The sequence below is a fragment of the Streptomyces sp. ADI95-17 genome (assembly GCF_003846175.1).
GTDB lineage: Bacteria > Actinomycetota > Actinomycetes > Streptomycetales > Streptomycetaceae > Streptomyces > Streptomyces sanglieri.
The window spans coordinates 632,652-688,280 of the sequence record NZ_ML123046.1; the positions used below are offsets into that span (position 1 = coordinate 632,652).

Genomic DNA, 55,629 nt, shown 5'->3' on the forward strand with positions numbered 1-55,629 from the left:
CACGAGGCCCTTGCCTCACCCCTGTGCATCGGTGAGCGGTGGCCGAGGGTAAGGTCAGGGGGCATCATTGGCACTTTCTTCACAGGAGGCCCCCGGGTGGAGGTCCAGGAGACTCGGGTTCAGACGGACCGGGTACTCACCATCCCCAACATCCTCAGCATGGCTCGCCTTGTCGGGGTTCCGCTCTTCCTGTGGCTGATTCTTCGCCCTGCGTTCGGCGGTCCCTACAGCGACGGCTGGGCCTTGCTGGTGTTGATGCTCAGCGGCATCAGCGACTACCTCGACGGCAAGCTCGCCCGCCGGTGGAACCAGATCAGCAACCTCGGCCGGCTCCTGGATCCTGCTGCGGATCGCCTCTACATCCTTTCGACCCTCGTCGGCCTCACCTGGCGGGAGATCCTGCCGCTGTGGCTGACCGCGGCACTTGTCGCACGTGAGCTGATGCTCCTCGTGATGGTGGGAATCCTGCGGCGTCACGGCTACCCGCCGCCCCAGGTGAACTTCCTGGGCAAGGCGGCCACGTTCAACCTGATGTACGCGTTCCCCTTGTTGCTGCTCAGCGACGGAAGTGGTTGGCTTGCATCGCTGGCCGCTATTTTCGGATGGGCGTTCGCAGGTTGGGGTACAACGCTCTATTGGTGGGCAGGGATCCTCTACGTGGTTCAGGTCCGCCGCCTAGTCAAGGCGGATGTAGTAGCCGATTGAGCTCGTTGATGCGGTGCCGTGCAGTGTGGCCGGCCCGCTGTGAATGACCCGGATGGTGCCCCGACGGGCGAAGTCGGCCAGACCGTCGTCTCTTCAAGGAGGACGTTTCCGACATGAAGGCCGTCGTGATGGCTGGCGGCGAAGGCACACGCCTTCGCCCCATGACCTCGAGCATGCCCAAGCCGCTTCTGCCCGTCGCCAATCGGCCGATCATGGAGCACGTGCTTCGGCTGCTCAAGCGGCACGGGCTGAATGAGACCGTCGTAACGGTCCAGTTTCTCGCCTCGCTGGTCAAGAACTACTTCGGGGACGGCGAAGAGCTCGGGATGGAGCTCAGCTATGCCAACGAGGAGAAACCGCTCGGTACCGCGGGAAGCGTGAAGAATGCCGAGGAAGCACTGAAGGACGACACCTTCCTCGTCATTTCCGGTGACGCGCTCACCGATTTCGACCTCAGTGATCTCATCGCCTTCCACAAGGAAAAGGGCGGCCTGGTCACGGTGTGCCTCACCCGTGTGCCGAATCCGCTGGAATTCGGCATCACGATCGTGGACGAGGGCGGCCAGGTCGAACGCTTCCTGGAGAAGCCCACCTGGGGACAGGTCTTCTCGGACACCGTCAACACCGGCATCTACGTCATGGAGCCCGAGGTATTCGACTACGTCGAAGCCGATGTCTCGGTGGACTGGTCCGGAGATGTCTTCCCCCAGCTCATGAAGGAGGGCAAGCCCATCTACGGCTATATCGCCGAGGGCTACTGGGAGGACGTCGGCACTCATGAGAGCTATGTGAAGGCACAGGCGGACGTCCTTGAACGCAAGGTCGACGTCGACATCGACGGCTTCGAGATCTCGCCCGGCGTATGGGTCGCGGAAGGCGCGGAAGTACATCCCGACGCGATACTGCGCGGACCCCTCTACATCGGGGACTACGCGAAGGTCGAAGCCGGCGCGGAGATTCGCGAGCACACGGTCATCGGGTCGAACGTCGTCGTCAAGAGCGGCGCATTCCTGCACAGGGCCGTGGTGCACGACAACGTCTACATCGGACAGCACAGCAATTTGCGCGGCTGCGTGATCGGCAAGAACACCGACGTCATGCGGGCCGCCCGTATCGAGGACGGCGCGGTCATCGGGGACGAATGCCTGATCGGCGAGGAGTCGATCATCCAGGGCAATGTCCGCGTCTACCCGTTCAAGACCATCGAGGCCGGCGCCTTCGTCAACACCTCGGTCATCTGGGAATCGCGAGGACAGGCACATCTCTTCGGTGCCCGCGGTGTGTCCGGGATCCTGAACGTCGAGATCACCCCGGAACTGGCGGTCCGGCTCGCCGGCGCCTATGCCACGACCCTGAAGAAGGGCTCGACGGTCACCACCGCACGTGACCACTCCCGAGGCGCCCGTGCCCTGAAGCGAGCGGTGATCTCGGCCCTCCAGGCCAGCGCCATCGACGTCCGGGACCTGGAGAACGTTCCGATGCCCGTCGCACGCCAGCAGACGGCGCGGGGCAGTGCCGGCGGCATCATGATCCGTACGTCTCCCGGTGTGCCCGACTCGGTCGACATCATGTTCTTCGACGAGAGGGGCGCGGACCTGTCGCAGGCGCGACAGCGGAAGCTGGACCGGGTCTACGCACGTCAGGAGTACCGCCGTGCCTTCCCGGGCGAGATCGGCGATCTGCACTTCCCGTCCAGCGTCTTCGACTCGTACACCGGATCGCTGCTGCGGAACGTGGACACGGCGGGGATCGCGGATGCGGGGCTCAAGGTGGTCGTCGACGCGTCCAACGGGAGTGCCGGGCTCGTACTGCCCAGCCTGCTGGGGCGGCTCGGTGTCGACGCGCTGACCATCAATCCCGGGCTCGACGAATCACGGCCCACCGAGTCAGCCGAGACCCGGCGCTCCGGACTCGTAAGGCTCGGCGAGATCGTCTCCTCGGCGCGGGCCTCGTTCGGCGTGCGGTTCGACCCGGTCGGTGAGCGGCTCTCCCTGGTCGACGAGCGAGGCAGGATCGTCGAGGACGACCGGGCGCTGCTCGTGATGCTCGACCTCGTGGCGGCCGAGCGGCGCAGCGGGCGGGTGGCGTTGCCGGTCACCACGACCCGCGTCGCCGAGCAGGTCGCCGCGTACCACGGCACGCAGGTCCAATGGACGACGACATCGCCCGACGATCTGACGCGCGTGGCACGGGAGGAAGGCACCATCTTCGGTGGAGACGGGCGTGGGGGCTTCATCGTTCCCGAATTCAGCAGCGTCTTCGACGGGTCGGCCGCGTTCGTGCGGCTGCTCGGTCTGGTCGCCAGGACCCAGCTCACCCTGAGCCAGATCGATGCCCGCATTCCCCGCGCTCATGTCCTGCGCCGTGATCTCGCCACTCCCTGGGCCGTCAAGGGCCTGGTCATGCGGCGGGTGGTGGAGGCCGCCGGCGACCGCAGCGTCGACACGACTGACGGGGTGCGGGTGGTCGAGGCCGACGGGCGGTGGGTGATGGTGCTGCCGGACCGGGCCGAGGCGGTCACCCATCTGTGGGCCGAGGGCCCGGACGACGCCTCCGCGCAGGCGCTGCTGGACGAATGGGCGGCGATCGTGGACAGCGCAGGTCAGTGACGGTTCTCCCGGTGTGTCCGGTGGCGCCCCGCGGCGCCTTCGGGCACACCGGTGGGGCCATTCGGCGCTAGCCGTGGCGACGTGCGACGATGTGCGGCATGTCGCAGCAGCCCCCCGATCGGAGTACCGCCTCGCCTCCCGCGCGTCCCGACGCGTCCATGTCGCTGCTGACCAACGTGATGGACCACAGTCTGGACGACGGATACGCCGAGGCGTCGGCGCGTCGCAAGGCCGACGGGAGCGCGGGGCTGCCCCGTACGCTCAAGTCGAAACTCGGGTTCGCCGCGTGTCTGGTGCTGGCCGCCCTGGTCGTCACGCTCGGGGCCGCGGAGGCGCGCGTCTCGGCGCCGGTCCTCGCCAAGGAGCGCCAGGAGCTGATCGGTCGCATCGACGACGAGACCGCGGCGGCCGACAGCCTTGAGGCACAGGTGGACGAGCTCCGGGGCGACGTGGGCAGGCGGCAGCGCAAGGCGCTGGAGAAACACGGCGGGGACCAGGGGGAACGGGTGGCACTGCTCGCCGGGGCGACCCCGGTCGAGGGGCCCGGCGTGAAGCTGGTCATCGACGACGCCAAGGACACCGACCAGGGCGGCGGCGGCCCGAGGGAGACCAGCGGATTCTCCGATACCGGACGGGTCCGCGACCGGGACCTCCAGCGGGTCGTCAACGGCCTGTGGCAGTCCGGCGCCGAGGCCATCGCGATCAACGGACAGCGTCTTACGGCCCTGTCGGCGATCCGCGCGGCGGGCGACGCCATACTGGTCGACAACAGACCGCTCGTCCCGCCGTACACGGTGCTGGCGGTGGGGAACGGGAAGCAACTCGGCACGGCGTTCCAGGACAGTGCCGACGGCCAGTATCTTCAGGCGCTCAAGGACACCTTCGACATCCGGACGAGCCTGTCCGTGCAGCAGAAGCTGAGTCTTCCGGTCGCGCCGAGCCTGATCGTACGTACAGCAGAGCCTTATAAGGCCGCAGACACCGGCAGTGGTGCGGCAGACACAAGGAAGGGCACATCGTGATCGCCGTACTGGGCCTCGTCGTGGGAGTCGTGGTCGGACTGTTGGTCCGGCCCGAGGTGCCGGCGGTGGTCGAGCCCTATCTTCCGATCGCCGTCGTGGCTGCCCTCGACGCAGTCTTCGGTGGGCTGCGCGCCATGCTCGACGGGATCTTTGTCGACAAGGTGTTCGTCGTGTCGTTCCTTTCGAACGTCGTGGTGGCCGCGCTGATCGTGTTCCTGGGCGACAAACTGGGCGTCGGGGCGCAGCTGTCCACCGGTGTGGTGGTCGTGCTCGGGATCCGGATCTTCTCCAACGCCGCGGCCATCCGCCGGCACGTCTTCCGGGCCTGACGCCGATGAGCAACGAAGAACTTCCCGACGGGGCGGAACACGCCGGAGAGCGGACGGCGGGCTCCGCCAAGGAGCTCACCGGCCGTCAGCGGCTGATCGCCGGACTCTGGCCGCCGCGGGTGACACGGGCCCAACTCATCGTCGCGGTACTGCTGTTCGTACTCGGCCTCGGACTGGCCATCCAGGTGCGGTCCAACAGCGACAACAGCGCGCTGCGGGGCGCCCGGCAGGAGGACCTGGTCCGGATCCTCGACGAGCTGGACGACCGGACCCAGCGGCTGGAGGACGAGAAGCAGCGGCTGGACGCTCAGCGCACGGAGCTGGAGAACAGCTCCGACCAGGCTGAGGAGGCGCGCAAGCAGACGGTGGAGAAGGAGCGGCAACTCGGTGTTCTCGCGGGCACCGTGGCCGCTCACGGGCCCGGGATCACACTCACCGTCAACGACCCCGGTGACGGGGTGAAGGCGGACATGCTGCTCGACGCGCTCCAGGAGCTGCGGGCGGCGGGCGCCGAGGCGATCGAGGTCAACGGGGTGCGCGTGGTGGCCAATACGTACTTCTCCGGTGACGGCGGCAACGTCAAGGTCGACGACCGCAAGATCACCGCGCCGTACGTCTTCGAGGTGATCGGCAAGCCCCAGGATCTGGAGCCGGCGCTGAACATCCCCGGCGGCGTGGTGCAGACGCTGGAGAAGGAGCAGGCCACCGTGCAGGTCGAGCAGGCCGACGACATCGTCGTCGACGCCTTGCGACCGGCGAAGCAGCCTGACTACGCTCGGTCGTCGTCCCCGTGATGCGGCGTCGCGGAAGGGGCGGAAGAGACGGGCACAAGGTTGCGGGGGGTCGCCGCATCGTATTGGTGGTGCGTGGTGGAAACTGTCGAGTGGATACGGACGTTGTGAAGATGTCCGGGTCGGCAGGTGTGTTCAATCAGGGTTCGTCCTGCCCCACGGGCGGGTCTATTTCGGTCAAGGGGAAGCGCCCGTGAAGTTGTTTGGGAAGTTGTTCGGAAAGAGCGCTCGCGACGAGGCAGCCCGCCATCGCGCACCGCGTCATGGCCAGGCGGAGGAGCAGGGCACGGATCGCCCGCTCTTCCGTGATCAGGTGTCGGGTACGGGCAGTGACAATTCGGGAGCATCCGGCGCGTCGTCTGTTGACCCTGCCGGTCCCGGCCGCATAGGTTTCGGAGAATCGTCGACCTCGAGTTCGGGTGGAGAGTTCGCCCCCAGGCAGGAGGGTTCGTCCATGCCGGTCTGTACGAGGTGCGGGCATCGCAATGCCGAGGCAAGTCGTTTCTGCTCCAACTGCGGCGCGCCGCTGCGGGGCGGGATTCCCGAGCGTGCCTCGGAGACGACCTCGACCATCTCGATCTCCGGTCTTGAGGCGTACGAGGCGGAGGCCACCGGGCAGACGGCGGTGCCGTCCCTCTCGCCCGAGGCCCAGGCGGCCGTCGACGCCCTCCCGCTCGGCTCGGCGCTCCTGGTGGTGCGTCGTGGTCCGAACTCGGGCAGCCGCTTCCTGCTGGACGGTGAGCTGACCACGGCCGGCCGTCACCCGCAGAGCGACATCTTCCTCGACGACGTGACGGTGTCGCGGCGGCACGTGGAGTTTCGCAGGAGCCCCGACGGCAGCTTCACGGTCGGGGACGTGGGCAGCCTGAACGGCACCTACGTCAACCGTGAGCGCATCGACTCCGTCGCCCTGTCCAACGGCGACGAAGTGCAGATCGGCAAGTACCGGCTGGTCTTCTACGCGAGCCAGCGCGGCATCTGACCCGTCAGGGAAGGTCCATGCTGAGAACACCGACGGGCGGTGCCGTGGCCGGCACCGCCACCGCCGACGACCGCCCGATGAGCATCGGCACGGTGCTCCTGCGGCTGCGGGACGAGTTCCCCGAGGTCACGATCTCCAAGATTCGCTTCCTGGAGGCCGAAGGGCTCGTCGAACCGCAGCGGACCCCCTCCGGCTATCGCAAGTTCCGCGGCGCCGACGTGGAGCGGCTGGCGCAGGTGCTGCGCATGCAGCGGGACCACTACCTCCCGCTGAAGGTCATCCGTGAGCATCTGGATGCCCTGGCCCGTGGTGAACAGGCCGCCCTGTCTTCCGGGGGCGGCCCGCGGGACCTGACCGCCGGTGGCTGGGGCGCGGAGCCCGGACGGGCCACCGCGGCCCGGATCGGCCGTGCCGAGCTGCTGGCGGCCGCCGAGGCCACCGAGAGCGACCTCGACGAGTGGGAGTCGTACGGCCTGGTGGTTCCGACCGCCGAGGGCGGATACGACGCCGAGATGGTCACCGTGGCCAAGCTTGTGGCGGATCTGGGCAGGTTCGGTCTGGAGCCGCGTCACCTGCGTGCCATGCGGGCCGCTGCGGATCGCGAGGTCGGGCTCATCGAGCAGGTGGTCGCACCCTTGCGGCGGCACCGGAATCCGCAGACCAGAGCCCATGCGGAGGCCACTGCGAAAGAACTCGCGGAGCTGTCCGTGAGGCTTCATTCGGCCCTTGTACAGAGCGCCCTGCACATCCGGCTCCACTGATCGCGCCGGTGCCCGACTACCCAAACCTGCCGGGCACGTCCTAGGGTTGCTGTGTGAACGAGCTCGACGTTGTGGGTGTCCGGGTGGAAATGCCCTCCAACCAACCGATCGTGCTCCTGCGTGAAGTGGGAGGCGACCGGTACCTCCCCATTTGGATCGGTCCTGGTGAGGCGACCGCGATCGCCTTCGCCCAGCAGGGCATGGCTCCGGCCAGGCCGCTGACCCATGATCTCTTCAAGGACGTGCTCGAGGCCGTCGGCCAGGAGCTCACCGAGGTCCGCATCACGGACCTGCGGGAAGGGGTCTTCTACGCGGAGCTGGTCTTCGCCAGCGGGGTCGAGGTGAGCGCGCGGCCGTCCGACGCCATAGCGCTCGCATTGCGCACCGGAACGCCGATCTACGGCAGTGACGGGGTGCTCGACGACGCCGGCATCGCCATCCCGGACGAGCAGGAGGATGAGGTGGAGAAATTCCGCGAGTTCCTCGATCAGATCTCTCCGGAGGATTTCGGCACCAACAGTCAATGACCGTTCTTCGGGGTCGCCGTCAGCGCATCCGGCAAGCCTTTCCCGCTCGGGAGACACGGGAAACCACCCTCAGGGTGATTATCACTCGGCGTGCCGAGTGTGGCGATCGTTGACGCACCCCGAGTGACTGCCTACCTTCGAGATGGCAGGTCAAGGACGGAGGTCGGCGTGAGAAGCAGCGGCGACGGTACGGCAGCGGGTGGGCCGTATCCGCAGCAGGGGAGTACAGCCGACCACACCATCATGCAACCGGTTCAACCGGCGGCGGTGGCGGGGGACGAAGTGGCATCGGCCAACGACATCGGCTACCGCGGGCCGACTGCCTGTGCGGCTGCCGGGATCACGTACAGGCAGCTCGACTACTGGGCGCGCACGGGCCTGGTGGAGCCGAGTGTGCGTCCGGCGTACGGCTCCGGGACACAGCGGCTCTACAGCTTCCGGGACGTCGTCCTGCTGAAGATCGTGAAGCGCTTCCTGGACACCGGCGTGGCGCTCCAGAACATCCGCACCACGGTTCAGCATCTGCGGGCCCGCGGATTCCAGGACCTTGAGCGGATGACGCTGATGAGCGACGGGGCGACGGTCTACGAGTGCTCCTCGCCCGACGAGGTCGTCAGTCTGCTCCAGGGCGGCCAGGGGGTCTTCGGCATCGCGGTGGGAGTGGTGTGGCAGGACGTCGACGCCGCCCTCTCGCAGCTGCACGGCGAGCGGGTGGACACCGGCGAGACCCTCATCGGGAACAACCCCACCGATGAGCTGGCGCGGCGGCGCAATCGCGCCGGCTGACGCGGCCGAGGGTTCGGGCGCGGCGATTGTCAGTGCCGTAGGGCAGCATCGATTGATGTGAGAGCCGCGCCCACCATCCTGCATCTGGACATGGATGCCTTCTACGCCTCTGCGGAGCAGGCGGCGAAGCCCAGCCTGCGCGGCAAGCCGGTGGTGGTGGGCGGGCTCGGGCCGCGCGGAGTGGTCGCCACCGCGTCGTACGAGGCGCGCCGTTTCGGGGTGCACTCGGCGATGCCCACGGCCCAGGCGCGGCGGCTGGCGCCCAACGCGGCCTATCTGGTGCCCCGCTTCCAGCTCTACCGGACCGTGAGCGACCAGGTGATGGAGCTGCTGGCACGGCTCTCCCCGCTGGTGGAGCCCCTCAGCCTGGACGAGGCCTTCGTGGACCTGGAGGCCGGGGGGACGGCCGATGACACGGCTTCGGCGCTGGAGATCGGTGAGCAGCTGCGTACGGCCATCAAGGCGGTCACCGGGCTCACCGGATCGGTCGGGCTCGCCGGTTCCAAGATGCTGGCCAAGATCGCCTCGGAGGAGGCGAAGCCGAACGGCCTGCTGCTCATAGAGCCGGGCACGGAGCGGGAGCTGCTCGCGCCCATGTCGGTGCGGATCCTCCCCGGTGTCGGGCCGGCGACGGCGGACCATCTGCGCCGTGCCGGGATGACGACGGTCGACGACCTGGCCGAGGCGGGCGAGGACGAGCTGGTGCGCCTGCTGGGGAAGGCGCACGGCAGCTCGCTGCACCGGATGGCGTTCGGGTACGACGACCGGCCGGTGGTCGCGGAGCGGGACGCCAAGTCGGTGTCGGTCGAGGACACCTTCGACGCCGACCTGCACGACCGGGTCCGGATCAGGACCGAGGTCGAGCGGCTGGCCGACCGCTGCGTACAGCGGCTGCGGGGCGCGGGGCGGTCCGGGCGCACGGTGGTGCTGAAGGTGCGCCGGTACGACTTCTCGACGCTCACGAGGTCCGAGACGCTCCGTGGGCCCACGGACGACCCCACGGTGGTCCGTGAGGCCTCCGCACGGCTCCTGGAGGCCGTTGACACCACCGGGGGCGTCCGGCTCCTCGGAGTGGGCGTGACGGGGCTTGCCGACTACACACAGGAGGACCTCTTCGCCCAGGCCGCCGACGAGCGCACCGCGGCCGGGGAGTCGGCCGGGGAATCAGCCGAGGAGCCGGCGGCGGGTACGGTCCCGGCCGGGGACGACGCGACCGGGCCGCCGCGCGATCCCCGGTCGGAGGTCCCGGAGAGTGCCGAGCAGCGCGCGGCACGGCGCTGGCCCGCCGGACACGACGTGCACCACGAGACGTACGGCCACGGCTGGGTGCAGGGCAGTGGTGTCGGACGGGTGACGGTGCGGTTCGAGGAGCCCGGATCGCCGCCCGGCCGGGTGCGGACGTTCCGGATCGACGACCCGGAGCTCCGGCCCGCCGATCCGCTGCCCCTGGTACGCGACCCGGTGGACTACTCGTCCTGGCCGGCCAGTCTGCCGAAGTCCCTGTCCGGGCCGGTCTCCTCGGGCGCGGAGTCCAGACCGTAGTGCCGGTAGAGCTGGAGTTCCTGTTCCGGCGAGAGGTGGCGGCCGACACCGAAGTCCGGCGCGTCCTTGATCAGGGCACGGTCGAAGGGGATGCGGAGCGTGTCCTCCACGAATTCGCTGGGTTCCAGGGGGACGAACGCGTCCCGGCTGAAGAGTCCGGTACGTACGGCCGCCCACTCGGGCACACCGGTCGCGTCGTCGAGATACACCTCGTCCACGGTTCCGATCTTGGTGCCCTTGCGGTCGAACGCCTTGCGGCCGATCAGGCTGCGCGGATCGATGTCGGTCTGCACGGTCCCTCCCACTGGTCGCGGCTACTCCACAAGCACTACAAAAAGGCAGATCCGGGTGGTTGGCCACTCGAGAAATCAGCCACGGACCCCGCTGGTAGGCTGGTCATGGCTGCTGACCCCGTGCGGGAGAGTCCTCCGGAGCTGATCCGAAGGCGCCGAAGGAGCAAATCCTCCCCGGAATCTCTCAGGCCCCCGTACCGCACGGACGAGGTCACTCTGGAAAGCAGGGCGGGTTTCGTGCGGCCGAGTGCCGGTGCGAGTCCCTTCCTCACCGACGGTGAAAACCGGTACGCCGCAGCGCGCACCGGTGAAGCTCTCAGGTTGAGATGACAGAGGGGGAGGCCGTTCGGGCACCCGCGCCGTGGTGCCCCTCGCAGGTCGTGACAGACCAGGAGGCCTCCACCATGACCCCCCGTCGCACTCCGCTCTCCCAGCTGGAGCAGGGCATTCCGTTCGAGCAGCGCCACATCGGACCCGATGCCGAGGCGCAGTCGAAGATGCTCGCCCAGGTCGGTTACGGCTCGCTGGACGAACTCACCGCGGCCGCGGTGCCCGATGTCATCAAGAGCGCTGAGGCGCTCGGGCTGCCGGCCGCGCGCACCGAGGCCGAGGTCCTCGCCGAGCTCCGCGAGCTCGCGGACCGCAACCAGGTGCTGGCCCCGATGATCGGGCTCGGCTACTACGGCACCTTCACCCCGCCGGTGATCCTGCGCAACGTCATGGAGAACCCCGCCTGGTACACGGCCTACACCCCGTACCAGCCGGAGATCTCGCAGGGTCGGCTGGAGGCGCTGCTCAACTTCCAGACGATGGTCGCCGAGCTGACCGGACTGCCGACCTCCGGCGCCTCGCTGCTCGACGAGGGCACCGCGGCCGCCGAGGCCATGGCGCTCTCCCGGCGCGTCGGCAAGGTGAAGAACGGGGTCTTCCTGGTCGACGCCGACGCCCTGCCGCAGACGATCGCGGTCATCGAGACCCGCGCCGAGCCGACCGGCGTCGAGGTCGTCGTCGCCGATCTGTCCGAGGGCATCCCGGCGGAGATCGCCGAGCGCGGTGTCTTCGGCGTGCTGGTGCAGTACCCGGGCGCCTCCGGAGCCGTCCGGGACATCAAGCCCGTCGTCGAGCAGGCCCACGAGCTGGGTGCGATCGTCACGGTCGCCGCCGATCTGCTCGCCCTGACGCTGCTCACCTCACCGGGTGACCTGGGCGCGGACATCGCGGTCGGCACCACGCAGCGCTTCGGTGTGCCGATGGGCTTCGGCGGACCGCACGCCGGATTCATGGCCGTGCGCGAGAAGTTCGCCCGCAGCCTTCCCGGCCGCCTGGTCGGTGTCTCCGTCGACGCGGACGGCAACAAGGCCTACCGGCTGGCCCTGCAGACCCGCGAGCAGCACATCCGCCGCGAGAAGGCCACCAGCAACATCTGTACCGCCCAGGTGCTGCTCGCCGTCATGGCCGGAATGTACGCGGTGTACCACGGCCCGGACGGGCTGCGGACGATCGCGCGGCGCACCCACCGGTACGCGACGATCCTGGCCGAGGGCCTGCGCGCCGCCGGGGTCGACGTCGTGACCGGCGCCTTCTTCGACACCCTCACCGTGCGCGTCCCGGGCCGGGCCGCCGAGACCGTCGCCGCCGCCCGCGAGCGCGGGGCCAACCTGCGGCTCGTCGACGCCGACCTGGTCTCCCTCGCCTGCGACGAGACCACGACCCGTACGCAGATCGCCGCCGTCTGGGCCGCCTTCGGTGCCGACGGGGACATAGAGGCGCTGGACGCCACCGTCGCCGACACGCTGCCCGAGGGGCTGCTGCGCTCCGACGAGATCCTCACCCACCCGGTCTTCCACCAGCACCGCTCCGAGACCGCGATGCTGCGCTACCTGCGCAAGCTCGCCGACCGTGACTACGCGCTGGACCGCGGCATGATCCCGCTCGGCTCCTGCACCATGAAGCTGAACGCGACCACCGAGATGGAGTCGATCACCTGGCCCGAGTTCGGCGCGCTGCACCCCTTCGCGCCGGCCGAGCAGGCGCAGGGCTTCCTCACCCTCATCCGTGAGCTGGAGGAGCGTCTCGCCGAGGTCACCGGGTACGACGCGGTCTCGATCCAGCCGAACGCGGGCTCGCAGGGCGAGTTCGCCGGCCTCCTGGCCGTGCGCGCGTACCACCGGGCCAACGGTGACGAGCAGCGCACCATCTGCCTCATCCCGTCCTCCGCGCACGGCACCAACGCGGCCAGCGCCGTCATGGCAGGCATGAAGGTCGTCGTCGTCAAGACCGCCGACGACGGCGAGGTGGACATCGAGGACCTCCGCGCCAAGATCGAGAAGCACCGCGACGAGCTCGCCGTGCTCATGATCACGTACCCGTCGACGCACGGCGTGTTCGAGGAGCACGTCGCCGACATCTGCGCCGAGGTGCACGACGCCGGCGGTCAGGTGTACGTCGACGGTGCCAACCTCAACGCGCTGGTGGGCCTCGCCAAGCCGGGCCGGTTCGGCGGCGACGTCTCGCACCTGAACCTGCACAAGACCTTCTGCATCCCGCACGGCGGCGGCGGCCCCGGCGTCGGCCCGGTCGGGGTGCGCGCGCACCTCGCGCCGTACCTGCCGAACCACCCGCTGCAGCCCGCGGCGGGCCCCGAGACCGGTGTCGGACCGATCTCGGCCGCCCCGTGGGGCTCGGCCGGCATCCTCCCGATCTCCTGGGCGTACGTACGTCTGATGGGTGGCGAGGGCCTCAAGCGGGCGACGCAGGTCGCCGTGCTCGCCGCGAACTACATCGCCAAGCGCCTGGAGCCGCACTACCCGATCCTGTACAACGGCCCGGCCGGCCTGGTCGCGCACGAATGCATCGTGGACCTGCGGCCGATCTCCAAGGCCACCGGCGTCAGCGTCGACGACATCGCCAAGCGTCTGATCGACTACGGCTTCCACTCGCCGACCATGTCGTTCCCGGTCGCCGGGACGCTGATGATCGAGCCGACCGAGAGCGAGAACCTCGCGGAGCTCGACCGTTTCTGCGACACGATGATCGCCATTCGCGGCGAGGTCGAGAAGGTGGCCTCCGGCGAGTGGAGCGCGGACGACAACCCGCTGCACAACGCTCCGCACACCGCCGCGATGCTGGGCGGGGAGTGGAAGCACGAGTACAGCCGTGAGGTGGCGGTCTTCCCGGCCGGTGTCTCGGCCGCCGACAAGTACTGGCCGCCGGTGCGCCGGATCGACGGGGCCTTCGGTGACCGCAACCTCGTCTGCTCCTGCCCGCCGCTGGACGAGTACGACAACTGAGTCATGAGCGCGGGGGAGTGACGCGGACATGCGTCGGGGCCGGTTCGGAGATTTCTCCGGGCCGGCCCCAGCTCGTACCGGCCGCGATCAGGCGGCCTTCATCACCCGGTCGGTTCCCAGGGGCCGGTGCGGTGCGATGATCTGGCCGTCCGGGAGCAGCTCGCCGGTGTCCTCGAAGAGCAGGACCCCGTTGCACAGCAGGCTCCAGCCCTGTTCCGGGTGGTGGGCCGTCAGGCGGGCGGCTTCCCGGTCGGCTGAGTCGGCGGTCGGGCATGGTGGCTGGTGCTGGCACATGGCTGGGTTCTTTCGCTGCGTTGTAGTGAATGTCCTGCGGCTGGATGAGGTGTTCATGGCCGCCCCCCGTATCGATAGGTCCGGTCCCAGTGTTGCCCCACGGGCGTCAATCCGCAGGGATTTCGCAGCAGCGCTTGTCCTTACTCGGAGGACGCATCACCCGTGCGGACGGTTCACCGCAACTGCACTGTCACTTCGGGTGGTTCGGGGTGGCCGGACCGGGCTAGTCCGGACGGGCATCGAAGTGCGCCCCCCAGCACTGTGCCCCGCCACCAGGGAAGGTGACGGGGCACAGTGTTTTCGTACGGGGTACAGCAATCTCGTACGGGGGTGCGGTTCTCAGGCCGGTGATCCGAGCAGGGGGCCGGGGCCGGGGGGGATGCGCAGCGTCATCACGCGGAGCAGATCGGCGACCCGGTGCGGGCGATGGGCCGCGATGCCCGGCGGGGCGGGGGCCAGCGGAACCAGCAGATCGGCCGGGGCGAGCGCCCCGCCGGAGGCATCGGCCTCGGCGTCGCCGTGCAGCCACAGCGCGAGCATGTAGAGCTCCGGAATGGACAGCAGCCGTGGCTGATAGTGCGTGGTGACCGTCTCGGCCTGGCGCAGGGCGAGTTCGGTCGAGGCGATGTAGGGGCCCTCGAAGAAGTGCGAGAAGGCCCAGCCGTCCGGAGTGAGCATGGTGTCCGCCGCGGCGACGGGCTGCTCCGCGCTGCGGATCAGGAACCGCCACGCGGCGAGCCGGGTGGCGGGAGCGAGCCCGCCCGGCCCGATCCGGTCCAGTACATGGACGGGGAGCGGGAGTTCGGGGCTCAGCGGTCCCTCGGCGGATCGGAGGGCTGGAGTGCGGGCCTCGCGGACTGCGGTGGGTGAACCGAGTGCCGCGAGAACGCTGCGCAGAGCGGGCGCGGGAGCCGGGGGAACATGCAGCGGCATAGTGGGTCGCCTCTCACTTCGGAGACACGGTGGTGCGTGGGCGGGTGCAGACGGCGCTGTCGGCATGCGGGGCCAGAGGAGGCCGGTGACTGGGCCGGTGCGTCGACTCTCTGCCTCGTCCGCGGAGTTTATACGACACGTGTTCACGCGGTGATTCCACTAGCCGTCGCAGCTATTGCCGACAAGGCGGTATCGAGACTTTATTATGCGGAGAATCTGCTGATTTTGCGTCAGCGGCGCAGCCGCCGCCTGGGATTTTTCCCCGGCCGCGGACGGCCGAAACACGACGGTGTATTCACCATGCGTCGAGATGGGAAACCCGTGCTGCATCATGCCCATGGAATGTGCCTCGGGCGGGCGCACCCAGATTACTGGCTCCGCGGCGTTCCCGGGGGCGTTATGGATCACCCGGCCTGGGCATTATCGATCGTGACGCGAGCGGCCTGGGCCGCGGGCCGCCACTTGAGGGAGGGACGCTCCGATGGGGGAGAAGGTCGTGGCGGGCGCCTTTGACCTGTCCGATCGGCAGGGGTACCGGAGGAAGCTCCACCAGTGCCTGGAGGGGCTGGAGCGGCTGCTGGCGGAGCGGAGGTTCGACCGGCCGCGGAACCTCATGGGCGTGGAGATCGAGCTGAATCTCGCGGGCGCCGACGGCATGCCGAAGATGATGAATGGGGAGGTCCTCCCGCGCATCGCGAGCCGTGATTTCCAGATGGAACTCGGGATGTTCAATTTGGAAGTGAACATAGTCCCGCACCGGCTGGACGGGCGAGTTTTCGACCAGTTGGCCGAAGAGCTCAGGACCGGGCTCGGATATGCCCACCGGAAGGCGGGCGAGGTGGATGCCGGGATCATGATGATCGGTATTCTGCCCACCCTGCGTCGCGAGGACCTCGTCGTGGCGAACCTCTCGGACGCGGACCGCTACACCCTGCTCAACGATCAAATCGTGGCCGCCCGGGGCGAGGATTTCTCCCTCGATATCCAGGGCGTGGAGCGACTGGTGTCCACCTCCGCCTCGATCACCCCCGAGGCCGCCTGCACCTCGGTCCAGCTCCATCTTCAGGTGACACCGGCGCGATTCGCCGCCGTGTGGAACGCGGCCCAGGCCGTCGCCGGTGTCCAGATCGCGCTGGGGGCCAACTCGCCGTTCCTGTTCGGCCGGGAGCTCTGGCGGGAGTCGCGGCCGCCGCTCTTCCAGCAGGCCACCGATACCAGGCCGCCCGAACTCCAGAACCAGGGAGTGCGGCCCAGGACCTGGTTCGGTGAGCGGTGGATCGGCTCGGCGTACGAGCTCTTCGAGGAGAACCTGCGCTATTTCCCGCCGCTGCTCCCGATCTGCGACGAGGAGGAGCCGCTGCGGGTCCTGGACGAGGGCGGGGTGCCGCGATTGCAGGAGCTGGTGCTCCACAACGGCACGGTCTACCGCTGGAACCGTCCCGTGTACGGCCTCGCCGACGGTGTACCACATCTGCGGGTGGAGAACCGGGTCCTGCCGGCCGGACCCACGGTCACCGATCTGATCGCCAACGCGGCGCTGTACTACGGGCTCGTACGGGCGCTCGCGGAGGAGTCCCGTCCGGTGTGGACCCGGCTGCCGTTCGCCGCTGCGGCGGAGAACTTCGACACCGCGTGCCGTCTGGGCATCGAGGCGGAGCTGATCTGGCCGCGCCCCGGCCGTGCGGGCGGGCTCACCCGGGTGCCGGCCGTCAAGCTCGTACGGGACGAGCTGCTGCCGCTGGCCGCGGCGGGGCTCGATGCCTGGAACATCGAGCCCGCGGACCGCGACCGGTACCTCGGGGTCATCGAGGGGCGCTGCAGGCGACGGGTGAACGGAGCGTCCTGGCAGGCCGACACCTACCACCGGGCACGGGAGGCCGGGCTCGACCGGCACGCGGCGCTGGCCGCGACGACCCGGCGGTACGCCGAGCTGATGCACAGCGGGGAGCCGGTGCACACCTGGCCGATCGGTGCGCCTCCCAAGCCGTGAGACCGGCGGGCGGGGCCGCTCGGCCTCCCGGCTCATGGCTGTGGCCTCCCGGCCCGGCGCCGGGAGGCCGGGAGGCTAGTCCTGTGTGGCGTGACTGCTCTGGCCGGCCGTCATGATCGCCTGCAGGATCACCACCTGGATCTCGGCCGGGTCGATGACCTGGTAGCCACCGCCGCCGGTCACCTTCGCTATCTCGTTCACCTCGTCGCGGTCGGCCTCGGGACCGACCGCGATGGCGAGTATCGGCACCGGACGCTCCGGATCGGCGATCCGCTTCAGTTCCGCGATCAGGGCACTGCGGGAGATGGAGAGGTTGTCCTGGTTCGAGCCGTCGGTGAGGATCACGACCGCGTTGAACTTGCCCTTCACATAGGTCGCCTGGGCGTCCTTGTAGGCGGCGAGCATGGTGTCGTAGAGACCGGTCGCGCCGCCCGGCACGGGCTTCAGCGCCGCGAAGGCCGCGGAGAGCTTCTCGCGGTGGGTGCCGCCGCCCTTCGCCGGATCGCCCAGCCGGGCGGCCGGCATCAGCCTGCGGTAGTCCTTGTCGCCGTCGAGAGCGGTGGCGAACTCCCAGAGCCCGATCTCGTCGTTCGGGGTGAACTGGTTGAGGGCCTGGATCAGGGACGCCTTGGTGACATCCATCCGGGACTGGTTGCGCCCCGGGACGATCGTGGCCATGGATCCCGAGGCGTCGACGACCGTGGTCAGCCGGGCGCTCTGCACCGTGATCGTCCACATGCCGAGGGTCTGCTGGAGCTCCTCGACGGTCGGTGCGGCGGCGGCAGCGGTGGCGTACGGCTGGGGCTTCCTGCCGCCCGCCGGAGCGACCACCGACTCGTCGGCCGTGCCGTCGACGTTCCTGAAGCCGTGCTTCTCCAGCGTGGCCTGCGAAGCCGGTTCGTCCAGCAGCGTCATGAACCGCAGCGCCGCCCGGCTCTCGGGCGTGCTCATGCTGGCCTCGTCGACCAGCGTGTACGGATAGTTCAGGAGCGGCGTGCCGTCCTTGGGGTAGAACAGGTCGAGCTTTCCGTCGCCGGTCGACTCCGCGTTGTGGGCGAACGCGGCCTGCTCGGACAGGAGCACCGCCTGGTTGTGCTCCGGATTGCCCTGCTCGGCGCCCGAATCGCCCTGGGCCAGCGTCTCCAGCACCTGCGTGTCACCGTCCGACATGCGCTGCGCGAGCAGCTTGGCGGTCGCCGCGACCCTGGTGTCGCTGTCCCCGCCCTGCTTCTCGGAGGACGCGCCGATGCCGGCGAGTGCCAGCAGGGCGGTGGCGCTGCGCGCCGGGTCGGCCGAGCCGAGGCGCACCTTGTCCGACTCCGTGGCCGCGGCCGTCAACTCCGCCCAGGAATACTTCTTCTTCGGCCAGCCGAGGCTCTTGGCCGCGGACGGCACCATGGCCAGGGTCACGGGGGAGGAAGCTATGGAGTCACCCGGTGTGATCGGGACGCTGTCACCGGAGCCCTTGGCCCGGTCGAGCCAGAGGTCGGAGTCGGGCAGCCAGATCTGGAAGTCCGGAGAACGGGTGTCGTCGGAGAGGGCGTCGGCGACCTTGTACGAATCGCGGGCGACCACCGTCACGTACAGGCAGCGACCGTCGGACCGCACCTCGTCCTTGCGCGCCTTGTCGGCGATGGCGCGAACGGCGGGCGCGATGTCCGGGGAGGTCATCATGGACAGACGTACGGCCGAGTCCTCGCAGCTCTTCGAGAACGACAACAGGCCGCCCTGCACCGCTACGGCCGTTCCCGCCGCCACCGCGAGAACGAGCGTGGTCGCGATCACGACGGTACGCCGGCGGTGCGGCGGCGAACCGTCCCCGCTTCCTTCTCCGGCGTAGTCGTCGGGCAAGCTGTGACGTCCCATGTCGGTGGTGCCCCTCCTTGAGGATGAACAAGGAAAAGGGGGACCACACCATCGGCAATGGTGGTTGTCCCCCGGCCTGTCGCGCATGATCTTCGTACCTGCATTCGAGACCCTAGCCGAGGGGGAGCAGGATGGGGCGTGAATGCACAACTCAAGGCAGGTGTACAGGTGGAGGCGGGGCTTATGGCTGATTCTTACCCCCAAGAGGCATTGTCACGACGGATCCTGCGGTCCGAAACGGTCCTCGTGCTGGCTCTCTCGCTGGGTGCCAGCGGAGTGTCTGCCCTGATCAGTTTTGTCGGATCACTGACGAAACCAGGGGGGTTGAAGGATCAGGCGGCGACGCTCAACAGCTCCTACGCGCCGGGACGTCCATGGCTGGATCTCGCCTGGCAACTCTTCGGTATCACGACGGCGCTGGTGCCCGTCGCCCTGGTCGCGCACCTGCTGATCAGGGAAGGCGCCGGCCTGCGGGCCATCGGCTTCGACCGCACCCGGCCGTGGCCGGACCTCGGCCGCGGCACGTTGGTCGCGGCGGGCATCGGCAGCGCCGGCCTGGCCTTCTACCTGGTGGCGAGGGCCGCCGGATTCAACCTGACCGTGGTCCCGGAGTCACTGCCCGATGTGTGGTGGAAATTCCCGGTCCTGATCCTGTCCGCGATCCAGAACTCCGTGGTGGAGGAAGTGATCGTCGTCGGATATCTGCTGCGCAGACTGGGGCAGTTGGGGTGGACGCCGATGGCCGCTCTGGCCGCCAGTTCGGTGCTGCGCGGCTCGTACCACCTGTATCAGGGGATCGGCGGCTTCATCGGGAACATGGTGATGGGCGTCGTCTTCGTGCTGCTGTACCGGCGTTGGGGGCGGGTCGGGCCGCTGGTCGCGGCGCATGCGCTGCTGGATGTCGGAGCGTTCGTCGGCTACGCGCTGCTGGCGGGGAAGGTGGGCTGGCTGCCCACGCCGTGAAGGCCCGGGTACGGAGCAGGGGGAGAGGGACGGGGAGCGTTGGAATGCTCCGCAGGAATGGTCCGTACACCCCCCCCGCGTCCTCGTCCGGGACGTCAGAGTGACGTGAGCAGCTCGCCGTCGATGACCGTCACTGCGTCGCCGGTCAGCAGCGTACGGTCGCCGCGCAGCGAGGTCCGTACCAGGCCGGAACGGGCGGAGGCCTGCAGCCCGGTCAGATCGTCACGGCCGAGGCGGGCCGACCAGAAGGGGGCCAGCGCGGTGTGGGCGCTACCGGTCACGGGGTCCTCGTCGATCCCGACGCGCGGGAAGAAGCCGCGCGAGACGAAGTCGTAGCCACGGGCCGGGTCCGCCGCGGCCGCCGTGACGATGACACCCCGCCGGGAGACGTCGGCCAGCCTGGCGATGTCGGGGGTCAGCCCCCGTACGGTCGCCTCGTCGGACAGTTCGACGAGCAGGTCACCGATGTGCGGGCCGGTGTCCTGGACGGAGAGCGGCTCCGCACCCAGCGCGGCGGCCAGCCCGGCCGGGGTGGCCTCGGGCGTCAGCGGGGACGTGGGGAAGTCGAGGGTGATCGCACCGTCGGGGCGGGTGTCCGAGGTGAGGATCCCGCACCGGGCCGCGAAGCGTACGGTGCCGGTCGCCGCACCGGTGGTGTGCAGGACATGCGCGGTGGCGAGGGTGGCATGCCCGCACATGTCGACCTCGGTGGTCGGGGTGAACCAGCGAAGCGCCCAGTCGGCCTCGCCGCCCGGGGGCAGCGGGTGGGCGAAGGCGGTCTCGGAGAGGTTCACCTCCATCGCGATCCGCTGGAGTCGATCGTCGTCGGCGAAGGTGTCGGAATCCAGGATCAGGACCCCGGCCGGGTTGCCGGTGAAGGGGCGGTCGGTGAATGCGTCGACGATTCGAATCCTCATGGCGCGACCATATGCAGGGTGCGGAGCCGTGTACCAAGGCCAATTCCGTGTCGTTGGACCTGAACGCCGATGGACGCGAATGCCGATGGAGCTGAACACCGACGGGCCTGAATGCCGATGGACCTGTATGCCGGCGAGTCCCGGATGGTATCGGCGTGCCGCGGGTACCGGGTGCGTATCGGCGACGGACGCCACGTGCCGGTGAGGGGGTACGCGGGCGACCCCGCCGAAGTGCTTGTCCGAGCGCGCGGCATCGCACTACCTTGCCGATGTGGATCTCTTCTCACGCTCCTGGGCGGCGTTGCGCACGGCGGTCGCCGAACTCCAGGACGAGGACTTCGCGCGACCGTCCGGCTGCGCCGGCTGGTCGGTGCGGGACCTGGTGTGCCATCTGGTCATCGATGCCCAGGACGTCCTGATCACGCTCGTGACGCCCGCCGAGGCAGATCCGACCCGCGACGCGCTGACCTACTGGAACGTCTCGGAAGCGCCACCGACCGGCGACGATCCGCTGGATGCGCTGATCGTCCGGCTGGCCGCCGCGTACGAGGAGCCCCGCCTGCTCAAGTTCCACCTCGACGACGTGGGCTCCGCCGCCGGCCGTGCCGCCGTACTCGCCGACCCGGGTCTCCGGGTCGGCACCCGTGACGTGGTCCTCACCGCGGGCGACTACCTCGGCGCGTACGTCCTGGAGTGGACGCTTCACCATCTGGACCTCGTCGCGTACGTTCCGGGCGCGGCCGGACCGCCTGCGGAGGGGCTCGCCCGGTCGCGCGAGATGCTGGAGAGGATCGCCGGGGCGGAGTTCCCCGCGTCGTTCTCCGACACGGACGCCCTGCTGGTCGGCACGGGACGGCGTGCGCCGACCGACGCGGAGAAGGCGGTACTGGGCGAGCGGGCCGCGAGGTTCCCGCTCTTCCTCGGCTGACGGGCCGGACGGCGGCCCCGGGGAGCGGATCGGGGGAGCCCTGTCGCAACCGTCCTACTCGGCGGTAATCTACGGGCCCGTCCGCAGCATGGGGGAGTGGCATGGGCACCGTCCCGGGATTCGATCCCGTCATCGAGCACGAGAAGTCCCGCGCCGCGTTGCGTGCCGTGGTCCCGCGACTGGTTCGGCTGCTGCGCGACGTACCGGATCCGGATGCGTCCTCCGGTGTCCCGGTGTGGACGGTGGGGGACGTCGGCGCGCATCTCGCGGCCGTGTATCTCGCGTACTGCTCCATCGTCTCCGCCGAGGAGCCGGCGGAGTTCGTGGAGTCCGTGGAGTGGGACTCGGTCCTGCCGCCGGGCGACGCGTCGTTCACCGAACGGATCGCGGCCATGAACGCCAAGTCCATCGAACTCTTCGGCGGCGACGAACACGTCCGTCCCGGCGACTTCATCGCCGAACGCGGCGTGACGTTCCTGCGGGTCACCGAAGGCCTCGCCCCGGACACCCCTGTATCCGCGCCGTGGTACGGGGAGGGGGCGACGATCACGTTGGCGACGGTGACCGGGCTGATGCTCAGCGAGAGCCTGGTGCACGGCCTGGACATCGCGCGTGGCGCCGGACTGCCGTGGCCGATCGGCCCGGACGAGGCGCGCCTGGTGCTCGGACAGTCGATGCCGACGATGATGGCGCTGGCTCTGGACACGGCGAAGGCGCAGGGTGTCAGCATCGCGTTCGACCTGAGGATCAAGGGCGGTCCGCGGCTGGCGGTCGTCGTAGAGGACGGCACGATGACGGTGACCCGCGATGCCCCGCCGCGCACGTACGACTGCACGATCACGGCTGCGCCGGCCACCTTCCTGCTGATCTCGTTCCGGCGCACGCCGATCTGGAAGGCGATCGCACGCGGCCACATGCGGGCCGGCGGCCGCCGCCCGTGGCTCGCCATGCGACTCGGTGAACTCGTCGCCGGCCCTTGATCCGTCGCGATCTCCTGACCGAGGTGCGAGTTCCTGACCAGGTCGTGAGCTCCTGGGGCATGCTTCGGCACCCTGGTCATGCTGATGACTGCGGGCGTCGGCTCAACTTGTGCGGTGTGGCCGCGATGGGTGATTCGGCGGTTGGCCGGGGTGCTGCGGAATCCCTGTCTCAGAACGGCGGATCCTCGCAGTGGCCACCTGTCCCGCTGCCTGCCCGGTAAGCGCGTTCGGCCATGCGACGGGCCTGTTGTTCGCGGGCCGCGATGTCGGCTGCGTTCTCCAGGCTGTCGGTGTCGTACCCCCATGCCTTCAGCGCGTCCAGGACGCGGTTCCGGTTGTGGCGGTCTGTGCTGGTGGCCTGCGAACGGCGAGCGTGGTCGACCAGTTCGCCACGGTGCGAGACGAGGTCGGGATGCTCCGAGAGGGGGATGGCGGCGACCAGGGCCGCGTGGCGTACGTCCGGGTCGTCGTGGCCGAGGAGAGGACGGACGGCGGAAAACAACGCCGGGCGCAGGTCTCTGAACGCGCGTATCTCCCTGCACTCCTGAAGAAAGTCCGCGCCGCAATGGCGTTCGCCCACGGCGACGCACTCGTCGTCGGCGTCGTGGGCAGTGCTGCCGAGCCAGTCGAGCAGCCTCACGAGCAGCGGGTGATTCGGTGGCATGCCGGCGTCGTGGCCGAAGTCGCCGGCCGAGACGGCCGGGTGGCCGAGGACGGCCGCTACGTAGAGCGCTACAGGGACGGTGGCTTCGTAGATGGTGTTCTGGTGGGTCACTTCCCTGAGCGCGTCCCGGGCGGCGGTTCCCCTGACGACCGGGTCGGGGTCGAGCAGTCGTGCCAGGGCCGCCGGCAGGGATTCGCCCGTCCCGCGCACAGTGGCGAGCGACGCCCAATCCGTACAGTCCAGGAGCGTTTGATGGTGCGGCAGCTCGGCGGGGTGGCGATGCTGCCCGGGCTGTCTGCGGTTCTTGGTCACAGGCGGAGGATATGGCGTAGCCGAGCCGGCACCGGGCGTGGTGCCATCCGCATGGCAGGACGCGGTTTCGCAGCAGATCGAACCCGGGCCCGGCAGCGTCGGACCGGTGCGGGCGGCGGTCGTCGACATGTCGGTTCCGCCGGATCAGGTGGCGGCGGATCGTGACTCGATGCGGTTGAGCCAGGAGGAGTTGGCCGAGGTGTGGTCGATCTCCACGTTGCGGACCGCCGCCCGGGAGCCGGCTCGCCGGCACCGTTTCGTGGTCAGGTGCGGGGAGAGTCTGTCGCACACGATCGCCGTACGGATTTCGGGCGGGTAGAGGTGTGCAGGCGGTTGCAGAACTCACAGGAACCGGGTCCGCCTCTTGATGGGTTCGATGTGGCCGTAGAGCCTGTCGTGCTTGAGGTCCAGGGGTGCGAACGGGTGACGGACGCCCCCGTAGCGGTTGCAGGCCGCCCGGCGCCGACGCCGGGGCTTCACGGTCGGGGTCCTTGCGCCTGCCGTCCCGCTCGGCCCATTGCCGGCCCGGGTGGGGCATTGGGTTGAGCGGGCCGAACTCGTCCATGCAGAAGCTGACTTCAGGCTCGTCGTCCTCGGGTATCGCTTCACCGTCGCCGATCGCGTGAAGGTGCTCGACGCGGGGCTTGTCCTGGACGCGTGTCCGGATCGCGGGAGGTCTTCCAGGTCTTCAGGCGTTGAACCGAGACGCCTTCCTCGCGGAGCGGGCCAGGCAGGCCCTCGTGGCTGATGTCGTCAACGACCCCGTCGCCTACGTCGAAGTCGTGGACCACGTCCCGACCCCGGGCGTTGCCGGCGGACAACACCTCGGCGACATTCGGCACCGGCATGCCCTGCGCGGACAGCAGCACCATCTGGGCTCGCCGCCGGGGCACCGCTGACCCGGTGCCCCGGCGGATGATCCGTACCAGCCGTCGGCCCTCGGCATCGTCGATCTCGCGTCCATGCACTCGTTCCGCCACACTGCCACGGCGACCGGCACGCGCCGCCCGGCGCAGCACCCGGGCGGCGTGGCACGTCACAGCAGGGCCAACGTTGCCTGCCGCGTCACCAGAAGACGCCGGCGCGCATGTGTTGCGTGAGGTTCTGGAGGATCTCGCGCAGCCACGGGCTGCGGACCGCCGGCAGCCGTGCCAGGGTGTGCCGGAACACTTCCGGGTCGGCCCGGAACGCGTGACGGGGGCGCGGCGTGGGCGGGTAGTCGCGGAGGACGTCGCCGGATATCACACCCGATGCCAGGACGGGTGGGTACGGCTCGGGGAAGGCCAGCCACAGCCACACCCCGAACGGCAGTGGCACCGGGTGCGCGGAGGCGGCCGGGTCGGCCGGGTCGGCCGGGGTCCAGATCTTCCCCGTCTGGGGATGCATCGGTACGAGGACGATGTCGGCGTCCGCGCCGACAGCAGGGCACTGCGGTCCGGCCAGAACGGCGCGCCGTGCGGGTGGGCCTGCGGGGAGCAGGGCGTCGAGGGCGCGTTGGAGCACCTCTCCGGTCCGGCCGTCCGGGACGGTCACCGGCCGTCCTTCCGAGACCGCCAGCAGATGGGCGAGTGCCTTGCCTGCTGCCGCCTCCCACTGCGGGCTCCATGACCACCAGTGGTTCGGCCCCATCCGCTCGCCCCACCGGGCGAGCGGCTCGAACGGGGGCGTGCTGCTCTCGCTCCTCCCCTCCGTCATCAGCTCCTCCCAGGAGAGCGGTACGGCGTCGGCGCCGACGACGGGGCAGCGGCGTACGGCGTTCGGGGCGAGCCACACCGCCTGCCAGAGTGAGCAGTCGTCGATCCTGCTGGCCACGGGCAGGCCGCACGCCTCACAGGCCATGTTGCGGCCGTCGGCCCCGTCGAGGCCGCAGCAGTATCCGCCGCTTCTCTCCAGGATCAGCAGGGTGCCTCGGACGTCTCCGGGGGCGATGACGATCGCGCCGGGTGTGCTGTCGGACAGCGCGTGGAGCGGTGCGTAGATGCCGCGGGCCGCCGCCTCGTCCGGATCGGTCTCCGACCACGGCCGCCACGGTGGCCCCCACGGTTCAGGGTCCACGGCGAACGTGCCCGACTCCATGAGTACCGGGAGCTGCGTCCCGTTCCCGTACTTCTGATGGGCGTGGACGGGCAGGGCGACCTCGGACAGTCGGGTGGTCAACCTGGCGCCGCACCCTGCGCACACGAATACGAACAAATGTCCTCCGTTTGGGAAACGGGGGCATCGTCGCAGCTCGGCGGCGACCGGCCAACGCATTTATTGTCGGGGCGCCGTCCACTGAGGCGGATCGCAGCCGCCCGGCCCACGTACTCGCGGCTGGTCCCGGTTCGCCCGCGACGGCGTCGGTAGATTGCTGCCATGCCGTACACGACGATGCCACTGAATCTTGAGACGACCAGGCTGACGATGCGTCCGTGGACGATGTCCGATGCCGACGACCATCGTGCGCTCGCTGCCGAGCGGGGCGATGGAATGCCGTCGATCGAGGCCAATCGGCGAGTGATTGAGGCCCAGCTCTCCACTCCGGCGAGGACGGGGCTCGCTCTGTTGGTCATCAACCGTCGTGACGTGGGTGATTTCATCGGGTATTGCGGACTCACTGTCGGGCGGGCTTCCGTTGAAGAGCCCGAGATCGCGTACGAATTGTTCCGGCGGGTGCACGGGCAGGGCTATGCCACCGAGGCGGCCGCCGCCGTGATCGACGCCGCGATCGCGACCGGTCGGCAGCGGCTCTGGGCGACGGTGCGTACCTGGAATGCGCCGTCTTTCCGCGTCCTCGAAAAGCTGGGTTTCGAGCGCGATCACGTTTCGACGGACGACCGCGGCGAACTGGTGTGGCTCACACGCTCCTTGGCGTAAGTACCAGCCACTGATGCCGGGGGAGGGAGGGGCGGACGGTGGCCCGGACCGAGATTCTGCGGCAATCGCTGCATTGACGCTGGTCACACAGGGGCGATTCCCGGGTCGGCCGCCCGCCTCGACTGGCACGCTCGGATCCATGCGGATGGATGCGTTGGTACCCCGGGCACGTCGGCTCTGGGAAGAACTGGCCCGGGTGCCTGTGTCGTTCGCCCCACCGGGTGGTGTGAGCGTGGTGGTCTCCCCGCGATCCGGGCTGTGTCCGGTCGGCTGGGTCGGGGTGGTGGTGCTGGGCGGATCCGCGATCGCCACCGCGCCGAGTGAGAGTGCCGCCGCGATCGTTCGCGACGCATGGGGACAACTGCCGGTGTCGGCCGTCGTGGACGGAGACCTGGTCCGGCAGATCCCTTCGGTGGGGCAGATGCTCGGGCCGGCGACGCTGTCGTACGTGTCTCCGGCGGGTTTTCGGCCGGTGTCATCCGACACCATGGTGATGGAGCAACTTCCCTCGGCTCACCCGGATGTGCGGCTCCTGGAGCATGCGGCCGGTCTTGAGGATGCCGGCGAGGCCGCGCTGGATGAGATCACGTCACCCGCGTTCGTTCTGCGTGACCACGGTCGGGTGGTCGCTGCTGCGGGCTATCGTGCCTGGCCGAGGCGGACGGCCCATCTCAGCGTACTGACCGCGCCGGAAGCGCGAGGACGGGGACTGGCGCGGGTGACCGGTTCAGCTGCGGTCGCTCATGCCCTCTCCACCGGGCTGTTGCCGCAATGGCGGGCGCGCCCTGCCGCCTCCCGGCGTGTTGCCGCCGCGTTGGGTTTCGAGGAGCTGGGCTCCCAGCTCAGTTTCGAGGTCGCTGCCGCAATCGCTTGAGGGCCCGGTCCGCTCCCGACTTGGAGATGCCGAAGAGGACCGTCCACGGCGTGGTGGATCTTCATGGTCAGCCCGCCGCGGGAACAGCCGATCGCGTGCCCGGCGGGCTCTCGGTCGGCGTCGAGGCCATGCCCTCGGGCTGCGGCCCGGCATTTCTCGGGGCGGCGGTGTTGGTGGCGTGCTGGTGGGCCCGGGTGATGGTGGAGTTCACCGCCAGCCGCCAGCCGCCAGCCGCCAGCCGCCAGCCGCCAGCCGCCAGCCGCCAGCCGCCAGCCGCCAGCCGCCAGCCGCCAGCCGATCAACAGCCCATCGTCGTCCGCGCGGGCGGGCAGGACGCCGGGCACGCGGTCCCAGGTCCCGTCGGCGGCCCAGCGGCGGTGGCGGGCCCACACGGTCTTCCAGGATCCGAAGGTCGGATGCGGTCCCACTGCCGGTCGGTCAGCCGGGCGTGACGAGGCGTCAGGATCAGACCGCAGAGGTGCCGCGCACCCGGCCGGCAGCCCGGCCGGGATCAGTCGATCGTCTTGATCACCCGGGCGGGCACTCCCGCGACCACGGTGCCGGCGGGAACATCACGAGTGACCACCGCACCGGCAGCGACCACCGCACCGGCGCCGATGGTCACCCCCTGCGTGATCACGGCAGCTGTCCCGATCCAGACGTCGTCCTCGATGGCGATCGGGGCGAAGGAGAGGTACTCGCGGCGCTCGGCCAGGGGCAGCGGATGGCCTCCGGTGATGAGGCTGACCTTCGGGGCGATCATGACGCCGTTGCCGATACGGATGCCTCCCTTGTCCATGAAGGTGCATCCCTGGTTGACGAAGACGTTCTCCCCGAACGTCGTGTTGAGCCCGTACTCGGTAAAGAACGGCGGGTAGATCATCACCGACTCCGGCAGCGGGCCACCGAACACAACAGAAAGTAGTTCTGCGCGACCTTCGCTGTCGCTGAACGGAAGCACGTTCAGTCGAGACGTCGAATCGGTCACCTCCACGATCCTCTCCACATGACGCGCGAACTCAGGCGTCTGGACATACATGACCTGCTCTGTGCGGGTAGACATGCGCTTATCCCACCACCGCGCAGAACACTCGATCAAACAACCCTGCACCACACCGGACACAACCAATGGTTGTGAAAGTAGGGTGGAAGCATGGATGTTGAAGCGCTGCGGACGTTCGTGGCCGTCGCCGAGACCGGCCAGTTCCAGGCTGCTGCCGACAAGCTGGGGATCAGCCAGCAGGCGGTCTCCAAGCGGATCGCGGCCCTGGAGAGGCACATCGAGGTCACGCTCCTGGTGCGGACCTCCCGAGGCTCCCGGCTGAGCCTGGACGGGCAGGTCTTCCTGCCGCACGCCAGGAAGGTTCTGGCGGCCATCGAGCAGGCCGAGCAGGCCGTGCGCCCCGGCAGCCGTCCCTTGCGCGTCGATGTCCTCAATCGGCGCATCTCTCCGGCCCAGGCCGTCTACCGGTTCTACCGCTCCCACCCCGAGACGGACCTGGACGCGGTCACGCTGAGCAAGGAGAACGCCGCCGAGGCCGCCCAGGCGGTGCTCGAAGGGACCGTCGACGCGTCTTTCCGTGCGCTGCCGGCAGACCAGGTCCCGGCCGGGATCAGCGCCGAACGACTCCTGGACGCACCCCTGGAGCTCCTGGTCGGACCCGGCCACCCGCTGGCTGACGCGCCCTGGGTCAGGCCTGCGGACCTGGCCGGCCACCGCATCTGGATTCCCGGGATCAGGCCGGGCACGGAGTGGGCGGCGTTCTACCAGGCGCTGTCCAAGGCCTTCGGCCTGAGCATCGACGCGCTCGGCCCCAACTTCGGTGACGAGGCATTGATGGACGCGCTGGCCGACTCGGCCTCGCTGGCCACCCTCGTCGGCAGCGGGGACCGGTACCTGTGGCCCCAGACCCACGACCTGCGGCGCATCCCGTTGCACGACCCGACCCCGGTCTACCCGCACGTGCTGCTGTTCCGCAGCGGAGACCAGCACCCCGTGCTGACCGCGCTACGCGACCATCTGCGCACCGCAGGCCCGCGAACCCCGCACGACGTGTGGGTGCCGGACTGGGTGGACCGCTGACCAGACGACCGAATTGACAGACACGCCCTGGTCTTCTGCGTCGGGAATTCTGTTCAGATAGCTGGCGAGGCGTTCGAGGGTCTCGTCTGCGGTCTTGGTCCGGACGTAGGGCCTGGGGTCGGTGGTTCATGCGGCGATCCAGGTCCGGATGTCCTTCTCCGGGGCCTGGACAGGCCTGCGGACGCCTCGCCCTGTCTGCTTGTCCGTCAGCTCGGCGAACCATCGCTCCACCAGGTTGGGCAAGGACGATCCGGTGGGTGTGAAGTGCAGGTGGAACCGTGTGTGTTCCGGCAGCCAGGTCCTGATGGCCGGGGTCTTGTGGGTGGCGTAGTTGTCCAGCACAAGGTGGACCGGTACGGACGCGTCGACAGCAGAGACGTCTCCGAGCGGTGCGGCTGCAGGCCGAACGCCCGCCAGATCCGCGACACGGCCGACTGCGACAGGCCCAGTTCCTTCGCCATCGAACGCGTCGACCAGTGGGTTGCGTTCTTCGGCGTGGACCCGAGCTGAGCGGCCACGTCCTTGTTCGAGACACCCCGGGCGCAGGCCGGGACAATCCGACACCGCAGGGCCCACGCCTGCGGTGTCGAACGGCGCCGCACCCACCCCTTGAGAGCGGCCCACTCCTCGTCCGACAACGTCAACTCAGTCTTCGGCCGCCACGTCCGTGCCATAGGGCAAGCCTGAAAATCTGAACAGAAATCCTGACTCAGAGGGCTAGTACCAAGGTCGGGCGTCATGCGTGGGCAGCGGACGCAGATTCGGCCAGCGTTCGAGCAGACGGCAGGCCAGGGCGGAGCTGAGGCGGCCGACGGCGTGCAGGTGATCGTGGTCGCGGGTCATGCCGGCGACCACGTCCAGGCGGTGGACGAGCCGCTCACGAGCGGAGACGTGGCCCCACTCGAAGTCCTCGGCGGGTACCCGGGCGAACTGGTCGACCGTCCCGCGGTGGGCCCGCTCGACGAGTGCGTCGCCCTGGATCAGCCAGCCCGCGCACGCGTCGGCGAGGTCACCCGGCACGTCCTTCCCGGTGAGGCCGCGCCAGGTGGTCCGGTAGATGTCCTCGACCTCCGTGAGCGGGGCCGCGGTGACCGACATGGCACACCAGCAGGTGGGGAAGCCGATGCGGAAGTAGGCGAGTTCGATCAGGCCGTTGCCGAGCGAGGCCCGCTCGAAGTCGACGAAGCGGACGCCGTCGGCGGTACGCAGATCATTGCCGGGGCAGGGGTCGCCGTGCAGCAGCGCATGGTGCGAGGTGGGGTCCAACCGCTCCAGGAGACCGGCGAGTTCATCGGGAACCGTGGACGGTACGGGCACGTCGAGCGCCCTGGCCAGGGTGAGGAAGGACTCCGCGTCGGTGGCCGTGGGCCCCGACCAGACCGGTAGTGCGCCCGCGTCGGCGGGCCCGGTCAGGGCGTGCAGCCGGGCGAGCGACTCGGCGTACCCGGGCATCCAGTCGTCCGTCTTGCCGAGGTCGTCCAAATGTTCGAGGACCATCACCCGCGAGGACAGGTCCGTGGCGAGCACCGCGGGGGCCACGGCGGGCCCGGAGGCCCGCCCCGCCAGGTGCAGCCCGGCGACCTCCCGCGCGAAGCGCGTGTTCGCGTCGGCACCCGTGTCCCCGCCGTCGGTGATCTGCTTGACGATCACCAGCCGTCGGTCCGTCAGCCGCACCCGCCACACCCGTGACCGCGGACTGCTGTCCAGGAGTTTGGCCAGTTGGGGCGTGCCCACGGTGGAGAGCAGCGCCTCGTCGAACGGAACACGGTTCGGCATGCCGACGAGCGTAGCCGTGGCTTCGCACGCCCGAGCGCACTTTCAGCCGACCGCCGAACACGCCCCCGGCCGACCGGCATTGAGTCGATCAGCCTTCACCGGGACGAACCATCAAGCCTCAGCCTTCGCCGAGACAGGTCACCGTGTGTCCTGTGACAGTGAACCTTGACCATTGTCAGCGAAGTTTGACCACGAGGTCGCTGCTGCCCAATTCGCCGACCGGGCTTCCAGGCCGGTGTGGTTCAGCCCGCTTGATGAGGCGATGAGGGAGGGTGCGACCATCCTCGGATGCAAGAGATCGACGAGTTGGTCAATGTGGTTGATCCGGCGTGGCCGGAGCTTCGCGAGATGCTTTCGGCGGGCTCCGTGCCCGTTCAGGTGCTGTCTGCCGATGTTGACGAGGGTCGCCGATGCCTTCTGCAGATGCAGGTCACGGCGCGATCGATGCTGGGTGCTCTGGCGTTGAACACCGGCGGTCTGCTCGTGGACAACGGGTGGGTGCGTGTGTTCGGCGGGGGTTCGGTCACGGGTGGGGGGCTCCCGAGTCTGGCGCAGGTCAACCGTTTCCCCGCATACTTCGATCCGGTCTGGCATCCCGCGACAGGTCTGATCGTCGGCCACGACGTCGTCGGCGGGGTCTTCGCGCTGAACGGTGGCGATCCTGCGGCTGCGGGCCGGCCTGGGGCACCTGGGCAGATGACGTACTTCGCTCCCGACACTCTTGAGTGGGAAGCGATGGAAATGGGCCACTCCGGGTGGGTCTCCTGGCTGCTCTCGGGCCAGTTGGAGACGTTCTACGACGGGCTGCGATGGCCTGGCTGGCGTGAGGAAGCTGCGGCCCTGGCCTTGCCGCAGGGCATTTCTGTGTATCCGTTCCTGTGGTCCAAGGAGGCCCATGCCGATCTAGCGGCGACAAGTAGGAGGCCTGTGCCGATGCGCGAGGTCATCGGAGTCGCTGCGGACTTCGCCCGGCAGATGGGGCCGTCTGATCCTGGGTTCCTCGGCGACGTATGACCGGGTCCACTGCCGCTCGTCAAGATTGTCAGCGAAGTCCGGCTTCCCACGCGAGTGCCGCCTTTCGTTGGCGGTAGGCCTTCTGCCGGCAGCGGTGTGAGCACGTTCGACGCAGGATCTGGCCTGGGCATGGCGGCGCCGCATTCCTGACAGCGGCGTGGCCACCGAGCTCAGCATCTTCTCGATGTGCCCCTTTTCGAAGGGCGAGCCCTTGTGCGTCGGCCGGAACTCGATCTCCAGAAAGCGGCAGGCCGAGCGGAAGTTGCGGGAGATGAACGCCTTGCCGTGGTCGCAGACGATCATCTCCGGGACGATCACTGGCCGTGCCGCCGCGCGCTCCAGCCGTTCGTCCAGAGCCAGCAGCCGGCGGTGCGGCAGCACCGAGCGGGACATCGAGACGGCCGGACCACAGCAGGTGGAACAGCACCGGAAGAACCTGCAGCGGGTCGCCAACCCGCTCGGCCCCGGCATCGGGCCAGCCAGCGGACGTTCGCCATGAACACCGGCTCGGGCGTATCCGCCCACTCGAACGCCCAGCCCACCGCCCCGCAAGCCTCCTGGGTTGCCTCGAAGGCTTCTTCCGCCCGCTCGCCCAGGCGGTCGACGGACCGGACATCGACCACCCGGGCCCGGCCGTCGGCGAACGGTACGAAGTGGTCAGGGGCGTGACGACGCGGTTCCCGCCCGTCGTGCCAGTGCAGCCAGAACGGCTGCGAAGCGATCCCGACCACCTCCGGATCGCGATCCAGCAGGACCAGCCGATCCCGTTCCAGTCACGACTCGTATCCCACATGGTCAGCCGTCGTCGCGGTGTAGTACCGGCCCGGAAAGCTCTCGCCGCCCTTCGCCCACCGGAACCGGCGAACTGGCTCGCGTCCTCGAAGCGAACGCTCCAAGTCTCTCCAAGCAGCAGCCGACGGTGACCTGCGACACCGTAAAACTCCAGCTCAAAGGCCGATAACGCGAAGTCGCCCGCCGCCCCCTCGCCGTTGGTGCAGCCTCCGCTGTCGCACATGGTCGTCTGGGGGCGTTGACCCGTCGATCTTCTTCAAGCCGGTGGCCTGCGGCCAGTGCCAGAAACCGATTGACCGCCGCAAGGACGGCTGGACCCGGCGTGGCGTTGGTGCTCGCGCGAGTGCTACCGGCTGTCCTGCGGCCGGCCTGAGCAGCCAAAGAAGGCTGAGCAGCCGAGCGGCTGATCGTGCAGACACCCATCTGCCTGCGTACACGTGATGCGACAGGTGGGCTTTCCCGAGGCTGCGCAGGGTGGCAGGGCGGTCGCTGCTGCTGTTGACAGAAGGAGCTACCGAGGATGTCAGTGGCGGTTGCGATGCTGTGCAGCATGAACGACAAGACCTTCTGGGCGCTCATGGATGAGCTGAGCTGTCGACCCGGTGACCGGCACGAACGGTTGGAGTGGCTGCGCGGGGAGTTGCGGTGTCGGCCAGCCGCGGAGGGAGTGGAGTTTCAGGCGCATCTGGAGGCCGCGTGCGAGGCGGTCGCTACGGACGCAGTGTGGCGAGCGGTGAGCCGGATCGAGGGTGGCTTGTGCTCCGACGACGGCTTCGACTACTTCGCGCTCTGGCTGGTGGCCCAGGGACAAGGGACGTACAAGGCGGTGCTTGCTGATCCGGATGCCCTCGCCGACGTTGCTGAGGTGCGAGCCCTGGTAGGACGGCACATGCGGGAGTGGTGTGACGACGAGTGGCCGGAATGGGAGGAGCTCGACTATGTGGCCCAGGAGGTATTCGACGAGCTGACGGGCCGGGAGGGCGACTGCGCGGAGGCGTTCTACGAGGCCCTGGAAGCCGTTCAGGAGACATGGGTGAAGCCCGAAGCAGAGATCGACACCGTAGAGGCGACGCGGAGAACTGGGACACCCCGACTCGACGCCCTCTTCCCTGCGGGAGCAAGTTCCTAAGCGGTGACGCGGCGCCGCCGTCCATGACGGTAGGTAAAGGGCATGGGATTTGGACCTGCCATCCGGGTGAGCACGTTCGCTGGCTCTGTCGCTGATCCTGTGACGTACCAGAGCGGCGCAGGGCTCTGCCCTACTCGTAGAGGGTGGCTGCGCGGAGGGCTCGGGCCATGAAGGTCCAATCGCCGTCGGGCGGGATCTGCTCATCTGCGTTCTTGTACGCGCCCGGGGAGTCGTGCACCCATGCGGCAAGTGCTTCCAGGAAGTCGTCCAGGGTGCCGTTCTCCCACTCCTGGCCCCGGGTGCGGAACTCTTTGTGCAGGTCACGCAGGAAGGCGACCAGCTCTTCACGGCTGCGCGGTTCGGGAGGCATGGACGACAACGTACCCCGTGCGATCGCGCGGAGATCCAGACAGATCACAAGATCAGAGACAGAGCCCGTTCACCCGTACTTGCCGGGGCGCTCCGGCGGCTCTGGTGAGTACGCCCCATTACTGACGGCAGCCAACCGGGCATCCGAGACGGGGCAACTATCAGCAGCGCAACACCGCACAACGGTCAGCCTTCGCTGACACAGACGGCCAAGTGGTCACTCTCAACTGACACAAAGCAGCTTTGATCAACCTCCCCTGGCAATCGATCAACGATCACTGTCACAGGTCAACCGTGCCCCTTGCCCAGGGATTGTCAGGCGATCGGTTCCGATATATCGTTGACGCATCGCGACAGATCAACGATAGAAGGAGTAGAGCGATGCGTTCACATGGGCACGAGCAAGAGTTCGGGCATGGTCACGGTCATGGGCCCTGGGGGCCCGGTCGTCCGGGGCGTGGTGGCTTCGAGGGGCGGCGGGCCGCCTTCGGGCCGTTCGGGCCGCCGTTCGGTGGCGGGCCGTTCGGTGGCGGGCGTGGCCGGGGGAGGGCGCGGCGCGGTGACGTACGCGCTTCGATCCTGGCGCTGCTGAAGGACCGGCCGATGCACGGGTACGAGATGATCCAGGAGATCGGCGAGCGCAGCGGCGGGGCCTGGCGGCCCAGTCCGGGCTCGGTGTATCCGACGCTCCAGCTGCTGGAGGACGAGGGTCTGATCGTCAGCGCGAGCGAGGGTGGCAAGAAGCTGTTCACGCTCACCGACGCCGGCCGCACCGAGGCGGAGTCGGGGTCCGAGGCGCCCTGGGAGGAAGCCGGGCGTGGCGTCGACTGGGAGAGTGCCAATGAGATCCGTCAGGCCGGATTCGGCTTGATGGAGGCGTTCGGGCAGGTCTGGAAGACCGGCTCGGCCGACCAGCGGAAGAAGGCTCTCGCGGTCATCGGTGACGCCCGTAAGAAGCTGTATCTGATCCTTGCCGACGAGCACTGAGCCCCGTGAGGTGCGGTGCCCACGGGTGTGGTGACAAGGGCCTCGCGGCCGAGCCGCGAGGCCCTTCCCGTCTGCCGGGTGTGTCAGACGGCGACGAGGCCGCCCAGTTTGCGCAATGACTCGACGAGCGCGGCCGTCGCCGAGTCCTTGAGCTTTCCGGCCATCAGGGAGACCGCCGCGCCGGTGAACTCCCCGTCGATGCGGACCGTGGTCGCATCACCGTCGGGGGTCAGTGAATAGCGCATGGCCAGGTTGACGCCCATCGGGCCCTTGCCCTTGGTGGTCAGCAGGCGTGCGGTCTCCAGCTCCGCCACCGTCCAGGTCACCTCGGCCGGGAAACCCATGAGCTTCATGTTCTCCTCGTAGGTGGCGGCGAGTTCGAGTGTCGCCGGGCCGCCTTTGGGGAAGCTGGTGTGGGTGGCGTTCCACTGGTCGTACGCGGTGAAGTCCGTCAGCTGGGCCCACACCTTCTCGGCCGGTGCTTCGATGCGTGCCTCTGCACTGACTTCGGCCATGCGACCACCCCTTCTCGGCGGGTTACGGTGTCGCGGAACGTAGCCGCAGTGACCGGAACATTCAATACTGATGAACCGTCAGATCTATCGGACCGTTTCCTTCCGCTCCCGCGCGCCAGATCAGAGCGGCGTCGAACCTGTCGAAGGCGCGGGGGTGCGGACCGTCGTCGTGGCAGTGGAACGCGGCCCAGAAGAGGTCCGCACGCAGCGCGTCGGCCGGGGCGTGGACCCGGTACACGTACTCCCGCCCGTCGAGTGCCGGCAGGGCGACCAACCAGGACACGTCCGTGGGCTCCCTTCCGGCTGTCGCATGGGTATGGCCTGTGGGACGTATGGGGGCGGCTTCCGGTTGCCGGGGGAGCGCGTGGCAAGGCGGCGCGCGCCCTTTTCTCCGATCGGATCCAGAAATGGCGAGATCTCATCCGCAAGGAGGAGAAACCGTTCGGGTGTGCCCAACTTGCGTGGGATGCCTGGATGGGCCCATCCGGGGATGTATTCGCGCCGCAGGGCTGATGGGGTGAGAGATGTGCAGAACCGGACGCCGCGGATTCCCCAGCAACCCGTACCGAACCGCGCCGAGCTCGACGCCAGACTCACCGTGGAGCTGGCCGCCGTCGTGACGGGCGCCCGCCGACGTGCGCTGCGCGACGGCGACCGGCAGATCGACACGGCGCATCTGCTGCACTCCCTCATCGAATCGGACCCCGCGGTGCGGGCGGCCTTCGAGGGCGGACCCCAGCTCGCCAGGGTGCTCGGCTACCTCGTCCAGCGCAGTATCGGATACGGGCTCCGCTGGCAGGGCTCGGTCGAGGATTCCGGTGCCGTCCCGGTCCTCCCCGACCCGGGTTCCGTCGTGCGGGGCACCGGGCTGGAGGGCTGGTCGCCGTCGGCCGCCTCGGCGATGGCCGGGGCGCTCGAACGGGCGGAGTCGCGCGGCGACGTACGGGCCGGCGGGCTCGACCTGCTCGCGGCACTGGCCACGGACCACGAGTGCCGGGCCGTCGAGGTGCTGGTGCGGGGCGGGGTCGACGCGGACCGGCTCGCGGCCCGTGTCGCGGACGCCGTCGGGCAGGGTGTGCCGGAATGCGGAGGCTGACCGTCCGGGCCCGGTGGTTCGGTGGCGGTGGCCGGTGTGCGGCTGCGTATTCAGCGGTGGGCATGTCAGGGGTCACCTGGATGACGCTCCTGACCGCAGCTGTCATGATGGGCCGATGCACGCGTCTCAGGGGAGAAGCGCCGGCCTGGGACTAGCCCTGGCCTCGGCGTTCGCATTCGGTGGTTCAGGGGTGGCGGCCAAGCCGCTGATCGAGGCGGGGCTCGATCCGCTCCATGTGGTGTGGCTACGCGTGGCGGGTGCGGCCCTGGTCATGCTGCCGGTGGTCTGGCGCCACCGGGACCTGGTGCGCAGCCGGCCGGTCCTGCTGCTCGGCTTCGGGCTGCTCGCGGTCGCGGGTGTGCAGGCCTTCTACTTCGCCGCGATCTCCCGGATCCCCGTCGGGGTCGCTCTTCTCGTCGAGTACCTGGCGCCCGCGCTGGTACTCGGCTGGGTGCGGTTCGTCCAGCGCAGGCCGGTCAGCCGGCGGGCCGCGGTCGGTGTGGTGCTCGCTGTCGGCGGGCTGGCGTGCGTGGTCGAGGTCTGGTCGGGGCTGAGCTTCGACGTGGTCGGACTGCTGCTGGCGCTCGGTGCCGCCTGTTGCCAGGTCGGCTACTTCGTTCTCTCGGACCAGGGAGGTGCGGACGGGGCGGACGGATCGGACGGCGTCGAACCGCCGCATCCGGTCGGTGTGATCGCCTACGGGCTGCTGATCGGCGCGGCCGTTCTCACCGTGGTCGCGCAGCCCTGGGGCATGGACTGGGCCGTGCTGGGTGGCACGGTGGGCATGGACGGTACGGATGTTCCGGCCTGGCTGCTGCTCGTCTGGATCGTGCTGCTGGCGACCGTGATCGCGTATGTCACCGGAGTGATCTCGGTGCGGCTGCTCTCTCCCGCGGTGGCGGGCGTCGTCGCCTGCCTCGAAGCGGTCATCGCCACGGTGCTCGCCTGGGTGTTGCTCGGCGAGCACCTGTCGGCGCCGCAGCTCCTCGGTGGTGCCATGGTGCTGGTCGGTGCCTTCATCGCCCAGTCCTCGACACCGCGGGCACCTTCGGGGCCCGTCGTGCCGGGATCCGGCGCGGCGGTTCCCGAAGGGCCGGACGGCGGCCGGGCTGCCGCCGAGGGGGAACTTTCCGCCGGTCGCGCCGCGATGTGACGTGCCGTCACCTGACGTGGTTCGAGGGCGTCCGCTGCCCGGCGGGACCCGGCGCCGGGGAAACTGCTGCTCCGCGCCTCGGCCGTAGTCCCCGCTGACCGGCGCCGGCCCTGCCGGGCGGGCCCGCCCGGTTCCCGGCCGGTTCGCCCGCCCCGCGATGTCCCGTCAGCCGTGGTGCGTCACAGCTCGGTGATGTAGTCCGGCACGCCGATGGCGGGGTCGAGGTCGTCCGCGGGGAGCGGTGTCTCGTAGCCGCGGGCGAGCGGGACGACGCCGGCCCAGTGGGGGAGCGTGAGGTCGCGGGTCTCGTCGTTGGGGCCGCCCGTACGGATCTTGGCGGACACCTCCCGCAGGTCCAGCCGGATCACCGCGGTCGCGGCCAGCTCCTTCTCGTCGGCGGGCCGGGAATCGGCGGACCGGCCGGGCACCACGTGGTCGACGATCGCATCGAGGGCGGTGCGCCGCTCCTCGGGGTCGGTGACCGTGTGAGCGACGCCGTGGACCACCACGGAGCGGTAGTTGATCGAGTGGTGGAAGGCGGAACGGGCCAGCACCAGCCCGTCGACATGCGTCACCGTGAGGCACACGGGCAGGCCGGGGTCGGTGCGACCCGCCTCGCGCAACGGCCTGGAGCCCGTCGAGCCGTGTACGTAGAGCCGGTCGCCGATCCGGCCGAAGAGCGTCGGCAGCACGACGGGCGCGCCGTCGCGGACGAAGCCGAGGTGGCAGACGTACGCCTCGTCCAGTATCGAGTGGACCACCTCGCTGTCGTAGGACGCCCGTTCGCGGGAACGGGTCGGGACGGTGCGCTCGGTCGGCTCGTAGCCGGTGGCGGTGTCCGGGGCCGTGGGCTGCGGCGATGCGGTGTCCGGCATTGCGTACTCCATTGCACTAGTGCATAATCTAGTTTGTGCTAGGAGAGTATCGGATTGTTGGGCGGCGCGCATCGGAAATTGCCGCCAGTGTGGAGCGTGGGGTCGGCTCCGGTGAGCTCGTTCCGGGTCAAGTGCTGCCTCCCATGCGGGAGTTGGCGGATCAGCTGGGGGTGAACCCGAATACGGTGGCGGCCGCCTACCGCACGCTCCGTGAGCGCGGGGTGATCGAGACGGCCGGGCGCCGGGGCAGCAGGGTGCGGCCGCGCCCCGCGAGTACGGCGCGCGGTTCGCTCCGGGTCGAGGCACCCGCGGGCGTGCGTGACCTGGGCGCGGGCAACCCCGATCCGGTGTTGCTGCCCGTGCTGGGGGACGCCTTCGCGGCGGTCGCGGGGGAGTACGGACGGGATCCCGGGATGTACGGACAGGCGCCGGTGGACCCGGAGTTCGCCGCGCTCGCCCGCGCCGCACTGGACGCCGACGGGGTGCCGGCCGGGCCCGTGGTCGCGACCTCCGGATCGCTGGACGCGATCGAGCGGATCCTCGTCGCGCAGCTCAGACCCGGTGACGCGGTCGCCGTCGAGGACCCCGGCTGGGGCAGCATGCTGGATCTCGTACCGGCGCTGGGGCTGCGTCCGGTGCCCGTCGCGGTCGACGACGAGGGGCCGATGCCCGGTGCCGTCGAGGATGCGCTCAAGGCCGGTGCCCGCGCGCTCGTGGTCACCGACCGCGCGCAGAATCCGACCGGCGCGGCGATCGGTGCCGCACGCGCCCTCGAACTGCGCGGGGTCCTCGCCGGACACCGCGATGTCCTCCTGATCGAGGACGACCACGGGCACGGCATCGTCGATCTGCCGCTCCGTCCGCTGGCGGGCACCACGGACCGCTGGGCCTTCGTCCGTTCCGTGGCCAAGGCGTACGGGCCGGACCTGCGGGTCGCCGTGCTGACCGGCGATCCGGTCACGGTCGACCGGGTGGCGGGGCGGCAGCGGCTGGGCCCCGGCTGGGTCAGCAGGCTGCTGCAACGGGTCGTGGTGCACCTGTGGACCTCGGGCGCCGTGGACCCGGGGGAGGTGGCGAGGGCGTACGCGAAGCGGCGGGACGGCCTGGTACGGGCACTGGCGAAGCGGGGCGTGGTGGCCCACGGGCGCAGCGGGATGAACGTGTGGGTGCCGGTCAGCGACGAGACCGGCGCCGTGGCGAGGCTGCTGCACGCGGGCTGGGCCGTGGCGCCCGGGGCGCTGTTCCGGATGGCCGCGCCCCAGGGAATCCGGCTCACCGTCTCGTCGCTCGCCGAGGACGAGATCGAACCACTGGCGGATGCGGTGGCGGCAGCGGCGGGGCCGGTGAAGCCGCTGACCTACGGGTGATTGTCGGTCCAGGTCCAGGCCCAGCCGCCGCTCCGCCCCCGCTCAGTCGCTGGATGCTCTGCTGCTCGCAGCCCGGCCGCCCCGGGCCCTGCCCTGGGTGAGGGCGGCGCCTGCCAGGACCACGAGGGCCCCCACCGGTGTGTTCCAGCTCAGCTGCTCGCCGAGCACGGCCACGCCGGCGGCGGTGGCGATGACCGGGATGAAGTAAGTGACCATCTGTGCGGTCGTCGGCCCGACCTCCTCCACCAGGCCGTACTGCAACAGGACCGCGAGGCCGGTGCCGAGCGCCCCGAGGGCGACCACGGCCAGGGTCGGGAGCAGCGGGAAACCATCGGGGGCCGAGGTGAACAGCGGGGTCACCAGAGCGATCTGCGCCGTGCCCAGGAAGAGCTGGCTGCCGGTGAGCGCCAGCGTCGACGAACCGTTGCCCGCCAGCGTCCTGCGGACGTAGATCCAGCCGATCGGATAGCTGAGGGAGGCGAGCAGGGCCATCGCCGTGCCGCTGAAGTCCAGCCCGGAGAAGCCCTGCCAGGCGCCGAGCACGGTCAGTACGCCGAGAAAGCCGAGCCCCAGTCCGGCGACCCGGCGGCGGGTCGGCCGGTCCTCGGAGAGCGCGACCAGCGACAGCGCCATGCCCCACAGGGGTGAGGTCGCGTTGCAGATGCCTGCCAGTGTCGAGGGAATCGTCAGCTCGGCATGGGCGAACAGCGAGAACGGAAGCGCGTTCAGGAAGAACGCGGCGACGGCCAGGTGTCCCCAGGTGCGGGCGCCGCGGGGCAGCCGCTCACGGCGCACCACCATCGCGACGGCCAGCACCGCCGTGCCCGACAGCAGACGGCCCAGGGTGACCTGGAACGGGGCGTACCCCTCGGTGCCGACCTTGATCAGGAGGAAACTGAAGCCCCAGATGATCGACAGTGCCCCGAACCGGATCCGCCAGTTCAGCGCCGGGCGGGCGGTGGGCCCCGCAGCGGCCGTCACCGCGGTGCCGGTGGTGGATCCCTCGGCCGTCGGCAGGGTACCGGCGGCGGACTCGGCGGGAGAGGTGGCACTCGGCGTGACAGTGGCGCTCATGGAGCCAACGATGTCGAACCGGATCGCGTAGAACAAGCGAGACTTTGTATGAAGGTCTGCGTAGCATTGCTTACATGTTGAATCTGGAGCGCCTGCGCACCCTGGACGCACTGGCCCGGCACGGCTCCGTGAGCAGTGCCGCCGAGGGACTGCATGTGACCACGTCCGCGGTCTCCCAGCAGATGGCGAAACTGGAACGGGAGGTGGGGCAGCAGCTCCTGGCCAAGAACGGGCGCGGGGTCCGGCTCACCGATGCCGGCCGGCTGCTCGCCGACCATGCGGCCCGGATCCTGTCCCAGGTCGAGCTGGCCCAGTCCGACATCGAGGCGCAGCGCGGTGAGGTGGTGGGCGAGATCAGACTCTCCGCCTTTCCGACCGCGGCGCGCGGACTCTTCCCCGCAGCGCTCCTCGCACTGCGCCGGGACCACCCCGACCTGCGCGTGCGTACCCGGGAACTGGAGCCCGAGGACGGAATCCGCGCGGTGATCAGGGGCGACATCGACCTTGCCGTGGTGCTGGACTGGAGCAACAAGCGGCTGCCCGTGCCCGCAGGCCTGGCCAAGGCCGAACTCCTGGACGACGCACCGGACATCGCGATGCCGGCCGGTCATCGGCTCGCCGGCCGGGACGAGGTGGATCTGGAGGAATTCGCCGAGGACGACTGGGTGTCCTGGCCCGAGGGCGAGTTCTGCTACGACTGGCTGATGTTCACCCTCCGCTCGAAGGGCATCGAACCGCGCATCGCGCACCTGGCGGGCGAGCATCACACCCAACTCGCCCTGATCGCCGCCGGCATGGGGGTCTGTGTGGCGCCGCGCCTGGGGCGCGGCCCGGTGCCGGACGGGGTGCGGCTGGTGCCCGTACGGCAGAAGATGCGGCGTCACGTGCATGCCGTCTGGCGTACCGACGCGGACCGGCGCCCTTCGATCAGGGCGGCGGTGAAGGCCCTGCGCGCAGCCGGGCGGGAGCTGGACGCGCCGTAGACCCCCGCGGTCCTCAGACGGTGGGCGGAGCCGCGAGCTTCCGGAAGTCCCAGGAGGTGATGGTCCGCGGTGTCAGTCGCAGCCAGGCGTGCCGGCCGTCGTGCGGCATGGTGTCCATCCCGAAGTACTTCGCCGCGAACAGCCTTTCGGGCACGACGAGTCCGGGGCAGGTGTCGCCGGTGCGCGGTGCCTCGCCGACGGGGACGGCCTCTCCGGAGAGTTCGATGCCGCGCAGATCCGCGTACTCCACCCCGTCGTCCACCACCACCGCGATCCTGGGGTCCTGGCGCAGCTGGGACCAGCGCAGGCTGCGGGTGATCGAGTACAGCCAGAGCGAGGTGCCGTCCCAGGTGAACCAGAGGGCGCCGACATGCGGGTGGCCGTCCGCGGACACGGTGGCCACGCGGCAGGTGCGCTGTTCGGTGAGATAGGTGTCGCGCTCGGCGTCCGTCATCATGATCCGACGGCCCCGTCGCTGTATGGCGGCCATGGGGGCGCCTCCTCCCGGTGTCTGACAGTGTGTCAGGAATCATGGGGGCTCTTCCCTCATCACGCAATGGCCGTTAGCCTCGCGCGCCCGGTCCGCCGCAGAAAGGGTCAGCCGTGCCGTCGAAGAATCAGCTCGTCGAGCAGCTCGATCCGGCCACCACCGTGCTTCTGACGGTCGAATGCCAGCAGGGGGTCGTGGGCCCGGGGAGCGCACTGCCCGAACTGGCCGACGAGGCCCGGTCCTCCGGCGCCCTGCTCCGGGTCGCCCGGCTGGTCGCGGCCGCGCACGAGGCCGGGGTCCAGGTACTGCACGCGGTGGCCGAACGGCGCCCCGACGGGCGGGGCGCCAACAGCAACGCCCGGCTCTTCCGGGCCGCCGGCCGGCTGCCCGTGCAGCAGCACCGCGGCACCACGGCGGTACGGATCGCCGCGCCGATCGAAGTGGCCGACGAGGACCTCGTCGTACGCAGGCTGCACGGCCTCTCGCCCATCGCCGGGACCGATGTGGACGCGCTGCTGCGCAACCTCGGCTGCCGGACCCTCGTCGTCACCGGGGTCTCGGCCAATGTGGCCGTCCCCAACGCCGTGTTCGACGCGGTCAATCTGGGCTACACGGCCGTGGTGCCCTCCGACGCCATCGCGGGAGTGCCGGCCGACTACACCCCCGCCATGATCCGCAACACGCTCGCTCTCGTCGCCACCATCACCACCACCGACGAGGTGCTGGGCTGCTGGCTGAGCCGGGCCCCGCGCGGGGTCCGGTCCTGACGGAGAGGCCCCTGTACACCGAGCCGCTCCGGACGCCGACAGCAGCCTGACCGCGATACCGGGGGCGGCCGCCATCGTCGCCGGATTCGGCTGGGGCCCGGCCGTGCAGCTCGGCTCCGGCCGGGCGACGGTCCGGCGGAGACCGCCGGGGACAGGCCGGAGCGGGTGGTGGAGGCCTGACACCACCGGGGCGGTGCGGTCAGGGTTCGAGCGTGATCTCGCCGCCCGAGACCGTGATCGTCCTGGCGGGCAGCGGTTCGGTGGCGGGGCCGTGCTTCACCGCGCCCGTCGCCGCGTCGAACCTGCTGCCGTGACAGGGGCAGTCGATGGTGCCGTCCGAGACGCGCGACACCGTGCATCCCCGGTGGGTGCACTTCGACGAGAACGCCTTGAACTCACCGGCCTTCGGCTGCGTCACCACCACACCCCGGTCGGCGAAGACCTTCCCGCCGCCCTCGGGGATGTCGGCCGTCCGCGTCAGTGAGGCGCCGCTGCCGTCCGTTCCGCTGCCGGCCGGCTCGACCACACCCGAACCGCCCGAGTCCTTCTGGTTGCCACAGGCGGTGAGTACGGCAGCCACCGAGGCGGCCCCGACCGCAGTGACAACGGCCCGCCGCCGGGGGCGGCCCTCGTGATTCTGCGTTGTGGTCATACCGGTTCTTCCCTTCCACGGTGTTCACGACTTCGATGTTCACGACTCAGGTGTACGACCGGGGGTACGCGCGGCGGGGCCCCCGTGTTCAACACCCAGGGACTTCCTGAGGAAGTCCCGCTCCAGCAGCAACAGGCTGCCCGCCGCCCGGACGACCCGGTGACCGGCCCCGGACAGCGGCAGCACCGTGTGCGGCCGGCCCGCGGCCAGCAGTGCGGCGGAGAACCGCAGCATGTGGGCGACGGCCACGTTGTCATCGGCAAGTCCGTGCACCAGCATGAGCGGGCGGGTCAGCCCGGCCGCCTCCGAGAGCAGCGAGTTGCGCTCGTAGTTCTCCGGCAGTACATCCGGGTGGCCCAGGAAGCGCTCCTCCCAATGGGTGTCGTAGAGCCGCCGGTCGGCCGGAGCGGCACCGGCCACCGCGGCGTGGAAGATCTCCGGGTGCCGCAGCACGGCGGCAGCGGCGAGATACCCGCTGAACGACCAGCCGCGTACGGCGACCCTGGCCGGGTCCAGCGCGGAACACCGCGCGGCGGCCGCGTGCAGCGCGTCGATCTGGTCGTCGAGGACGGCCGTCAGCCGGTCGCCGTGCACCGACTTCTCCCAGGCCTCACCACGTCCCGGAGTGCCCCGGCCGTCCGTGACCAGCACCGCGAAACCCTGCTCGGCGAACCACTGGGCGACCGCGACCCACCAGGAGCGCACCTTGAGGACCACCTGCATGCCGTGGCCGGCGTACGGGTTGAGCAGCACGGGCAGCGGACCGTCGCCCGGCCGGTGCCACGACGGCAGATACAGCCGGCTGCGCAGCTCCCGCTTCCCGAGGCTCAGTGCCGCGGGCCTCGGTACGACGAGCGGAGTCTCGGCGAGGACCGCGATCTGGCCCACCGGCGATCCGTCCCGCAGCACAGTGACCGTCTGTCCCTGAGGGGTTCTGCTGTCCAGCACCACGGTGGGGCCGCCGACCACGGCCGTGTGCACACCGGGGGCCTCGCTGACGCGCACGGGGACGGCGGTGCTGCCACCGGGTGCCGTCGCCGCGTACGACCAGACATGGACCTCGGTCGGCTCCTCGCTCGCGGTGAAGAACACCCGGTCGCCGTCGGCTCCGACCACCTCGCGGACCTCCAGCCCCACAGGCGTCTCCAGACCGTCGAACGCCAGCCCCTGGCTGTCGCCGCCCGGCCGTGCGGGAACGACGAGCGCACCGGAGGGGAGCCGCAACGGCGTGCCGGGCCGCAGTGCGACCCACGCCCGGTCGTGGGCACGGCTCAGGACCCGTGTCCCGCCCGTGCCGGGATCGACCGCGAGCACGTACACCGAACGCTGGTCACGCGTCTGTACGGAGACCAGCGGCCCGTGCCCGTCCCATGCAGCCGACACCACGTACTCGAACGACCGGTCCGTCCACACGCCCTCGGGATGGCCGGTCTCCGCCTCGCGCGGCAACCGGACCGCGAGCCGCTCCCCGGACACCCGCACCAGGTGCAGCGAAACCCCGGCGTTCGCCGTGCCCGCCGCCGGATACGCCATCTCGCGCGGCGGCCGCTCCGGATGGGCCGGATCGCTGATGTACCGGCGCCGCACCATCGAGGTGTCCACCCGCGACACCAGCAGCGCATCGCTCCCCGGCGACCACCAATAGCCGCGCGAGCGGTGGATCGACTCGGCCGACACATGGTCGGACAGTCCGTATGTCACCCGGTCGCCGTCCGGGGCGGCGAGCACCCGGTCGTCCGTCCCCTCCGCCGTGACGACCCGCAGCGCGCCGCCGGACACGTACGCGATCAGCGTGCCGTCCGGTGAGGGGCGGGGATCGACCACCGGACCGGCGGTCCGGATCCGGCGCGGCGGGCTACCGTCCGTCCGCACCACCCGGAGTCCGCCGTCGAGCGCGAAGGCGGCGAGCCGCACCTGTGCGTCGGTCGCGTACGACACCACACCCGACGAGGTCTCTCCCGCCCGTTCACGGCGGACCAGTTCCTCCGGCGGCACCCGGTCGCCCGCCGTGTCGCCGCGCCCGGCCCCGAGCGGATCGGCGAGCAGCCGCTCCGCACCGTCTTCGTACAGCCAGAGCCGGCTGACCGGATCCGTACCGGAGGTGGACCGCAGGAAGAGCACCCGTGCGCCGTCCGGGGAGACGGTGAAGCCGCGGGGCACCCCGAGCGAGAACCGGTGGGTCCGCCCGAACTGCTCGGGGAAACCGTCGGTGTTCTGCGTCGTGTCGTCGGCGGTGGCATCGTTCGTCGGATTCATGGCGACACCATGACAGGGGCGGGCAGCCACCGGGTGGGCCTGGCAGGGCTCCGCCGGAGGCGAGTTCAGCAGCGGTGTGCCGGAACTTCGTGTGCGGCACGCGCGTCACCACAGGTGTGATCACCACTGCCCTGCCGTCCTGGAGACATTGCGGCGCCGGTGCCGGCCCGGCCGACCCCGTCGGCTGCCGAGGCGTCCGCACCGGCAGCGGGACCGCCTGCCTGGCCCATCTCTCCGCGGCCGACCGCGCAGCCTGCCTGGGCGCGCTCGGCCCGGGCGCGGATGTGGACCTTCGCGGCACAGCGTTCAGTGAGGATCTTCTGCGCGCCCTGTTCGACGCCGTCCGGGATCCCGTCAGTGGAGCTCCCGCCTTCGGAGAGGCGCAGTTCGTGGGTGCCTCGTTCTCCGGCGACGCCCGGTTCGTGGGTGCCTCGTTCTCCGGAACGGCCCGGTTCGGCGGGGCGGTCTTCGGCGGGGCCGCGCGTTTCGACCGGGCGGAGTTCGGGGCCGGCGCCAGATTCCACAACGTCGAGTTCAAGGGGCCCGCCGACTTCACGAAGGCCCGGTTCCGGGGGACGGGCCGCTTCGGGGAGGCCGTTTTCTCGGGTGCGGTCGAGTTCGGCGGTACTTCGTTCGCCGATACCGCCCATTTCGCGGGCGCGCGGTTCGACGCGGCGCCTCACCTGGGTCCGTTGGTGTGCGGCAGACTCCTGGATCTGTCCGCGGCGGTGTTCACGGAGCCGGTCACGATCGAAGCGGCCGCGGCAGAGATCGCGTGCCGGCGGACCCGGTGGGAGTCCACGGCCATACTGCGGCTCAGACACGCCAGGGTCGACCTGACCGACGGCCGGCCGGCCCAACCGATCGCAGTCGTAGGACAGTTCACCCCCTTCGCGTCCGTGCCTGCCCGCGCGGAAGAAGCCCTCGGTTCCGATCCGGTCGTGCGGGTGGTTTCGATCCGGGGCGTCGACGCCTCCATGCTCACGCTGGCCGACCTGAACCTCGCCGAGTGCGTCTTCACGGGCGCCCTGCACCTCGACCAGCTCCGGCTCGAAGGGCTTTCGATCTTCCGTACGACGCCCGGCGGCCGGCGGACACGGGGCCTGGTCCCCTTCCGCTGGACCCGGCGGCAGGTCATCGAGGAGGAGCGGCAGTGGCGGGCCCTGCCCGGGCGAGCCGCGTCCGCGCGACGCGGCTGGGGCGCTCCTCCGCCGGACCCCGCCGCCGTACCGGGCCTGGCGTCCCTGACCACGGTGTACCGCCAACTGCGCAAGGCCCGGGAGGACAGCAAGGACGAACCCGGAGCCGCCGACTTCTACTACGGCGAAATGGAGATGCGCCGGCACAGCTTCGGATACCGCCGCGCCGAGCGGTGGCTGCTCCAGGCGTACTGGTCGCTGTCCGGCTACGGACTGCGTGCCGCACGGGCTCTCGCATGGCTCGTGACGGCCATGATCGTCTCGGTCTTCGCCCTGACCCTGTGGGGGGTGCCCAGCTCCGATCCCGGGGCCGTGACGACCGGCATCCTTCCCGGCACCGGCCGGAGGATCACCCTCAGTACCGATACGCCGTCACCCGGGCTGACGGGACCGCTCACGGAGCGGTTCACGGGCGAGCGCGTCGAGAAGTCGGTCCAAGTGGTGCTCAATTCCGTCATCTTCAGAGCCAGCGGCCAGAGCCTGACCACCGCCGGCACGTACATCGAGATGACGTCCCGGCTCATCGAACCAGGCTTCCTCGCCCTCGCCCTCCTTGCTGTTCGAGGCCGCCTCAAGCGGTAGAGCCGATGGCCCGCCACCGACAACGGGGCGGACGAGGCCGGGCGCGGACTGTCAGAGGCGTCTGCCACGCTGAGCGGTATGACACTGAGCAGTTTCAGCGACCTTGAGCAGGCCGTCCGCAGGAGTTGGGGCGCGGACACCACGACACCGGAACACCGGGCGCAGTGGACCCGGGACAATCCGGCGCGCGATCAGTGCGGCGTCACCGCGCTCGTGGTGCACGACCTGCTGGGCGGTGATCTGATGCGAGGCGAGGTCCATGTGGACGGCGAGCGAGTCGACTACCACTGGTGGAACCGGCTGGGCATGGGCGTCGAAGTCGATCTCACCCGTGAGCAGTTCGGCCCGCAGGAGATCGTCGTGGGCGGGAAGGTGGTCGTACGGCCGGCCCGGATCGTGCGGCTGCGTGAGGAGTACGAGCTGCTGCGCGGCAGAGTCCTGGCGGAGCTGAACCGGCAGTAGGCGGCACCCTGGAAGCTGTAGAAGTCCGGCCGGGTGAGCTCCGTCGGCGGGCCGCCATGTCGATGGGCCGCGGCTCGTTGTTCACCGCGCCGTGCGCGACGGGGGCGGGAGCGACGTCTTCGGGGAGGGTGAGGAGGGTTCTGTCGCCGAGTCGCTCATGGCAGGACTCTGTGAGCTGCCGCCGGCGCCTGTGCCGGGTCCGGAGTGCCGTCCGGGTCGGGTGGCGCGGGTGCGTCGCCGCGGGCGGCGTCGAGCGCGGCGCTGCGCCTGGTGAGTGTGCCGCTCTCCAGGCCGAGTTCGCGTTCGGCCGTGCTGACGGCCATCCGCGTGATCACCTCCGGGCGGTCCGCGGCCTCGGTGTTGGCGTGCGCGCCGAGGCCGTCGATGACGACCAGGATCTGGATGGTCGTCACATACGGGTCGGCGGTGCGGAATTCGCCGCAGTCGACGCCGTCACGGACGAGGTCCTCCAGTCGGCCCCGCCACAGCGCCTCGTGGTGGCCGACCCGGTCGCGGAGGGCGGGGCGGTAGCGGCTGAGGTGCCGGGCGTTGATCCACAGCCGGCTGATGTCGTCGTACGCGGCACCCGTCGCCAGCGCGAAGAAGCGGGCGAGCCGGTCCGTGGGCGACCGCGTCGCCGGGTCCGCCGGGAGCAGGGTGTTCAGTTCGGCCCCGGCGGCGGTGCCGAACGCCTCGGCCACCAGGTCCTCGACCGCCGGGAAGTAGTGGCTGATGAGACCGGGGCGGACGCCGAGCTGTTCGCCGATCCGGCGCAGCGTGATGCACTCCAGCCCTTCGGTCAGGGCGATGGCCGCCGCCGCGTCGACGATTTCCGCACGCCGGTCCGCCGGGGACTTCCGGATCCGCTTCCGCTGAGGGCTTGACGACATACCGGCGATGCTATTGACGGCGCGACCAACGGGCAACCGGAGGGCGGGCCGGTGGCCCGAAGGCCGCAGACACTCGGGGCCGCAGAGACCCGAGTCCGCAGAAAGTAGCCCCCGAGCCGCCGCCGCAACTGCCGATCGGGGCGGGATGCGGACCCTAGCGTCGATTCCTGCAAGCCATCACCGATGCCATGGAGGACAGGGATGAACAACAGCATGCGTACGGCGGCCGCTGCCGCAGCCCTCGTTGCCGGTCTCGTCACGGTGGGCGGCACCACGGGTGCCGCCGCTGCCGAGCGTCCGGAACGGATCACCAGCCAGGAGCAGCTCGCCAGAAGCATCGCGCAGGCGGTCGCGGCCGAGCAGCAGAGGGGCGCCGTCACCGACGGTGTCATCGGCGGCATGGTGGTCAACTCGACCGGCCCGCGTTCCTGCTGACGAATCGGAGGTGAGCACCGTGGACAGCACTGCGGACCTTGCCCGGGACGGGCGGGAAAGCCCCCTCAGATGGTGTCCGAGCGGTGATGCGAGCCGCCCGGAGAGCGTTGTTCTCGGCGTGCGGTCCGGGGAGCGTGACCAGGTCGCCTACCTGGCCGAACCCGTACCCGCCGCCGATGTTCTCGGCAGTATCCCGGAGGGGATCGCCCCCAACCGGGTGCTCCGGTTCGCCTCGCACTGCGTGTCGGACTGCGCGAACCGGGTCGGCGAGGCCTGCGGGCTGATCGAACGCATCACGACCGTGCCGGCCGAGCCCGGACCGGCCGCGGTGCCACGGTGCCACCTCCGCCCGCACTGCAAGTGGTGGAACCAGGTCGGTGTCGAGGCCTGCCACCGCTGCCCCGCCCTGACGACACTGGAACCCCGCGACGACGAACTCGCCGTTCTCGTCGCGGACCCGGCGACCACGCGTGAACAATTGGAGAGCTGGATCGCCGCAGCCCCATGAGCGGATAACGTTCACGGAGCCGGTCGCGGACCGGACCGAGAACATGAGAGAAGGGATGTCGTGGACAACTGGATACGGTGCTTCCGCCCGGCCCCCGAAGCCGCGGCACAGTTGCTGTGCTTCCCGCACGCAGGTGGTTCGGCCAGTGGCTACATCCCGCTGTCGACCCAGGTCTCGGGGACCGCGGAAGCACTGGTCGTGCAGTACCCCGGCAGGCACGACCGCATCGCCGAGCCGTTCGCCGAACGGCTCGGCGATGTCGTGCACGCGGTACTGGGCTCGCTCTCCGCGGACGGGGGCCGTCCGCTGATTCTGTTCGGCCACAGCATGGGCGCGCTCCTGGCGTACGAGACCGCACGGCAACTCGCGGCACAGGGACGCGAGCCCGCGGCGCTGTTCGTCTCGGGCAGCGAGGGCCCGTCGCTGCCGCGGCGCGCACGGCTGCCCGACCGGCCCAGCGACGCCGACCTGATCCGGGAGATGCGGCTGCTGTCCGGCACGGACGAGGAACTGCTGACCCACCCGGAGATCCTCGAACTCGCGCTGCCCCCGCTGCGCGCCGACTACGCCATGCTGTTCTCCCGAGTCCACGTTTCCGGGCCGCCGCTGCGCTGCCCGGTCGTCGCGCTGACCGGCGACAACGACCCCCGGGTCTCCGTCGAGGGCGTACAGGCGTGGGAACGGGAGACCGAGGGCCCCTTCGAGCGGCACGTACTGCCCGGCGGTCATTTCTTCCTGGGCGACCACCTGCCCCTCGTCGCGGATCTCATCGCCGCGTACGTGCCTGGACGAACGGTCCGTACGGGCGTCTGACACCGCACAGCGCACAACGCACAGGGCTTGGGCCCCGACCCGGAAGGGGTCGGGGCCCAAGCCCTGTGCGCCGTCGGTCATTCCGCCTCGAACTCCGACAGCAGGGCGTCGAGGGAGTCGTCGCCGTCCTGCGCCGCGACGATCCGGCGGGCCATCTCGTGCAGCGTCAACTGCTCCAGGAACAGCGTGATCGGGACATCGAGGTCGAAGTCGTCCCGGAGGCAGCCGACCAGGTGGACGGCGGTCAGTGAGTCGCCGCCGGCCGCGAAGTACGTCATCTCCGGGTCGTCGGCGTCCTCCAGCCCGAGGGCCTCGGCGATCAGCGCGCGGACGTCCCGTTCCAGGTCGGCGGAACGGCCACCCTGCTCCGGCTGCTCCCCGCCCGGCGTGCCCGGCGTGCCCGGCGTGCCCGGCGCGACCGGAACGAGGCGGTACGCGCCGTGGCTCTCACCGGCGAACGGGTACGTCGGCAGCGAGACCCGCCGGCCGCCCCCCTCCCGCACCACCGGGTCGCCCGCCAGCCAGGCATCGCCGAGCGGGTCGGGCCCGCCGAGGCCCGCCGCACCGCCCGAGGCCAGCTCGGTGAGCAGCTCCGCCGCCTCTGTCCGGCTCCCGGCCCGCACATAGCCGCGCACGGCCAACGGGGCACGGCCCACGCGGAGCGTGTGCGCGGTGTCGGCGAGGGACGGGGCACCCGGGGCGCGCAGCGCCCCGGCCAGCCGGCCGGCCACCTCGGCCAGGCACTCCCGGGTGCGGGCGGACAGCAGCAGGACCTCCGGCGCGCCCTCGGCCTCCGGCCGCCCGGCATCACCGCGCCGGGGCGCCTCCTCCAGGACCACATGCACGTTCGTGCCGCCGATCCCGACCGAGCTCACCCCGGACCGCCTGGGGCCGTGCTCCGGCTCCGGCCAGGCGGTCGCCCGCCCGACCAGGTGGAACGGCGAGTCGTCGAAGCCCAGTTCGGGGTGCGGTCGGCCGGCGTCGGCGTTCGGCACCAGCGTCGCGTGCTCCAGCATGAGCACCGATTTGATCAGCGCGGCCACACCCGCCGCCGCGTCCAGGTGGCCGATGTTCGACTTCACCGAGCCGATCCCGATCCGCCCGGTACCGAGCGCCCCCTTGAACGCCGCCGTCGCCGCCGCCGCCTCGATGCGGTCACCGAGCGCGGTGGCCGTGCCGTGCGCCTCCAGGTACTGGGCGTCGGCCGGGTCGAGACCGGCCGCCGCCCAGGCCTCCACGATCGCGGCGGTCTGCTGGTCGACACCGGGCGCGGTGAACCCGACCTTGGTGGCCCCGTCGTTGGTGACGGCACTGCCCCGGATGACGGCCCTGACCGGGTCGTTGTCGGCGATCGCGTCGGACAGCCGGCGCAGCACCACCACGCCCACCCCGTTGCCGGGCACCGTGCCGCTGGCCCGCTCGTCGAAGGGCCGGCAGCGGCCGTCCGGTGAGTAGATGCCGCCCTGCTGGTGGACGTAGCCCCGCTTGCGCACCGTGTCCACGGCGACGCCGCCGGCCAGCGCCGTGTCGCACTCGCCGAGCAGCAGGGACTGCACCGCGAGGTGCACCGCCGTCAGCGACGTCGAGCAGGCCGTCTGCACCGTCAGGCTCGGACCCTCCAGGCCCAGCCGGTAGGAGACCCAGGGGGCGAGGAACTCGCGGTCGGTGAGGATGCGCACCTGGAGCGCCCCGATGGACGCGGCGAGCCGCGGGTCGGTCTGCGCGGCCAGCATGTGCTCGGTGGGGCCGCCGCCGACGTACACGCCGGTACGGGCCGACCCGCCCAGCGGGCTGCGGCCGGCGTCCTCCAGCGCGGACCAGGCCGTCTGGAGGAGCAGCCGGTGCTGGGGGTCCAGGGCCGCGGCCTCGGTGCGGTTGAAGCCGAACAGCTCCGCCTCGAAACGGTCCGCGTCCGCGAGATGGCCCTTGGCCGGTACGTGGTCGCGGCCGCGCACCTCCTGCGGGTCGGCGCCGTCGGCGATCAGCTCCGCCTCGGTGAAGTCGGTCACCGAGCAGAGCCCGCCGAGCAGATTCTCCCAGTAGGCGTCCAGGTCGGGGGCGCCGGGGAAGCGGCCGCTCATCCCGACGACCGCGATCGCGGAGTCGGCTGCGAGGGGCTCGGCGGCGCTTGCGTTCTCGGTCATCGTGTGGAGCCTTTCCGGTAGCTGAGTCGTCGGGCGGCGGCGGTGCGTCGTGCGTGCCGGTCACCGCCGCGCGCGGCGGCCGTGTCGGCGGGAGGAGCGGTGTCGGGGGCCCCGGCGGCGGCCCCGAGGGCCGCCCGGTCGAGGTGGGCGGCGAGGGCGTTGACGGTGGGGTGGCGGAACAGGTCGACCAGGCTGAGTTCGCCGTACGTGCCCAGCTCGCGCAGGGCGGACAGGACGCTCAGCAGCCGGATCGAGTTACCGCCCAGATCGAAGAAGTGGTCGGTGACGGAGACGAGTTCGAGATTGAGCACCCGGGCCCACAGTCCGGCCACCAACTGCTCGGTCGCGGTGCCCGCGACGGTGGTCGAGCCGTCCGGCCGGCACCGCACCGTGGCGGGTTCCGGCAGCCGGGCCCGGTCGATCTTGCCGTTGCTGCTGAGCGGCATCTCGTCCAGTCGCACGAACACCTCGGGCACCATCGATCCGGGCAGCCGCCGGGCGAGATGGGCGCGCAGCTCGGCGTCCGCGGGCGCCGCCCCGTCCCGGCCCACGACATACGCCACGAGCCGCTGTGCCGTCCCCGTGCCGCGGACGGTGGCCGCCGCCAGGGCGACGCCCGGCGCACCCGCCAGCAGGGTCTCGATCTCGCCGAGTTCGACGCGTACACCGCGCAGCTTGACCTGGAGGTCGGAACGTCCGAGGTAGTGGATGAGCCCCTGCGCGTCGATCCGGCCGAGGTCACCGGTGCGGTACATCCGGGTGCCCGGTGCGCCGTGCGGGTCGGCGACGAACCGTTCGGCGGTCAGGGCGGGCCGGCCGACGTAGCCGCGCCCCAGCGAGGCACCGGCCACGTAGATCTCACCGGCGACCCCGGCGGGGACCGGCCGGAGCCGCTCGTCGAGCACATAGACCCGGGCCCCCGGCACGGCGCCGCCGAGCACCACGGGCTCACCGGGGGAGAGGTCCCCGGTGGTCGCGTAGACGGTCACCTCGCTGGGGCCGTACGCGTTCACGACCCGCCGTCCGGGCGCGCTGAGCCGTCCGACCAGCTCGGCCGGGCACGCCTCGCCGCCGACCGCGACGGTCCGCAGCTCGGGCAGCTGTCCGGTCAGGTCGGGCAGCAGCATCGCGGCGGACGGCGGCAGGAACACATAGGTGATGCGGGAGTCCCGCAGCCGGTCGAGCAGCGCCTCGCCGATCCGCTCGTCCTCCTGCGGGATGTGCAGCTCCGCACCGGCCACCCAGGGGAAGAAGAGGTCGGACACGGCGACGTCGAAGCCGAACGACACGAACTGCAGCACCCGGTCCCCGGCCTCGACGGGGAAGGAGTGCCGGACCGCCCGGGTGAGGTTGACCAGCGCCCGGTGCTCGATGGCGACCCCCTTGGGGATGCCGGTGGAGCCCGAGGTGAACAGGACGTAGGCGAGGTCCTCGGGGGCCGGTGCGGTACCGGCCGTCGCGGGAGGCGCCGGTGCGACGGGGTCCGTGACGGCCGGGCGGTCGACCCGGATGCACGGCACCTCCAGGCCCGCCGCCTTCGCCGCGGTCTCCTGGGAGGTCAGCAGGAGCCCGGTGCCCGAACCGTCCACCATGTGGCGGAGCCTGGCCTCCGGGTGGGCCTGGTCCAGCGGTACGTACGCGCCGCCCGCGCGCAGCACCGCCAGGGCCGCGATGCCCTGGTCGGCCGAGCGGGGCAGGAGCAGACCGACCCGGAAGCCGGGCCGTACCCCGGCGGCACGCAGCCGGGCGGCCAGCGTGTCGGCCCGGTCGAGCAGTTCGGCGTAGCTCAGCCGGAGATCGCCGCAGACCAGGGCAGTGGCGTCGGGGTGTTCGGCCGCCCGGTCGGCGATCAGATCGGGTACCAGGCGGTCCAGCGGTGCCGCCTCCGCGAGCCGGTCGGCACCGGCGATGGTGCGGGCGCGCTCGTCGGCCGGCACCAGCTCCACGACGGACATCGGGGCGGACGGATCCGCGAGGAGTCCGGCCAGCAGGGTGCGGAAGTTG

52 protein-coding genes, 5 pseudogenes and 1 riboswitch (1 of these 58 cut by a window edge) are annotated in these 55,629 nt (G+C 70.3%); of the genes and pseudogenes, 32 read left to right on the forward strand and 25 right to left on the reverse strand.

Features of this window, described 5'->3' with window-relative positions; all coding sequences use genetic code 11:
* Positions 1-96: 96 nt before the first annotated feature.
* The 10 genes from EES42_RS16600 to EES42_RS16645 all read left to right on the forward strand — a co-directional run bounded on the left by EES42_RS16600 (position 97) and on the right by EES42_RS16645 (position 10,054).
* Positions 97-705, forward strand: a complete 609-nt coding sequence (locus tag EES42_RS16600) for a CDP-alcohol phosphatidyltransferase family protein (RefSeq protein ID WP_124718988.1) — start codon at positions 97-99, stop codon at positions 703-705.
* 113 nt (positions 706-818) lie between these two features.
* A complete protein-coding gene (locus EES42_RS16605; protein WP_124718989.1) occupies positions 819-3,314 on the forward strand; it encodes a mannose-1-phosphate guanyltransferase in 2,496 nt (831 codons plus the stop codon).
* Between the two features lie 98 nt (positions 3,315-3,412).
* A complete protein-coding gene (locus EES42_RS16610; protein ID WP_124718990.1) occupies positions 3,413-4,336 on the forward strand; it encodes a DUF881 domain-containing protein in 924 nt (307 codons plus the stop codon).
* Complete coding sequence (locus EES42_RS16615) at positions 4,333-4,665, forward strand: small basic family protein (protein WP_003970459.1); 333 nt, start codon at positions 4,333-4,335, stop codon at positions 4,663-4,665. Before EES42_RS16610 ends, EES42_RS16615 begins: the two co-directional genes overlap by 4 nt.
* Positions 4,666-4,670: 5 nt before the next feature.
* Entirely contained in the window at positions 4,671-5,459 is a 789-nt protein-coding gene (locus tag EES42_RS16620) for a DUF881 domain-containing protein (RefSeq protein WP_124718991.1), read from the forward strand.
* Positions 5,460-5,649: 190 nt separating this feature from the next.
* Positions 5,650-6,438 carry an FHA domain-containing protein gene (locus EES42_RS16625; RefSeq protein WP_124718992.1) on the forward strand — a complete coding sequence of 263 codons (789 nt, stop codon included), beginning with the start codon at positions 5,650-5,652 and terminating at the stop codon, positions 6,436-6,438.
* 17 nt (positions 6,439-6,455) lie between these two features.
* Positions 6,456-7,199: a transcriptional regulator FtsR gene (locus tag EES42_RS16630; protein ID WP_124718993.1), complete on the forward strand. Its 744-nt coding sequence runs from the start codon at positions 6,456-6,458 to the stop codon at positions 7,197-7,199.
* Between the two features lie 53 nt (positions 7,200-7,252).
* Positions 7,253-7,726, forward strand: a complete 474-nt coding sequence (locus tag EES42_RS16635) for a bifunctional nuclease family protein (protein WP_006123076.1) — start codon at positions 7,253-7,255, stop codon at positions 7,724-7,726.
* Between the two features lie 168 nt (positions 7,727-7,894).
* On the forward strand, positions 7,895-8,512 hold the full coding sequence (locus EES42_RS16640) for a MerR family transcriptional regulator (protein ID WP_124718994.1): 618 nt from the start codon (positions 7,895-7,897) through the stop codon (positions 8,510-8,512).
* Positions 8,513-8,569: 57 nt separating this feature from the next.
* Positions 8,570-10,054, forward strand: coding sequence for a DNA polymerase IV (locus EES42_RS16645; RefSeq protein WP_124718995.1), 1,485 nt, complete (start codon positions 8,570-8,572; stop codon positions 10,052-10,054).
* Here the strand turns inward: EES42_RS16645 and EES42_RS16650 are convergent.
* Entirely contained in the window at positions 9,979-10,347 is a 369-nt protein-coding gene (locus tag EES42_RS16650) for a PRC-barrel domain-containing protein (protein ID WP_124718996.1), read from the reverse strand. The genes EES42_RS16645 and EES42_RS16650 overlap by 76 nt on opposite strands.
* A 113-nt stretch (positions 10,348-10,460) precedes the next feature.
* A riboswitch (glycine riboswitch) is annotated at positions 10,461-10,557 on the forward strand.
* A gap of 194 nt (positions 10,558-10,751) precedes the next feature.
* Between EES42_RS16650 and gcvP the strand changes: the two genes are divergently transcribed.
* On the forward strand, positions 10,752-13,637 hold the full coding sequence (gene gcvP / locus EES42_RS16655; protein WP_124718997.1) for an aminomethyl-transferring glycine dehydrogenase: 2,886 nt from the start codon (positions 10,752-10,754) through the stop codon (positions 13,635-13,637).
* Positions 13,638-13,724: 87 nt separating this feature from the next.
* On the opposite strand, the gene EES42_RS16660 is transcribed toward gcvP, so the two are convergent.
* Positions 13,725-13,931 (reverse strand): DUF5999 family protein, encoded by a 207-nt coding sequence (locus EES42_RS16660; protein ID WP_072488625.1) that lies wholly within the window; start codon positions 13,929-13,931, stop codon positions 13,725-13,727.
* A gap of 339 nt (positions 13,932-14,270) precedes the next feature.
* Positions 14,271-14,864 carry a hypothetical protein gene (locus EES42_RS16665; protein WP_124718998.1) on the reverse strand — a complete coding sequence of 198 codons (594 nt, stop codon included), beginning with the start codon at positions 14,862-14,864 and terminating at the stop codon, positions 14,271-14,273.
* 481 nt (positions 14,865-15,345) lie between these two features.
* Between EES42_RS16665 and EES42_RS16670 the strand changes: the two genes are divergently transcribed.
* Positions 15,346-16,854 (forward strand): glutamate-cysteine ligase family protein, encoded by a 1,509-nt coding sequence (locus tag EES42_RS16670; RefSeq protein WP_124718999.1) that lies wholly within the window; start codon positions 15,346-15,348, stop codon positions 16,852-16,854.
* Positions 16,855-16,929: 75 nt separating this feature from the next.
* Here the strand turns inward: EES42_RS16670 and EES42_RS16675 are convergent, their stop codons facing one another.
* The gene (locus EES42_RS16675) at positions 16,930-18,720 is read right to left on the reverse strand and encodes a substrate-binding and VWA domain-containing protein (RefSeq protein WP_206433483.1); all 1,791 of its coding nucleotides are present in this window, start codon (positions 18,718-18,720) and stop codon (positions 16,930-16,932) included.
* A 183-nt stretch (positions 18,721-18,903) separates the two neighbouring features.
* Here EES42_RS16675 and EES42_RS16680 point away from each other — a divergent pair, with 183 nt between their 5' ends.
* Positions 18,904-19,683, forward strand: a complete 780-nt coding sequence (locus tag EES42_RS16680; RefSeq protein ID WP_124719402.1) for a CPBP family intramembrane glutamic endopeptidase — start codon at positions 18,904-18,906, stop codon at positions 19,681-19,683.
* A 95-nt stretch (positions 19,684-19,778) separates the two neighbouring features.
* Here EES42_RS16680 and EES42_RS16685 read toward each other — a convergent pair whose 3' ends face one another.
* Positions 19,779-20,600 (reverse strand): PhzF family phenazine biosynthesis protein, encoded by an 822-nt coding sequence (locus EES42_RS16685; RefSeq protein ID WP_124719000.1) that lies wholly within the window; start codon positions 20,598-20,600, stop codon positions 19,779-19,781.
* A gap of 271 nt (positions 20,601-20,871) precedes the next feature.
* On the opposite strand from EES42_RS16685, the gene EES42_RS16690 reads away from it, so the two are divergent.
* Both EES42_RS16690 and EES42_RS16695 read left to right on the forward strand, forming a co-directional pair.
* Positions 20,872-21,528 (forward strand): maleylpyruvate isomerase N-terminal domain-containing protein, encoded by a 657-nt coding sequence (locus EES42_RS16690; protein ID WP_124719001.1) that lies wholly within the window; start codon positions 20,872-20,874, stop codon positions 21,526-21,528.
* Positions 21,529-21,629: 101 nt separating this feature from the next.
* Entirely contained in the window at positions 21,630-22,508 is an 879-nt protein-coding gene (locus tag EES42_RS16695; protein ID WP_124719002.1) for a maleylpyruvate isomerase N-terminal domain-containing protein, read from the forward strand.
* A 169-nt stretch (positions 22,509-22,677) separates the two neighbouring features.
* Here the strand turns inward: EES42_RS16695 and EES42_RS16700 are convergent, their stop codons facing one another.
* Both EES42_RS16700 and EES42_RS47590 read right to left on the reverse strand, forming a co-directional pair.
* A complete protein-coding gene (locus EES42_RS16700; RefSeq protein ID WP_241196412.1) occupies positions 22,678-23,613 on the reverse strand; it encodes a hypothetical protein in 936 nt (311 codons plus the stop codon).
* Positions 23,597-24,275 (reverse strand): annotated as a pseudogene (locus tag EES42_RS47590) (IS630 family transposase); the annotation flags it as partial. The pseudogene EES42_RS47590 and the gene EES42_RS16700, both read right to left, overlap by 17 nt.
* Between EES42_RS47590 and EES42_RS44735 the strand changes: the two are divergent.
* Positions 24,180-24,383 (forward strand): hypothetical protein, encoded by a 204-nt coding sequence (locus EES42_RS44735; protein ID WP_164495250.1) that lies wholly within the window; start codon positions 24,180-24,182, stop codon positions 24,381-24,383. The pseudogene EES42_RS47590 and the gene EES42_RS44735 sit on opposite strands and share 96 nt — an antisense overlap.
* A gap of 166 nt (positions 24,384-24,549) precedes the next feature.
* On the opposite strand, the gene EES42_RS16710 is transcribed toward EES42_RS44735, so the two are convergent.
* Complete coding sequence (locus EES42_RS16710) at positions 24,550-25,677, reverse strand: hypothetical protein (protein WP_124719003.1); 1,128 nt, start codon at positions 25,675-25,677, stop codon at positions 24,550-24,552.
* Positions 25,678-25,839: 162 nt separating this feature from the next.
* Between EES42_RS16710 and EES42_RS16715 the strand changes: the two genes are divergently transcribed.
* Together EES42_RS16715 and EES42_RS16720 are read left to right on the forward strand one after the other, a co-directional pair.
* A complete protein-coding gene (locus EES42_RS16715) occupies positions 25,840-26,340 on the forward strand; it encodes a GNAT family N-acetyltransferase (protein ID WP_124719004.1) in 501 nt (166 codons plus the stop codon).
* A gap of 139 nt (positions 26,341-26,479) precedes the next feature.
* On the forward strand, positions 26,480-27,214 hold the full coding sequence (locus EES42_RS16720; protein ID WP_124719005.1) for a GNAT family N-acetyltransferase: 735 nt from the start codon (positions 26,480-26,482) through the stop codon (positions 27,212-27,214).
* A gap of 38 nt (positions 27,215-27,252) precedes the next feature.
* Here EES42_RS16720 and EES42_RS46160 read toward each other — a convergent pair.
* Positions 27,253-27,624, reverse strand: a pseudogene (locus tag EES42_RS46160) (hypothetical protein); the annotation flags it as partial.
* 101 nt (positions 27,625-27,725) lie between these two features.
* Positions 27,726-28,253: a DapH/DapD/GlmU-related protein gene (locus EES42_RS16735; protein WP_124719404.1), complete on the reverse strand. Its 528-nt coding sequence runs from the start codon at positions 28,251-28,253 to the stop codon at positions 27,726-27,728.
* A 114-nt stretch (positions 28,254-28,367) separates the two neighbouring features.
* Between EES42_RS16735 and EES42_RS16740 the strand changes: the two genes are divergently transcribed.
* Positions 28,368-29,297, forward strand: coding sequence for a LysR family transcriptional regulator (locus EES42_RS16740; protein ID WP_124719007.1), 930 nt, complete (start codon positions 28,368-28,370; stop codon positions 29,295-29,297).
* A 36-nt stretch (positions 29,298-29,333) separates the two neighbouring features.
* Here the strand turns inward: EES42_RS16740 and EES42_RS16745 are convergent.
* Both EES42_RS16745 and EES42_RS16750 read right to left on the reverse strand, forming a co-directional pair.
* Positions 29,334-29,971 (reverse strand): annotated as a pseudogene (locus EES42_RS16745) (transposase); the annotation flags it as partial.
* A 43-nt stretch (positions 29,972-30,014) separates the two neighbouring features.
* The gene (locus tag EES42_RS16750) at positions 30,015-31,073 is read right to left on the reverse strand and encodes a phosphotransferase (RefSeq protein WP_124719008.1); all 1,059 of its coding nucleotides are present in this window, start codon (positions 31,071-31,073) and stop codon (positions 30,015-30,017) included.
* 288 nt (positions 31,074-31,361) lie between these two features.
* On the opposite strand from EES42_RS16750, the gene EES42_RS16755 reads away from it, so the two are divergent.
* On the forward strand, positions 31,362-32,087 hold the full coding sequence (locus tag EES42_RS16755) for a DUF2625 domain-containing protein (protein WP_124719009.1): 726 nt from the start codon (positions 31,362-31,364) through the stop codon (positions 32,085-32,087).
* A 156-nt stretch (positions 32,088-32,243) separates the two neighbouring features.
* On the opposite strand, the pseudogene EES42_RS16760 reads toward EES42_RS16755, so the two are convergent.
* Positions 32,244-32,489: pseudogene (locus EES42_RS16760) on the reverse strand (transposase family protein); the annotation flags it as partial.
* Positions 32,482-32,997: pseudogene (locus EES42_RS16765) on the reverse strand (TnsA-like heteromeric transposase endonuclease subunit); the annotation flags it as partial. The pseudogenes EES42_RS16765 and EES42_RS16760, both read right to left, overlap by 8 nt.
* 432 nt (positions 32,998-33,429) lie before the next feature.
* Between EES42_RS16765 and EES42_RS16770 the strand changes: the two are divergent.
* Positions 33,430-34,008, forward strand: a complete 579-nt coding sequence (locus tag EES42_RS16770) for a DUF4240 domain-containing protein (RefSeq protein WP_124719010.1) — start codon at positions 33,430-33,432, stop codon at positions 34,006-34,008.
* Positions 34,009-34,138: 130 nt separating this feature from the next.
* On the opposite strand, the gene EES42_RS16775 is transcribed toward EES42_RS16770, so the two are convergent.
* Complete coding sequence (locus EES42_RS16775; RefSeq protein WP_124719011.1) at positions 34,139-34,378, reverse strand: DUF7660 family protein; 240 nt, start codon at positions 34,376-34,378, stop codon at positions 34,139-34,141.
* A 380-nt stretch (positions 34,379-34,758) separates the two neighbouring features.
* Here EES42_RS16775 and EES42_RS16780 point away from each other — a divergent pair, with 380 nt between their 5' ends.
* Positions 34,759-35,364: a PadR family transcriptional regulator gene (locus EES42_RS16780; RefSeq protein WP_124719012.1), complete on the forward strand. Its 606-nt coding sequence runs from the start codon at positions 34,759-34,761 to the stop codon at positions 35,362-35,364.
* 83 nt (positions 35,365-35,447) lie between these two features.
* Here EES42_RS16780 and EES42_RS16785 read toward each other — a convergent pair whose 3' ends face one another.
* Positions 35,448-35,879: a type II toxin-antitoxin system Rv0910 family toxin gene (locus tag EES42_RS16785; RefSeq protein WP_124719013.1), complete on the reverse strand. Its 432-nt coding sequence runs from the start codon at positions 35,877-35,879 to the stop codon at positions 35,448-35,450.
* 61 nt (positions 35,880-35,940) lie between these two features.
* Complete coding sequence (locus tag EES42_RS16790) at positions 35,941-36,162, reverse strand: hypothetical protein (protein ID WP_124719014.1); 222 nt, start codon at positions 36,160-36,162, stop codon at positions 35,941-35,943.
* A 243-nt stretch (positions 36,163-36,405) separates the two neighbouring features.
* Here EES42_RS16790 and EES42_RS16795 point away from each other — a divergent pair, with 243 nt between their 5' ends.
* Together EES42_RS16795 and EES42_RS16800 are read left to right on the forward strand one after the other, a co-directional pair.
* The gene (locus EES42_RS16795) at positions 36,406-36,975 is read left to right on the forward strand and encodes a Clp protease N-terminal domain-containing protein (RefSeq protein ID WP_124719015.1); all 570 of its coding nucleotides are present in this window, start codon (positions 36,406-36,408) and stop codon (positions 36,973-36,975) included.
* Between the two features lie 115 nt (positions 36,976-37,090).
* Positions 37,091-38,128: an EamA family transporter gene (locus EES42_RS16800; protein ID WP_124719016.1), complete on the forward strand. Its 1,038-nt coding sequence runs from the start codon at positions 37,091-37,093 to the stop codon at positions 38,126-38,128.
* Between the two features lie 179 nt (positions 38,129-38,307).
* On the opposite strand, the gene EES42_RS16805 is transcribed toward EES42_RS16800, so the two are convergent.
* Complete coding sequence (locus tag EES42_RS16805) at positions 38,308-39,003, reverse strand: pyridoxamine 5'-phosphate oxidase family protein (protein WP_124719017.1); 696 nt, start codon at positions 39,001-39,003, stop codon at positions 38,308-38,310.
* 35 nt (positions 39,004-39,038) lie between these two features.
* Between EES42_RS16805 and EES42_RS16810 the strand changes: the two genes are divergently transcribed.
* Positions 39,039-40,370 (forward strand): aminotransferase class I/II-fold pyridoxal phosphate-dependent enzyme, encoded by a 1,332-nt coding sequence (locus tag EES42_RS16810; protein ID WP_124719018.1) that lies wholly within the window; start codon positions 39,039-39,041, stop codon positions 40,368-40,370.
* A gap of 42 nt (positions 40,371-40,412) precedes the next feature.
* Here the strand turns inward: EES42_RS16810 and EES42_RS16815 are convergent, their stop codons facing one another.
* Entirely contained in the window at positions 40,413-41,444 is a 1,032-nt protein-coding gene (locus EES42_RS16815) for a DMT family transporter (protein ID WP_206433484.1), read from the reverse strand.
* A gap of 74 nt (positions 41,445-41,518) precedes the next feature.
* Between EES42_RS16815 and EES42_RS16820 the strand changes: the two genes are divergently transcribed.
* Complete coding sequence (locus EES42_RS16820) at positions 41,519-42,427, forward strand: LysR family transcriptional regulator (RefSeq protein ID WP_124719019.1); 909 nt, start codon at positions 41,519-41,521, stop codon at positions 42,425-42,427.
* A 13-nt stretch (positions 42,428-42,440) separates the two neighbouring features.
* On the opposite strand, the gene EES42_RS16825 is transcribed toward EES42_RS16820, so the two are convergent.
* Positions 42,441-42,917: a pyridoxamine 5'-phosphate oxidase family protein gene (locus EES42_RS16825; RefSeq protein WP_124719020.1), complete on the reverse strand. Its 477-nt coding sequence runs from the start codon at positions 42,915-42,917 to the stop codon at positions 42,441-42,443.
* 113 nt (positions 42,918-43,030) lie between these two features.
* Between EES42_RS16825 and EES42_RS16830 the strand changes: the two genes are divergently transcribed.
* Positions 43,031-43,684 carry a cysteine hydrolase family protein gene (locus EES42_RS16830; RefSeq protein ID WP_124719021.1) on the forward strand — a complete coding sequence of 218 codons (654 nt, stop codon included), beginning with the start codon at positions 43,031-43,033 and terminating at the stop codon, positions 43,682-43,684.
* Positions 43,685-43,883: 199 nt separating this feature from the next.
* Here the strand turns inward: EES42_RS16830 and EES42_RS16835 are convergent, their stop codons facing one another.
* Together EES42_RS16835 and EES42_RS16840 are read right to left on the reverse strand one after the other, a co-directional pair.
* On the reverse strand, positions 43,884-44,336 hold the full coding sequence (locus EES42_RS16835; RefSeq protein ID WP_124719022.1) for a Rieske (2Fe-2S) protein: 453 nt from the start codon (positions 44,334-44,336) through the stop codon (positions 43,884-43,886).
* Positions 44,337-44,375: 39 nt separating this feature from the next.
* Positions 44,376-46,592, reverse strand: a complete 2,217-nt coding sequence (locus EES42_RS16840) for a S9 family peptidase (RefSeq protein WP_124719023.1) — start codon at positions 46,590-46,592, stop codon at positions 44,376-44,378.
* Positions 46,593-46,708: 116 nt separating this feature from the next.
* Here EES42_RS16840 and EES42_RS16845 point away from each other — a divergent pair, with 116 nt between their 5' ends.
* Both EES42_RS16845 and EES42_RS16850 read left to right on the forward strand, forming a co-directional pair.
* Positions 46,709-48,373: a pentapeptide repeat-containing protein gene (locus tag EES42_RS16845; RefSeq protein WP_241196414.1), complete on the forward strand. Its 1,665-nt coding sequence runs from the start codon at positions 46,709-46,711 to the stop codon at positions 48,371-48,373.
* 78 nt (positions 48,374-48,451) lie between these two features.
* The gene (locus EES42_RS16850) at positions 48,452-48,835 is read left to right on the forward strand and encodes a YunG family protein (protein WP_124719024.1); all 384 of its coding nucleotides are present in this window, start codon (positions 48,452-48,454) and stop codon (positions 48,833-48,835) included.
* Positions 48,836-48,990: 155 nt separating this feature from the next.
* Here the strand turns inward: EES42_RS16850 and EES42_RS16855 are convergent, their stop codons facing one another.
* Positions 48,991-49,725: a TetR/AcrR family transcriptional regulator gene (locus tag EES42_RS16855; protein WP_124719025.1), complete on the reverse strand. Its 735-nt coding sequence runs from the start codon at positions 49,723-49,725 to the stop codon at positions 48,991-48,993.
* Between the two features lie 201 nt (positions 49,726-49,926).
* Between EES42_RS16855 and EES42_RS16860 the strand changes: the two genes are divergently transcribed.
* The 3 genes from EES42_RS16860 (at position 49,927) to EES42_RS16870 (ending at position 51,481) form a co-directional block, all read left to right on the forward strand.
* Entirely contained in the window at positions 49,927-50,160 is a 234-nt protein-coding gene (locus EES42_RS16860; protein ID WP_124719026.1) for a hypothetical protein, read from the forward strand.
* Positions 50,161-50,278: 118 nt separating this feature from the next.
* A complete protein-coding gene (locus EES42_RS16865; RefSeq protein ID WP_241196415.1) occupies positions 50,279-50,668 on the forward strand; it encodes a hypothetical protein in 390 nt (129 codons plus the stop codon).
* Positions 50,669-50,728: 60 nt separating this feature from the next.
* Positions 50,729-51,481 carry a thioesterase II family protein gene (locus EES42_RS16870; protein WP_124719028.1) on the forward strand — a complete coding sequence of 251 codons (753 nt, stop codon included), beginning with the start codon at positions 50,729-50,731 and terminating at the stop codon, positions 51,479-51,481.
* Positions 51,482-51,558: 77 nt separating this feature from the next.
* On the opposite strand, the gene EES42_RS16875 is transcribed toward EES42_RS16870, so the two are convergent.
* Entirely contained in the window at positions 51,559-53,625 is a 2,067-nt protein-coding gene (locus EES42_RS16875; RefSeq protein ID WP_124719029.1) for a type I polyketide synthase, read from the reverse strand.
* Positions 53,622-55,629, reverse strand: partial view of a non-ribosomal peptide synthetase gene (locus EES42_RS16880; protein WP_124719030.1) — the 3' portion only. It continues 1,292 nt past the right edge of the window; only the last 2,008 of its 3,300 coding nucleotides appear in the window; its start codon lies beyond the right edge, outside the window — the gene reads right to left on this strand; it ends in the stop codon at positions 53,622-53,624. The genes EES42_RS16875 and EES42_RS16880 overlap by 4 nt, the downstream gene beginning before the upstream one ends.

What these genes read in the sequence shown, in the direction of transcription:
- EES42_RS16605 (WP_124718989.1), top strand. Translation starts at nt 819, where the DNA reads ATGAAGGCCGTCGTGATGGCTGGCGGCGAAGGCACACGCCTTCGCCCC.
- EES42_RS16610 (WP_124718990.1), top strand. Translation starts at nt 3,413, where the DNA reads ATGTCGCAGCAGCCCCCCGATCGGAGTACCGCCTCGCCTCCCGCGCGT.
- EES42_RS16620 (WP_124718991.1), top strand. Translation starts at nt 4,671, where the DNA reads ATGAGCAACGAAGAACTTCCCGACGGGGCGGAACACGCCGGAGAGCGG.
- EES42_RS16630 (WP_124718993.1), top strand. Translation starts at nt 6,456, where the DNA reads ATGCTGAGAACACCGACGGGCGGTGCCGTGGCCGGCACCGCCACCGCC.
- gcvP (WP_124718997.1), top strand. Translation starts at nt 10,752, where the DNA reads ATGACCCCCCGTCGCACTCCGCTCTCCCAGCTGGAGCAGGGCATTCCG.
- EES42_RS16660 (WP_072488625.1), bottom strand. Translation starts at nt 13,931, where the DNA reads ATGTGCCAGCACCAGCCACCATGCCCGACCGCCGACTCAGCCGACCGG.
- EES42_RS16665 (WP_124718998.1), bottom strand. Translation starts at nt 14,864, where the DNA reads ATGCCGCTGCATGTTCCCCCGGCTCCCGCGCCCGCTCTGCGCAGCGTT.
- EES42_RS16670 (WP_124718999.1), top strand. Translation starts at nt 15,346, where the DNA reads ATGGGGGAGAAGGTCGTGGCGGGCGCCTTTGACCTGTCCGATCGGCAG.
- EES42_RS16675 (WP_206433483.1), bottom strand. Translation starts at nt 18,720, where the DNA reads ATGGGACGTCACAGCTTGCCCGACGACTACGCCGGAGAAGGAAGCGGG.
- EES42_RS16680 (WP_124719402.1), top strand. Translation starts at nt 18,904, where the DNA reads ATGGCTGATTCTTACCCCCAAGAGGCATTGTCACGACGGATCCTGCGG.
- EES42_RS16685 (WP_124719000.1), bottom strand. Translation starts at nt 20,600, where the DNA reads ATGAGGATTCGAATCGTCGACGCATTCACCGACCGCCCCTTCACCGGC.
- EES42_RS16695 (WP_124719002.1), top strand. Translation starts at nt 21,630, where the DNA reads ATGGGCACCGTCCCGGGATTCGATCCCGTCATCGAGCACGAGAAGTCC.
- EES42_RS16700 (WP_241196412.1), bottom strand. Translation starts at nt 23,613, where the DNA reads ATGTCGACGACCGCCGCCCGCACCGGTCCGACGCTGCCGGGCCCGGGT.
- EES42_RS16715 (WP_124719004.1), top strand. Translation starts at nt 25,840, where the DNA reads ATGCCGTACACGACGATGCCACTGAATCTTGAGACGACCAGGCTGACG.
- EES42_RS16720 (WP_124719005.1), top strand. Translation starts at nt 26,480, where the DNA reads ATGCGGATGGATGCGTTGGTACCCCGGGCACGTCGGCTCTGGGAAGAA.
- EES42_RS16735 (WP_124719404.1), bottom strand. Translation starts at nt 28,253, where the DNA reads ATGTATGTCCAGACGCCTGAGTTCGCGCGTCATGTGGAGAGGATCGTG.
- EES42_RS16740 (WP_124719007.1), top strand. Translation starts at nt 28,368, where the DNA reads ATGGATGTTGAAGCGCTGCGGACGTTCGTGGCCGTCGCCGAGACCGGC.
- EES42_RS16750 (WP_124719008.1), bottom strand. Translation starts at nt 31,073, where the DNA reads ATGCCGAACCGTGTTCCGTTCGACGAGGCGCTGCTCTCCACCGTGGGC.
- EES42_RS16755 (WP_124719009.1), top strand. Translation starts at nt 31,362, where the DNA reads ATGCAAGAGATCGACGAGTTGGTCAATGTGGTTGATCCGGCGTGGCCG.
- EES42_RS16770 (WP_124719010.1), top strand. Translation starts at nt 33,430, where the DNA reads ATGAACGACAAGACCTTCTGGGCGCTCATGGATGAGCTGAGCTGTCGA.
- EES42_RS16775 (WP_124719011.1), bottom strand. Translation starts at nt 34,378, where the DNA reads ATGCCTCCCGAACCGCGCAGCCGTGAAGAGCTGGTCGCCTTCCTGCGT.
- EES42_RS16780 (WP_124719012.1), top strand. Translation starts at nt 34,759, where the DNA reads ATGCGTTCACATGGGCACGAGCAAGAGTTCGGGCATGGTCACGGTCAT.
- EES42_RS16785 (WP_124719013.1), bottom strand. Translation starts at nt 35,879, where the DNA reads ATGGCCGAAGTCAGTGCAGAGGCACGCATCGAAGCACCGGCCGAGAAG.
- EES42_RS16800 (WP_124719016.1), top strand. Translation starts at nt 37,091, where the DNA reads ATGCACGCGTCTCAGGGGAGAAGCGCCGGCCTGGGACTAGCCCTGGCC.
- EES42_RS16805 (WP_124719017.1), bottom strand. Translation starts at nt 39,003, where the DNA reads ATGCCGGACACCGCATCGCCGCAGCCCACGGCCCCGGACACCGCCACC.
- EES42_RS16815 (WP_206433484.1), bottom strand. Translation starts at nt 41,444, where the DNA reads ATGAGCGCCACTGTCACGCCGAGTGCCACCTCTCCCGCCGAGTCCGCC.
- EES42_RS16820 (WP_124719019.1), top strand. Translation starts at nt 41,519, where the DNA reads ATGTTGAATCTGGAGCGCCTGCGCACCCTGGACGCACTGGCCCGGCAC.
- EES42_RS16825 (WP_124719020.1), bottom strand. Translation starts at nt 42,917, where the DNA reads ATGGCCGCCATACAGCGACGGGGCCGTCGGATCATGATGACGGACGCC.
- EES42_RS16835 (WP_124719022.1), bottom strand. Translation starts at nt 44,336, where the DNA reads ATGACCACAACGCAGAATCACGAGGGCCGCCCCCGGCGGCGGGCCGTT.
- EES42_RS16840 (WP_124719023.1), bottom strand. Translation starts at nt 46,592, where the DNA reads ATGAATCCGACGAACGATGCCACCGCCGACGACACGACGCAGAACACC.
- EES42_RS16850 (WP_124719024.1), top strand. Translation starts at nt 48,452, where the DNA reads ATGACACTGAGCAGTTTCAGCGACCTTGAGCAGGCCGTCCGCAGGAGT.
- EES42_RS16855 (WP_124719025.1), bottom strand. Translation starts at nt 49,725, where the DNA reads ATGTCGTCAAGCCCTCAGCGGAAGCGGATCCGGAAGTCCCCGGCGGAC.
- EES42_RS16860 (WP_124719026.1), top strand. Translation starts at nt 49,927, where the DNA reads ATGAACAACAGCATGCGTACGGCGGCCGCTGCCGCAGCCCTCGTTGCC.
- EES42_RS16875 (WP_124719029.1), bottom strand. Translation starts at nt 53,625, where the DNA reads ATGACCGAGAACGCAAGCGCCGCCGAGCCCCTCGCAGCCGACTCCGCG.